This is a genomic window from Micromonospora sp. NPDC006431 (assembly GCF_042870725.1).
Classification (GTDB): Bacteria; Actinomycetota; Actinomycetes; order Mycobacteriales; family Micromonosporaceae; genus Micromonospora.
In genome coordinates, this window is the sequence record NZ_JBIAHQ010000019.1 from 57,501 (window position 1) to 114,043 (window position 56,543).

54 protein-coding genes and 1 pseudogene (2 of these 55 cut by a window edge) are annotated in these 56,543 nt (G+C 70.8%); 30 read left to right on the forward strand and 25 right to left on the reverse strand.

Annotation, left to right across the window (positions count from 1 at the left end; all coding sequences use genetic code 11):
- The 6 genes from ACFYM6_RS26900 to ACFYM6_RS26925 form a co-directional block, all read left to right on the forward strand.
- Positions 1–1,223 carry the 3' portion of a D-glucuronyl C5-epimerase family protein gene (locus tag ACFYM6_RS26900; protein ID WP_387279884.1) on the forward strand. The gene continues 442 nt to the left of window position 1, outside the view, so 1,223 of the gene's 1,665 nt are visible here — the last part of the coding sequence; its start codon lies beyond the left edge, outside the window; the stop codon is at positions 1,221–1,223.
- A gap of 87 nt (positions 1,224–1,310) precedes the next feature.
- The gene (locus tag ACFYM6_RS26905) at positions 1,311–2,651 is read left to right on the forward strand and encodes a phytase (protein ID WP_387279886.1); all 1,341 of its coding nucleotides are present in this window, start codon (positions 1,311–1,313) and stop codon (positions 2,649–2,651) included.
- Between the two features lie 140 nt (positions 2,652–2,791).
- Entirely contained in the window at positions 2,792–3,142 is a 351-nt protein-coding gene (locus ACFYM6_RS26910; RefSeq protein WP_387279888.1) for a DoxX family protein, read from the forward strand.
- A gap of 132 nt (positions 3,143–3,274) precedes the next feature.
- On the forward strand, positions 3,275–4,177 hold the full coding sequence (locus ACFYM6_RS26915; protein ID WP_387279890.1) for an aminoglycoside phosphotransferase family protein: 903 nt from the start codon (positions 3,275–3,277) through the stop codon (positions 4,175–4,177).
- 345 nt (positions 4,178–4,522) lie between these two features.
- Positions 4,523–5,158 carry a TetR/AcrR family transcriptional regulator gene (locus ACFYM6_RS26920; RefSeq protein WP_387279892.1) on the forward strand — a complete coding sequence of 212 codons (636 nt, stop codon included), beginning with the start codon at positions 4,523–4,525 and terminating at the stop codon, positions 5,156–5,158.
- Positions 5,155–5,802 (forward strand): class I SAM-dependent methyltransferase, encoded by a 648-nt coding sequence (locus ACFYM6_RS26925; protein ID WP_387279894.1) that lies wholly within the window; start codon positions 5,155–5,157, stop codon positions 5,800–5,802. Before ACFYM6_RS26920 ends, ACFYM6_RS26925 begins: the two co-directional genes overlap by 4 nt.
- On the opposite strand, the gene ACFYM6_RS26930 is transcribed toward ACFYM6_RS26925, so the two are convergent.
- The 3 genes from ACFYM6_RS26930 to ACFYM6_RS26940 are packed head-to-tail and all read right to left on the reverse strand — an operon-like array spanning position 5,789 to position 7,738.
- Positions 5,789–6,985 carry an RNA polymerase sigma factor gene (locus tag ACFYM6_RS26930; protein WP_387279896.1) on the reverse strand — a complete coding sequence of 399 codons (1,197 nt, stop codon included), beginning with the start codon at positions 6,983–6,985 and terminating at the stop codon, positions 5,789–5,791. The two genes, ACFYM6_RS26925 and ACFYM6_RS26930, sit on opposite strands and share 14 nt — an antisense overlap.
- Positions 6,982–7,323, reverse strand: a complete 342-nt coding sequence (locus ACFYM6_RS26935; RefSeq protein WP_073836116.1) for a YciI family protein — start codon at positions 7,321–7,323, stop codon at positions 6,982–6,984. Before ACFYM6_RS26935 ends, ACFYM6_RS26930 begins: the two co-directional genes overlap by 4 nt.
- A 13-nt stretch (positions 7,324–7,336) precedes the next feature.
- Entirely contained in the window at positions 7,337–7,738 is a 402-nt protein-coding gene (locus tag ACFYM6_RS26940; protein ID WP_387279898.1) for a VOC family protein, read from the reverse strand.
- A 311-nt stretch (positions 7,739–8,049) separates the two neighbouring features.
- Here ACFYM6_RS26940 and ACFYM6_RS26945 point away from each other — a divergent pair, with 311 nt between their 5' ends.
- From ACFYM6_RS26945 to ACFYM6_RS26970, 6 genes are all read left to right on the forward strand, one after another.
- A complete protein-coding gene (locus ACFYM6_RS26945; protein WP_387279900.1) occupies positions 8,050–9,693 on the forward strand; it encodes a hypothetical protein in 1,644 nt (547 codons plus the stop codon).
- Between the two features lie 274 nt (positions 9,694–9,967).
- Positions 9,968–13,069: an FAD-binding and (Fe-S)-binding domain-containing protein gene (locus tag ACFYM6_RS26950; RefSeq protein ID WP_387279902.1), complete on the forward strand. Its 3,102-nt coding sequence runs from the start codon at positions 9,968–9,970 to the stop codon at positions 13,067–13,069.
- A complete protein-coding gene (locus tag ACFYM6_RS26955) occupies positions 13,062–14,924 on the forward strand; it encodes a thiamine pyrophosphate-dependent enzyme (protein WP_387279904.1) in 1,863 nt (620 codons plus the stop codon). Before ACFYM6_RS26950 ends, ACFYM6_RS26955 begins: the two co-directional genes overlap by 8 nt.
- On the forward strand, positions 14,921–15,601 hold the full coding sequence (locus ACFYM6_RS26960; protein WP_387279906.1) for a YoaK family protein: 681 nt from the start codon (positions 14,921–14,923) through the stop codon (positions 15,599–15,601). The genes ACFYM6_RS26955 and ACFYM6_RS26960 overlap by 4 nt, the downstream gene beginning before the upstream one ends.
- A 232-nt stretch (positions 15,602–15,833) precedes the next feature.
- The gene (locus ACFYM6_RS26965; RefSeq protein WP_387279908.1) at positions 15,834–16,220 is read left to right on the forward strand and encodes a hypothetical protein; all 387 of its coding nucleotides are present in this window, start codon (positions 15,834–15,836) and stop codon (positions 16,218–16,220) included.
- Positions 16,205–17,806, forward strand: a complete 1,602-nt coding sequence (locus ACFYM6_RS26970; RefSeq protein WP_387279910.1) for a zinc ribbon domain-containing protein — start codon at positions 16,205–16,207, stop codon at positions 17,804–17,806. The genes ACFYM6_RS26965 and ACFYM6_RS26970 overlap by 16 nt, the downstream gene beginning before the upstream one ends.
- A gap of 28 nt (positions 17,807–17,834) precedes the next feature.
- On the opposite strand, the gene ACFYM6_RS26975 is transcribed toward ACFYM6_RS26970, so the two are convergent.
- Positions 17,835–18,701: a polysaccharide deacetylase family protein gene (locus ACFYM6_RS26975; RefSeq protein ID WP_387279912.1), complete on the reverse strand. Its 867-nt coding sequence runs from the start codon at positions 18,699–18,701 to the stop codon at positions 17,835–17,837.
- A 231-nt stretch (positions 18,702–18,932) separates the two neighbouring features.
- Between ACFYM6_RS26975 and ACFYM6_RS26980 the strand changes: the two genes are divergently transcribed.
- From ACFYM6_RS26980 to ACFYM6_RS26995, 4 genes are read left to right on the forward strand one after another with little or no spacing between them, the layout of a single operon-like run.
- Positions 18,933–19,409 carry a hypothetical protein gene (locus ACFYM6_RS26980; protein WP_387279914.1) on the forward strand — a complete coding sequence of 159 codons (477 nt, stop codon included), beginning with the start codon at positions 18,933–18,935 and terminating at the stop codon, positions 19,407–19,409.
- Complete coding sequence (locus ACFYM6_RS26985; RefSeq protein WP_387279916.1) at positions 19,406–20,638, forward strand: NRAMP family divalent metal transporter; 1,233 nt, start codon at positions 19,406–19,408, stop codon at positions 20,636–20,638. The genes ACFYM6_RS26980 and ACFYM6_RS26985 overlap by 4 nt, the downstream gene beginning before the upstream one ends.
- A 1-nt stretch (position 20,639) precedes the next feature.
- Complete coding sequence (locus ACFYM6_RS26990; RefSeq protein WP_387279918.1) at positions 20,640–21,011, forward strand: hypothetical protein; 372 nt, start codon at positions 20,640–20,642, stop codon at positions 21,009–21,011.
- A complete protein-coding gene (locus ACFYM6_RS26995) occupies positions 21,001–21,300 on the forward strand; it encodes a hypothetical protein (RefSeq protein WP_387279920.1) in 300 nt (99 codons plus the stop codon). The genes ACFYM6_RS26990 and ACFYM6_RS26995 overlap by 11 nt, the downstream gene beginning before the upstream one ends.
- Positions 21,301–21,328: 28 nt before the next feature.
- On the opposite strand, the gene ACFYM6_RS27000 is transcribed toward ACFYM6_RS26995, so the two are convergent.
- On the reverse strand, positions 21,329–21,637 hold the full coding sequence (locus ACFYM6_RS27000; RefSeq protein WP_387279922.1) for a hypothetical protein: 309 nt from the start codon (positions 21,635–21,637) through the stop codon (positions 21,329–21,331).
- Positions 21,638–21,886: 249 nt separating this feature from the next.
- Between ACFYM6_RS27000 and ACFYM6_RS27005 the strand changes: the two genes are divergently transcribed.
- Together ACFYM6_RS27005 and ACFYM6_RS27010 are read left to right on the forward strand one after the other, a co-directional pair.
- Complete coding sequence (locus ACFYM6_RS27005; RefSeq protein WP_387280033.1) at positions 21,887–22,093, forward strand: DUF5317 family protein; 207 nt, start codon at positions 21,887–21,889, stop codon at positions 22,091–22,093.
- A 200-nt stretch (positions 22,094–22,293) separates the two neighbouring features.
- Positions 22,294–24,597, forward strand: a complete 2,304-nt coding sequence (locus ACFYM6_RS27010) for an alkaline phosphatase family protein (RefSeq protein WP_387279924.1) — start codon at positions 22,294–22,296, stop codon at positions 24,595–24,597.
- Between the two features lie 15 nt (positions 24,598–24,612).
- Here ACFYM6_RS27010 and ACFYM6_RS27015 read toward each other — a convergent pair whose 3' ends face one another.
- The 3 genes from ACFYM6_RS27015 to ACFYM6_RS27025 form a co-directional block, all read right to left on the reverse strand.
- Positions 24,613–25,182 carry a DedA family protein gene (locus ACFYM6_RS27015; protein ID WP_387279926.1) on the reverse strand — a complete coding sequence of 190 codons (570 nt, stop codon included), beginning with the start codon at positions 25,180–25,182 and terminating at the stop codon, positions 24,613–24,615.
- Positions 25,179–25,943 carry an MBL fold metallo-hydrolase gene (locus tag ACFYM6_RS27020; RefSeq protein WP_387279928.1) on the reverse strand — a complete coding sequence of 255 codons (765 nt, stop codon included), beginning with the start codon at positions 25,941–25,943 and terminating at the stop codon, positions 25,179–25,181. The genes ACFYM6_RS27015 and ACFYM6_RS27020 overlap by 4 nt, the downstream gene beginning before the upstream one ends.
- Positions 25,944–26,115: 172 nt before the next feature.
- Positions 26,116–26,364 (reverse strand): nuclear transport factor 2 family protein, encoded by a 249-nt coding sequence (locus ACFYM6_RS27025; protein ID WP_387279930.1) that lies wholly within the window; start codon positions 26,362–26,364, stop codon positions 26,116–26,118.
- Between the two features lie 491 nt (positions 26,365–26,855).
- On the opposite strand from ACFYM6_RS27025, the gene tuf reads away from it, so the two are divergent.
- The 6 genes from tuf to ACFYM6_RS27055 all read left to right on the forward strand — a co-directional run bounded on the left by tuf (position 26,856) and on the right by ACFYM6_RS27055 (position 34,832).
- Positions 26,856–28,043 carry an elongation factor Tu gene (tuf, locus tag ACFYM6_RS27030; RefSeq protein ID WP_387279932.1) on the forward strand — a complete coding sequence of 396 codons (1,188 nt, stop codon included), beginning with the start codon at positions 26,856–26,858 and terminating at the stop codon, positions 28,041–28,043.
- 5 nt (positions 28,044–28,048) lie between these two features.
- Positions 28,049–29,356: an ABC transporter ATP-binding protein gene (locus ACFYM6_RS27035; RefSeq protein ID WP_387279934.1), complete on the forward strand. Its 1,308-nt coding sequence runs from the start codon at positions 28,049–28,051 to the stop codon at positions 29,354–29,356.
- A complete protein-coding gene (locus ACFYM6_RS27040) occupies positions 29,353–30,708 on the forward strand; it encodes an ABC transporter permease (protein WP_387279936.1) in 1,356 nt (451 codons plus the stop codon). The genes ACFYM6_RS27035 and ACFYM6_RS27040 overlap by 4 nt, the downstream gene beginning before the upstream one ends.
- An 88-nt stretch (positions 30,709–30,796) precedes the next feature.
- On the forward strand, positions 30,797–33,469 hold the full coding sequence (locus ACFYM6_RS27045) for a bifunctional YncE family protein/alkaline phosphatase family protein (protein ID WP_387279938.1): 2,673 nt from the start codon (positions 30,797–30,799) through the stop codon (positions 33,467–33,469).
- A 318-nt stretch (positions 33,470–33,787) separates the two neighbouring features.
- Complete coding sequence (locus ACFYM6_RS27050; RefSeq protein ID WP_387279940.1) at positions 33,788–34,561, forward strand: DUF2306 domain-containing protein; 774 nt, start codon at positions 33,788–33,790, stop codon at positions 34,559–34,561.
- Between the two features lie 61 nt (positions 34,562–34,622).
- Positions 34,623–34,832, forward strand: a complete 210-nt coding sequence (locus tag ACFYM6_RS27055; RefSeq protein WP_387279942.1) for a hypothetical protein — start codon at positions 34,623–34,625, stop codon at positions 34,830–34,832.
- 47 nt (positions 34,833–34,879) lie between these two features.
- Here ACFYM6_RS27055 and ACFYM6_RS27060 read toward each other — a convergent pair whose 3' ends face one another.
- From ACFYM6_RS27060 to ACFYM6_RS27070, 3 genes are all read right to left on the reverse strand, one after another.
- Positions 34,880–35,932, reverse strand: a complete 1,053-nt coding sequence (locus ACFYM6_RS27060) for an FAD-dependent oxidoreductase (protein WP_387279944.1) — start codon at positions 35,930–35,932, stop codon at positions 34,880–34,882.
- Between the two features lie 88 nt (positions 35,933–36,020).
- Entirely contained in the window at positions 36,021–36,683 is a 663-nt protein-coding gene (locus ACFYM6_RS27065; protein WP_387279946.1) for a response regulator, read from the reverse strand.
- Between the two features lie 76 nt (positions 36,684–36,759).
- Positions 36,760–37,890 carry a sensor histidine kinase gene (locus ACFYM6_RS27070; protein WP_387279948.1) on the reverse strand — a complete coding sequence of 377 codons (1,131 nt, stop codon included), beginning with the start codon at positions 37,888–37,890 and terminating at the stop codon, positions 36,760–36,762.
- Between the two features lie 143 nt (positions 37,891–38,033).
- On the opposite strand from ACFYM6_RS27070, the gene ACFYM6_RS27075 reads away from it, so the two are divergent.
- From ACFYM6_RS27075 to ACFYM6_RS27085, 3 genes are read left to right on the forward strand one after another with little or no spacing between them, the layout of a single operon-like run.
- Entirely contained in the window at positions 38,034–39,023 is a 990-nt protein-coding gene (locus ACFYM6_RS27075; protein ID WP_387279950.1) for a carboxymuconolactone decarboxylase family protein, read from the forward strand.
- A gap of 10 nt (positions 39,024–39,033) precedes the next feature.
- Entirely contained in the window at positions 39,034–39,486 is a 453-nt protein-coding gene (locus ACFYM6_RS27080; RefSeq protein ID WP_387279952.1) for a DUF6220 domain-containing protein, read from the forward strand.
- On the forward strand, positions 39,483–41,222 hold the full coding sequence (locus tag ACFYM6_RS27085) for a multicopper oxidase family protein (protein WP_387279954.1): 1,740 nt from the start codon (positions 39,483–39,485) through the stop codon (positions 41,220–41,222). The genes ACFYM6_RS27080 and ACFYM6_RS27085 overlap by 4 nt, the downstream gene beginning before the upstream one ends.
- A gap of 23 nt (positions 41,223–41,245) precedes the next feature.
- Here the strand turns inward: ACFYM6_RS27085 and ACFYM6_RS27090 are convergent, their stop codons facing one another.
- Positions 41,246–41,569, reverse strand: a complete 324-nt coding sequence (locus tag ACFYM6_RS27090; protein WP_387279955.1) for a carboxymuconolactone decarboxylase family protein — start codon at positions 41,567–41,569, stop codon at positions 41,246–41,248.
- Positions 41,570–41,720: 151 nt separating this feature from the next.
- The gene (locus tag ACFYM6_RS27095) at positions 41,721–42,743 is read right to left on the reverse strand and encodes a zinc-dependent alcohol dehydrogenase family protein (protein ID WP_387279957.1); all 1,023 of its coding nucleotides are present in this window, start codon (positions 42,741–42,743) and stop codon (positions 41,721–41,723) included.
- Positions 42,744–42,998: 255 nt separating this feature from the next.
- Between ACFYM6_RS27095 and ACFYM6_RS27100 the strand changes: the two genes are divergently transcribed.
- Positions 42,999–43,889, forward strand: coding sequence for a helix-turn-helix transcriptional regulator (locus ACFYM6_RS27100; RefSeq protein WP_387279959.1), 891 nt, complete (start codon positions 42,999–43,001; stop codon positions 43,887–43,889).
- Positions 43,890–44,225: 336 nt separating this feature from the next.
- Here the strand turns inward: ACFYM6_RS27100 and ACFYM6_RS27105 are convergent, their stop codons facing one another.
- The 8 genes and pseudogenes from ACFYM6_RS27105 to ACFYM6_RS27140 all read right to left on the reverse strand — a co-directional run bounded on the left by ACFYM6_RS27105 (position 44,226) and on the right by ACFYM6_RS27140 (position 50,800).
- Complete coding sequence (locus tag ACFYM6_RS27105; RefSeq protein ID WP_387279961.1) at positions 44,226–45,857, reverse strand: esterase/lipase family protein; 1,632 nt, start codon at positions 45,855–45,857, stop codon at positions 44,226–44,228.
- Positions 45,858–46,054: 197 nt separating this feature from the next.
- The gene (locus tag ACFYM6_RS27110; RefSeq protein WP_387279963.1) at positions 46,055–47,158 is read right to left on the reverse strand and encodes an ABC transporter ATP-binding protein; all 1,104 of its coding nucleotides are present in this window, start codon (positions 47,156–47,158) and stop codon (positions 46,055–46,057) included.
- Positions 47,155–47,979 carry an ABC transporter permease gene (locus ACFYM6_RS27115; protein WP_387280035.1) on the reverse strand — a complete coding sequence of 275 codons (825 nt, stop codon included), beginning with the start codon at positions 47,977–47,979 and terminating at the stop codon, positions 47,155–47,157. The genes ACFYM6_RS27110 and ACFYM6_RS27115 overlap by 4 nt, the downstream gene beginning before the upstream one ends.
- Positions 47,980–47,996: 17 nt before the next feature.
- Entirely contained in the window at positions 47,997–48,782 is a 786-nt protein-coding gene (gene modA, locus ACFYM6_RS27120; protein ID WP_387280037.1) for a molybdate ABC transporter substrate-binding protein, read from the reverse strand.
- Positions 48,783–48,793: 11 nt separating this feature from the next.
- Complete coding sequence (locus ACFYM6_RS27125; protein ID WP_387279965.1) at positions 48,794–49,219, reverse strand: molybdopterin-binding protein; 426 nt, start codon at positions 49,217–49,219, stop codon at positions 48,794–48,796.
- A gap of 176 nt (positions 49,220–49,395) precedes the next feature.
- Positions 49,396–49,611 (reverse strand): annotated as a pseudogene (locus tag ACFYM6_RS27130) (cation transporter); the annotation flags it as partial.
- A 54-nt stretch (positions 49,612–49,665) separates the two neighbouring features.
- The gene (locus ACFYM6_RS27135; RefSeq protein WP_387279967.1) at positions 49,666–50,109 is read right to left on the reverse strand and encodes an OsmC family protein; all 444 of its coding nucleotides are present in this window, start codon (positions 50,107–50,109) and stop codon (positions 49,666–49,668) included.
- Between the two features lie 10 nt (positions 50,110–50,119).
- Positions 50,120–50,800, reverse strand: a complete 681-nt coding sequence (locus tag ACFYM6_RS27140; RefSeq protein ID WP_387279969.1) for a DedA family protein — start codon at positions 50,798–50,800, stop codon at positions 50,120–50,122.
- A 287-nt stretch (positions 50,801–51,087) separates the two neighbouring features.
- Between ACFYM6_RS27140 and ACFYM6_RS27145 the strand changes: the two genes are divergently transcribed.
- Positions 51,088–51,831 carry a glyoxalase gene (locus ACFYM6_RS27145; protein WP_387279971.1) on the forward strand — a complete coding sequence of 248 codons (744 nt, stop codon included), beginning with the start codon at positions 51,088–51,090 and terminating at the stop codon, positions 51,829–51,831.
- Between the two features lie 32 nt (positions 51,832–51,863).
- Here ACFYM6_RS27145 and ACFYM6_RS27150 read toward each other — a convergent pair whose 3' ends face one another.
- Both ACFYM6_RS27150 and ACFYM6_RS27155 read right to left on the reverse strand, forming a co-directional pair.
- Positions 51,864–52,259 (reverse strand): VOC family protein, encoded by a 396-nt coding sequence (locus tag ACFYM6_RS27150; protein WP_387279973.1) that lies wholly within the window; start codon positions 52,257–52,259, stop codon positions 51,864–51,866.
- Between the two features lie 13 nt (positions 52,260–52,272).
- Positions 52,273–53,046: an ArsR family transcriptional regulator gene (locus ACFYM6_RS27155; protein ID WP_387279975.1), complete on the reverse strand. Its 774-nt coding sequence runs from the start codon at positions 53,044–53,046 to the stop codon at positions 52,273–52,275.
- A 62-nt stretch (positions 53,047–53,108) separates the two neighbouring features.
- Between ACFYM6_RS27155 and ACFYM6_RS27160 the strand changes: the two genes are divergently transcribed.
- On the forward strand, positions 53,109–54,383 hold the full coding sequence (locus ACFYM6_RS27160; RefSeq protein WP_387279977.1) for an APC family permease: 1,275 nt from the start codon (positions 53,109–53,111) through the stop codon (positions 54,381–54,383).
- Here ACFYM6_RS27160 and iolD read toward each other — a convergent pair.
- Together iolD and iolB are read right to left on the reverse strand one after the other, a co-directional pair.
- Positions 54,351–56,348 (reverse strand): 3D-(3,5/4)-trihydroxycyclohexane-1,2-dione acylhydrolase (decyclizing), encoded by a 1,998-nt coding sequence (iolD, locus tag ACFYM6_RS27165; protein WP_387279979.1) that lies wholly within the window; start codon positions 56,346–56,348, stop codon positions 54,351–54,353. The two genes, ACFYM6_RS27160 and iolD, sit on opposite strands and share 33 nt — an antisense overlap.
- Positions 56,345–56,543: the 3' portion of a 5-deoxy-glucuronate isomerase gene (gene iolB / locus ACFYM6_RS27170; protein ID WP_387279981.1), read on the reverse strand. 728 nt of this gene lie beyond the right edge of the window; 199 of the gene's 927 nt are visible here — the last part of the coding sequence; its start codon lies beyond the right edge, outside the window — the gene reads right to left on this strand; its stop codon occupies positions 56,345–56,347. Before iolB ends, iolD begins: the two co-directional genes overlap by 4 nt.

Here is a 56,543-nt window from a genome sequence, read left to right on the forward strand (position 1 = left end):
GCGTCCACGACACTTCGGGCGTCCGGATGACGCTGCGCTACGGCCGGCTCTACGACCACCCGGTGGACCAGGCACAGTACGGACTCGCGCTGGTCGAGTCATACCGGATCACCGGCAACGTCGCCTACCTGAACCGGGCGAAGAAGCAGGCCCAACGGCTGATCGACCGCCGGGTGGGGTACGGGGGCGGCTGGTTCTACCCGTACCCGTTCCGCTTCCAGCTCCACGGCAGCCAGGAGATCTACGACCCCCCGTGGTACTCGATGATGGCGCAGGGGCAGGCGTTGAGCCTGTTCTGCCGGCTCTACCGCACCACCGGCGGCGCCCGGTGGCGGAACGCGGCCAACGCCACGTTCGCCTCGTTCCTGGTGCCCCCGGTCGCCGGTAGGCCCTGGGGGGTGTACGTGGTGGCCGGGCGGCTCTGGCTCGAGGAGTACGCGAACCCGAAGCGGATCTCCGGCGACCTCACCTACAACGGCCACAACTTCGCCGCCTTCGGGCTGTGGGACTACTGGGCGATGACCGGGGACGAACGCGCCAAGGTGCTGTTGCAGGGCGCGCTAACCACGATGCGTGACGTCTACGCCGACATCCGCAACCGGCACTGGCGCAGCAAGTACTGCCTGCGGCACCGGTCGGACGCGAACACCTACCACACCATCCACATGACCCAGCACATCCAGTGCTACGCGATCACCGGCGACCCGGTGTTCGCTCAGATCGCGGAGCTTTACTACGCCGACTTTCCGCCACACGGCGTCACCGGCAGCGTCGCGCTCCAGCCCGGCCGACACACCGGGTACCGGTTCGACAGCGCCGGCAACGTCACCGCCACCCGGACGATCAGCTTGTCGCGGCGGAGCAGCGCGCCGTCGGCGGCCCGGCTCAAGGTCCGCCGGCAGGACGGGACCTGGTACCAGATCAGTGCCGGCACGCTGGCCGGCTACCACCTCAAGGAGCTCAGACAGCACTCGTACCAGGTCGGCGAGGCCGCCCCGATGGGATACCGGATCCTGCGGCCGGCGACGGTCGCGGTGACCCCACTCACCGCGTACGCCATCGACGCGGCCGGGTCGATGCGGTCGGTGGTCACCGACTACCAGGTGGGCGACAGCGTCAACCTCGACCGGCAGGCGGTGTTGAACGGGGTGGCGCACGTCCGGTTCGCCGACGGCCGGTACCCGGAATGGTGGGCGGGCTACCCCGCCGTCAACCGGAGCTGACCCGACCCGAGGCGGCAACCCTCGAGTTTCACCTACGGCAACCGGCGGTCAGACCGGCGTCAATCTCCGTCCCGCAGGGTTGCTGCCGTGACGTACACATTGAATGCCGCACTGACGGTAGGCGCAGTCGTCGCCGCGCTGCTCGCTCCACCTCACGGGGGCGCCCGCGCCGCCACCGCCCAGCCCGCAGTGGTGACCACGGACAACGAAACCCCGATCCTGTACGACGACGACGCCGGCGGGAACGCCTCCGGTGACGACCCGGCCATCTGGGTCCACCCGGCCGACTCCCGAAAGTCGCTGGTGATCGTGACCGCCAAGGAGGGCGGCCTCCGCGTCTACGACATGGGCTCGCGCGAGCTCCAGTCGCTGCCCGCCACCGAAGCACCACGGGTCGACACCACCACCGGCCGCTACAACAACGTGGACATCGCCTACGGCATCCGCCTGGCGGGTCGTCTGGTCGACGTCGCCGTCGTCTCGGACCGCTACAACGACCAGCTCCGCTTCTTCGTCGTCGACCCGGCCGGGGCGGCGGCGCGTTCCCCGGTGACCGAGGTCACCGCCGCCGACCAGAGCTTCCTCTTCAACCCCGACCGTCAGGCCGTCGACGAGGAGCACACCGCGTACGGCCTCGCCATCTGGCAGCCGCGGCCCGGCGAGACGTACGCCGTCGTCACCCAGGAGGGGGCGACCACCATCGCGACCGCGCGCATCGTCGAGATCGGCGGCAAGCTCGGCTACACGGGCACCCAGCGGCTCAAAATGCCGAGCACCTTCCCGCTGCCGGACGGGACGACGTGGGTTCCCTGCGAGGAGCCAGGCGTGCCCCCGCAGCTCGAGGGCGTCGCGGTGGACCAGGCGTCGGGCGTGCTCTACGCCGCGCAGGAGGACGTCGGACTGTGGCGGCTGCAGCTGCCGCTCGGCTCGGGCAACCAGCCGAAGCTCATCGACCGCGTCAAGGACTTCGGGATCCACGACGTCTACGACAGCGAGACCGAGGAATGCCGGCCGATCGACCCGAACGACAAGGGCTACGGGGGCAACCTGCTCACGGCCGACGCCGAGGGCGTCGACATCTACTACGGGCCCGGCTCCACCGGGTACGTGCTCGTGTCGAGCCAGGGCGACGACACGTTCGCGGTCTACGAGCGCCAGGGCGTAAACGATGCACGGGGGAGCTTCCGGGTCAAGGGCGTCAGCGGCGCCGACGACATCAACGGTTCCGACGGACTCGCCGTGACGAATCGCCCCGTCGGCAACTACCGGCAGGGCCTGTTCGTCACGCACGACGAGCCCGAAACCGGGCCCGACGTGGACGACGACCGCGATGCCACGAACTTCTCCTACGTCTCCTGGGGCGACATCGCCCGCGCGTTGTCCCTGACCGTGGACACCCGGGCCGGGAACGACCCGCGCTTGCGCTGACTCCCTCCGATCGGGCCCGGCCTGCTCCAGGACCACTGGAGCAGGCCGGGCCCGGCCAGTGCTTGTGCTTCAGGTCACCGCACGGCACGTCACATCCGGCGGTGACAGCTCGTCCTTGAAGTCGGCAACCAGGAGGCCTCATGTTCACCGCTTACGTCACGGTCACCATCATCGCGTCGGTCTTCAACGGCATCGCCGCCGTCACCTACCTGAGCGGCCACGACTACCCGAAGGCCCAGGCGGACATGAAGCGCGTGCCCCGGTCGTGGGTACCGATGTTGGGCATGTTGCTGGCGGCGGGCTCCTTGGGGCTGCTGGTCGGGTTCGCCGTGCCACTGCTGGGGACACTCGCGGCCGCTGGCCTCGTGCTGTACTTCCTCGGCGCCCTCATTGCGCACCTGCGAGTGGGTTCCCGCCAGCTCGTGGGATGGGCCGTGTTCTTCTCCACTGCAGTGGCCACCCTAGCCGTCAACCTGGTCTACCACTGGTGAACCGTGGCGACAGCGGCGAGCGCCAGCTGAACCTGCTCCTGCCGCCGAGCACGCCGGGCAGGTGAGGTTGCGTCGGTGCCGGCCACCCAATCGGTTGGCACCACACCGTCTGACCGCACTAGCGTGCCAGCCGTGCCCATCCATGAGGACGAGATTCGAGCGACCGCCGATCAGGTGCGCCGCCTGGTCGCGGCCCAGTGTCCGCAGTGGGTCGACCTTCCCGTGGCGCCCCTACCCGACGCGTTGGAGGGCACTGACCACGTACTCTTTCGGCTCGGCGACGAACTCGTCGCCCGGATGCCCAAGATTGCCGGGGCGGTCGACCAGGCCGATTCGGATGCGCGGTGGCTGCCCTTGCTCGCGTCCCACCTGCCGGTGCGGATTCCAGTTCCGCTGCACGTGGGCGAGCCGGGCGCGGGGTATCCATGGCGGTGGACCGTGGTGCCGTGGGTCGTGGGGGACACGCCTCCCAGGCTTGGCTGCGACGACGTGCTCCTGGCCCGCGATGTGGCAGCCTTCGTTCGCGCCCTGCATAGGGTGGAGCCGGCCGGAGGCCCGCTCAAGCCACCGGGTACCCGCGGGTCCGCCCTGCTCCACGCCGATGAAAACGTCCGCCGAGTGCTGCCCCGGCTCGCCGAGCATGACGACGGCTTCGACGTGACCGCGGCCGAGGCGGCCTGGGACATCTGTCTGGCTGCGCCTGACTGGGACCGGGACCCCGTATGGATCCACGGTGATCTGCAACCGGGAAACCTGATCACCGACTGCGGCCGACTGGCCGCGGTCATCGACTTCGGCGCACTCGGTCTCGGCGATCCGGCGCCGGACGTGGCTCCGGCGCTATGGACCTTCACCGGCGCGGCCCGGGAAGCCTACCGGGAGGCGATCGGGTACGACGACGCTACCTGGCGCCGCGCCTGCGGTTGGGCCCTCGCACCGTCGTTGACCGGCCTCGACTACTACCGGCACACCTTCCCGCGAATGGCCGAGCACGGCCGCCGGATGGTCCGCGCAGTGATCGCCGAACTGGCGTGACTGCTACCGCCAGCCGAGTGGCTCCGCATGCTCAACGACCCCGAGCGAGCCGCGGCCTCCGGGACGACAGCCGGTGCCGTCCCGGCCGCCGGGATGCACGCTCAACCGATGAGTGCGACGCTCGCGGCTCACGGAAGTCGGCTCAACTCCTCCTTGCGTCGTAGCAGGGCCGCCCGAACCGTGCCGGGCCAAAGCGGGAGGTGGCAACTTCTGGCGGCCCTACCGGGACTCGGGGGAAGGCGCAGACAAGCTCAGGCCGGGTCGTCCATCGAAGCCCACCAATTGGACCTTGAAAGGCAGTGGGCATATGTATACTTCGAAGTCAACAAGCCGGGAAGGGTGATCGTGGCCGACGAGAAACCGGAGCCGGGACGCCGCCTGCCCCGGGCACAGCGGCGGGAACAGATCCTCGCCGCGGCGACCGAAGCGTTCGCCCGGTCCGGTTTCGCGGCGACGGGCCTGGACGAGATCGCCACCGAGGCCGGGATCACCAGGGTGATCCTCTACCGCCATTTCGACTCCAAGACCGACCTGTACCAGGCGGTTCTTGACCGGATGTGCGCCCGGCTGGACGCCCACGTCGAAGAGCCCGTCGGTGGGTTCACCGACGCCAGCACCGACGGCCTCCTTCGGGCAGCGGTCGAGTCCCCGGCCGGGTTCCGGCTGCTGTTTCAGCACGCCCTGCGCGAACCGGAGTTCAAAGAGCGCATCGAGAAGTTCCGCGCCGACATCACCGCCGCCGCGTACCTGCAGATCTCGACGGTCGTACCCGACGAGCCGCTGGCGCGCTGGGCCGCCCAGCTCGCCCCGGTGGTGGCGATCGAGGCGATCATCGCCTGGCTCGACGCCGGGCAGCCCGACCCCGCCAGAGCCGCCGCCCGAGTCCGCCAGGCGGTCACGGGAGTGATCGACGCTGCCGTCTCCTCCGATGTGGATCGCACCCTTCTCCACCCCGCCAACGTGGAAGGACCACCATCATGAGCAGCACCGCCAAGGGGAAGACCGGTGAGACCCCGGCCGCGAAGCAGCGGCGAGTCTGGGACAAGGCCGCACCCAGCTACGACAGGCAGATCGCTCTCCTCGAGCGGATCCAGTTCGGCGGCGGCCGGGAGTGGCTGGGCGGCCGCGCCCGCGGTCGCGTGCTGGAGGTCGCCATCGGCACCGGCCGGAACCTGCCGCACTATCCCGCCGACGCGACGCTTACCGGGATCGAACTGAGCCCGGCGATGCTGGGCATCGCCCGGCAGCGCGCCGCCGACCTCGGCCGTTCGGTCGACCTGCACCAGGGCGACGCCGAGCGCCTGCCGTTCGACGACGCGTCGTTCGACACAGTGGTCTGCGCCCTGTCGCTGTGCGCCATCCCGCACCCGGTGAAGGCTATCGGCGAGATGAAGCGCGTCCTCGTACCTGGCGGCAGGCTGCTCCTGCTCGACCACATCGGCAGCACCTGGCCACCGATCTACGCCGCCCAGTGGCTCCTTGACCGGGTCACCATTCGCGCGGCCGGCGAGCACTTCACCCGCCGCCAGCTACCCCTCGTGCGGGCCGCGGGCTTCGAGATCGTCGAGACAGAAAGGCTGAAGGCCGGCACCGTCGAACGCGTCCACGCGGTCAAGCCCAACTGATCCGCCGCCGCAACAAGGACTGCTCGGCCGGGTTGGCGGTCAACTCCAGCGCCCGCCCGTCCGCCTCGTGTGCCTCGTCGGGGCGGCCGAGGTCGCGGAGCAGTTCAGCCCGGGTGGCGTGCCACAGGTGATAGCCGTTGAGGGCCTGGCGGAGTTCGCCGACTGCCGCCAGCGCCACATCCGGCCCGGCCACATACCGCAGGGCGACGGCCCGGTGCAGTTTGGTGACCGGCGACGGTGCGAGCCGGTCGAGCATCGTGTAGAGGATCAGGATCTGCTGCCAGTCGGTGTCCTCCCACCGGCCGGCCTCTGCGTGCACCGCGACGATCGCGGCCTGCAGCTGATACGGGCCGGGCTTCTTGAGGCTTGCGGCCTTGGCGATCAGCCGGGTCGCATCGACGATGACGTCCCGGTCCCACCGGCTTCGGTCCTGGTGGGGCAGTTGGATGATCTGCCCGTCCGGGGTGAAGCGGGCGGCTTCGCGGGCACGGTGCAACCGGATCAACGCGAGCAGGCCGAGCACCTCTGGCTCGTTCGGCATCAGCCCGGCGAGCAGGGTGGCCAGGAACTCGGCATCCGCAGCAAGGTGCTGCGCTTGAGCGCGCTGACCGCTGGTCGGTAGGTAGGCCTCGTTGAACAGCAGATACACCACCGTCAGCACCTCTACCAGGCGTGCACCGAGTTCGTCGGCGGCGGGGATCCGGTATGGGATGCCCGCGTCGCTGATCTTCCGCTTGGCGCGGGTGATCCGCTGCGCCACCGTGGTCTCGGGAATGAGGAACGCTTTGGCGATCTGCGCGGTGGTCAGGCCGCAGACAACCCGGAGCGTGAGGGCGACCTGGGCGGTGCGGGGCAGCGCGGGGTGGCAGCAGGTGAAGATCAGCCGTAGCCGGTCGTCCGGCACCGGTTGCGGCGGCCACGCGGCCAGCTCCAGCTTGTCCCGGAAGCGGGCGTTGCGGCGCAGCGCGTCCTGGCCCCGGCGGCGGGCGACCGTGTAGAGCCAGCCGTCCGGGTTGGCCGGGATCCCCTCGATCGGCCAGTGCTGCAGCGCTGCCTCGACCGCGTCCTGGACGAGGTCCTCCGCGGCGGAGAAGTCACCGATCAGCGACACGAGAGAGGCGGCGAGTCGGCCCGCGTGCTCGCGCACCACGCGGGCCAACTCCACCCCGGCATCCCGACTCATCCTGCGATCGGGCGGATCTCCACCAGCGGGCACGCCGGCCACGACGCGACGATGCGCAACGCCTCGTCCAGGTCGGCGACGTCGATCTCGGCGAAACCGGAGATCACTTCCTTGCCCTCCACGAACGGCCCGTCGGTGATCACCGGCTCGGCCTGGTCGAGCCGGACGGTGGTGGCGGTGTGGGCGGGCATCAGGTGCGTGTGCGAGGTGATCTTGTCGGCGTTGTCGGTGAACCACTGCCGCACCCGTCCGTAGGCCCGCTCGCGTTCGGTCTCGTCCATCGCGGCCAGGTCGGCGGCGAACTGCTCGGTTTCGGCGAACATCAGCACGTACTTCACGGCTCTCACCTTCTCAGCTGTGGCCGGGCAGCGGACAGTACAGGTCGATGCCGTTGCCGTCCGGGTCCAGCACGGTGGCGTAGCGGTGACCCCAGAAGGCGTCCCACGGCTCCCGTGCCCCGGTGTATCCGGCCCCGGTGAGCTCGGCGTACGTGGCGTCGACGTCGGCCGGGCTGTCGAGCCGGAACGCCAGGAAGACCGGTGGGCTACCCGCGCCACGGGTCCAACCTGGGCGGGCCATCGCGGTGAACTTCTCCTGGTTCAGCATCAGATGCAGCCCATTCGGCAGGTCGCATCCGGCGTGCTCGGCGTAGCTCGGGTCAACCTGGAACTCCAGGCCCAGCCGCCGGTAGAACTCGATCGTGGCGGAGATGTCTGCGACGACGATGTCCAGGCTGTCCATGACCGGTTTCATGATCTACTCCCGTCGGTCTCGTTGCGGTGCTGTCACCTGCTAGACGACCGGCGGAGCGGCGGATACGACACCGCCTCAAGATCTTTTGTGCTGGCCGGCACGGGGGTACGCGCGGCGGTTCAGCCGGGTTGACGACGGCAGCATGGACGCCACGACCCCCTCCCCCGCCCCGCCACCTGCTGAGCCCCTAGTGTTCGGCACGCCCCAAATGCCGGAGATAGGAGGAAGAAAGCCGATAATATGCTGTCCATCCTCACCTGAGCAGCCCAGTTCTGGGTGGCGGCACGCCTGGCGAGCAGGAGGTCGGCGCGGTGGTCGTGCTGCGATCGGCGTCCGTACGCCTCCTGGCGCTCCTTACCCTGACCACACTTCCGCCGATCCTGGAGGCGGTGCTGTCGAGCCGCTTCGGCCTCCGGTCCGCGGTGGGGCTGGCTCCGCAGGCGAGCGCGCCGGTGCCCTTCGCGACCTTTCACGACCTGCGCTGGATCTCCGTCTATCACGACTCGTGGCCGCAGTTCACGGGCGAGCTGATCGCCACGGTGGTCGGGCGCGGTGTGTGGACCGCTGCCATCGTGCTGGTCGCCTGGCCGCCGCAGGCGGGACGGCGCCCGGCGGTGGGCAGGGCATTGCTCACCGGCATCGCGGGCATCGCCGTCCTGGCCGTTGTCATGCTGCCCTGGGCCGCGCTCTCGGTGGCACTCGCCGCGACCTCGCTGTCCTGGCTCTTCATTGCCGATGTGGGTGTGGTTTTCGTGCTCGTCCTCGTCGGACAGCGGGCCGGCCTGGTGCCCGACTGGTGGCGGGGGCTACCGCCGCCGGCCGCCGTGCTCTGGGCCGTGGTGTCGTTCCTGATCCTGACCATTGCCTCCGTGCTCATGTCCGCCGCGCCGGGCCCGTTGCCCATCGTGCTGGCCGCCCTCGCCGGCGTCGTGAACGGCTGGCTCTGGCGGCGCCTGCTCGCGGCGGTGCTGACGGCACGCGTCGTGCTGGTCCGGGTCCCGGTCGCCCCGTTGGTCGCCGTCGGGCTGCTGCTCGGCATCGCCCCGGCCGGGTTCCTGGCCAGGACCGCTGCCCAGGTCGCCGGGCAACCGCCGCCCCCACTGGCTATCGGCCCCGGCGGCAGGCCGCCTCAGGCACTCATCTTCGTGGGTGGCTACGACTCCGTCGGCGACGGCGCGCCAGTCGGCGGCGGCCAGCAGATCGCCGACAGCATCCCGTTCGAAGTATTCTCCTACGCCGGCCTCGACTCCGGCGGGCGGCCGCTGCCGTATCGGGCGCAGCAAACCCAGCAGTCGCTGGAGAGCAGCGCGAAACTGCTCGACGCACAGGTCTCCGAGGTGCACAACCGCACCGGTCAGCCGGTGGCCCTGCTCGCGGAGAGTGAGGGAGCCCTCGTCGTCCGCACCTACCTGGCAACGCGTCCGCACCCGGCCGTGGTTGCGGTCATCCTGCTCAGCCCCGTGCCCAACCCATCCGCAGCCGCCTTCCCACCGTCCGGCGACGGACGCGGTTGGGGACTGGCCGCAGGCGCGCAGCTGCGGGCGATCCTGACGGTCGCCAGGTGGTCCAGCGGCCTGCCGATCAGCACCGACGAACCGCTCATCCACTCGCTCCTGGGCAACCCACAGCGCTACCGCGATCAGATGTTCTGCCCGGTCCCGGGGGTACGCATGGTGGCATTCGTGACGCTCAGCGATGCCCTCGCCGATCGGCCGGGCAACCCGTTGGGCGTGCCGTTCGTCCTGGTGGTCGCCTTGCACGGGGACGCGTTCGACCGCAGCCGGGTGCAGCGGGGACTCGTCGCGTTTCTCCATGGTGAGACACCGCGGACGACGGGCGCGGAGCTGTACCGGATACTGCGGGGCGCGGCGGTCGCCTGGCAGGCGCCGCCGCTCCGACTTTCGCTCATCCCTCCCGGACCGGCCGGATACGAGATACCGCGCTGCCACGGCTGAACTTCCCAGACGGGCGTCCCCGCCCATCCGGCGCCGGGCACCGGCGACGCCTCGCCTGGACCGGTGAGTGCTGCCGTCACCTACCGGCGGCGCGCACTTACGGCCGCCCGGCGGGACGGGATACACCGGGGGTGACCGCTCGCCGGAGCGGTCGCTGCCTGCCCGGAAGGGGGTCGAGCACGGTGCTGATGCCCCCGGCCTGGGTCACGGGACAGGCCACCTGACACGTCGCGGACCCGCGCGCCCACCTGCCGACCTTGACCGAGGTAGATCGATGATCAGTAAGGAAGATCGGGCGCGTTCGGGGCCGCCGCCTGGCTATGCGGCGGAACTCGGGCGCGAGTTGCGTCGCGTCGTGCGCGGCGAGGTCCGTTTCGGGTCGGGTGACCGGGCCATGTACGGCTTCGACGCCTCGATCTACCGCCAGTTGCCGATCGGGGTCGTGCTGCCCCGGCATGCCGAAGACGTCGAGGCGGCGCTGGCGGTCTGCCGGCGGTATGGAGCGCCGGTGTTCGGTCGTGGATGCGGTACGGCTCTGGCCGGGCAGGCGGTGAACGCCGCCGTCTGCTTCGACTTCTCGAAGTACATGAACCGACTCGTCCACCTGGACCCGCAGCGGCGCCACGCGCGGGTACAACCGGGCCTGATCTGCACCCACCTGAACAGGGCGGCGCGACACCATCGCCTCACGTTCGCCCCGGACCCGGCGACGCTGGACCACGCCACGCTGGGCGGGATGATCGGCAACAACTCCTGCGGCACGCATTCGGTGATGGGCGGCAAGACCGTGGACAACGTCCACGAGCTCGACATCATCACCTACGACGGGGTTCGGATGCGGGTCGGCGCCACCGGCGAGGACGAGATCGAGCGGATCATCGGGCTGGGCGGGCGCCGGGGTGCTATCTACGCCGGCCTGCGGCACATCCGGGACACCTACGCCGACGTGATCCGGTCCGGGATGCCGGACATCCCCCGCCGGGTGTCCGGATACAACCTCGATCAACTGCTGCCGGAGAACGGCTTCCACGTCGCCCGCGCGTTGGTCGGCTCCGAGTCGACGCTCGCGCTGACGCTGGAGGCGGACTGCCGGCTGGTCCCCTCGCCACCGGCACGGACACTGGTCGTACTCGGCTATCCCGACATTCCCAGTTCGGGAGACGACGCCGTGTGGCTGATGGAATTCGGGCCGATCGGGGTCGAGTTCACCAGCCGACACGTGGTGCAGAACCTTCAGGCGAAGCACATGGCGTACGGCGATCCGCGGCTGCTGCCCGCCGGCGTGGCCTGGGTGCTGGTCGAGTTCGGCGGCGACACCCAGGCGGAGGCCAACGAGCGAGCCGAGCAGTTGATGGCGGCGCTGCGCCAGCGCCCCAACGCACCCGAGCATCGGTGCTACGAGGACCCGCGGCAGCAGACAGCGGTATGGGAGATCCGCAAGCACTCGGCAGGGACCACCCGCATGCCGATTGGGCTCGGTGGTCACCCCGGATGGCCGAACTGGGAGGACGCCGCCGTGCCGCCCGAACGCCTGGGCGACTACCTGCGGGCGTACACCGGTCTGCTCGACCGGCACGGCTACGACGGTGTGTTGTTCGGCCACTGGGGGCAGGGCTGCATCCACTGCCGGCTGGACTTCGACCTACGCAGCGCCGACGGCGTACGCGAGTTCCGCCGGTTCATGGAGGAGGCCGCCGACCTGGTGGTGTCGTTCGGTGGCTCGCTGTCCGGGGAACACGGGGACGGGCACGGCCGCGCGGAGCTGTGGCCGAAGATGTTCCCACCCCGGCTGATGGAGGCGTTCGCCGAGTTCAAGCGAGTGTGGGATCCCCAGGGACGGATGAACCCGCACAAGCTCATCGACCCGTACCCCCTCGATTCACACCTGCGGGAGGGCACGAGCTTCCGGCCGCGCCAACTGGAGACGGCGTTCCGGTATCCGGAGGACGGCGGCAGTTTCGCCGAGGCCGTCGGCCGCTGCTTCGGCGTCGGGGTCTGCCGCCACACCGAGGGTGGCGTCATGTGCCCCAGCTTCATGGTGACCCGGGAGGAGAAGCACACCACGCGCGGACGGGCGCGGCTGCTGCAGGAGATGGCCGACTCCTCGGGCAGTGTCACCAGCGGATGGCGCAGTCCCGAGGTCAAGAAGGCGCTCGACCTGTGCCTGGCGTGCAAGGGGTGCAAGGGCGACTGCCCGGTCAGGGTCGACGTCGCCACCTACAAGGCCGAGTTCCTGCACCACCACTACGCCGGCAGGCTGCGACCACGCCAGGCGTACGCCCTCGGACTGATCAACGTGTGGGCGAGGCTGGCCTCGCGCGTGCCGCGGCTGGCCAATCTCGCCACGCAATCCCCGGTGCTCGGCACCGCGGTCAAGGCCGTCGGGGGGATCGCCCGCGACCGGGCAGCACCGGTGTTCGCGGCGCGAACCTTCGCCTCCTGGTTCGCCGAACATCGCCCGCGGCACCCCGACGGGCCGGCGGTGCTCCTGTGGCCCGACACGTTCACGAACTTCTTCGATCCTCGCGTCGGCGTCGCGGCGGTCGAGGTCCTCGAATCGGCGGGGTTCCAGGTCAAGATGCCCAGCCGGGGATTGTGCTGCGGGCGGCCCCTCTACGACTACGGCATGCTGAACCTCGCCCGGCGGTATCTGCTCCAGATCCTCGACGTACTCTCCGACGACATCGAGCGTGGGGTGCCGCTCGTCGGACTGGAGCCGAGCTGCCTGGCCGTGTTCCGGGACGAGCTGACCACGATGTTCCCGGACGACGACCGCGCGCAGCGGCTCCAGGCACAGGCGTTCAGCCTCGCCGAGTTCCTCCAACGGCACGCGCCCGACTGGACACCGCCGCGGCTGCACCGGGACGCATTCGTCCAGACCCACTGCCACCAGCACGCCGTCATCGGCTTCGATCCGGACCGCGAGCTGCTCGCGGCCATGGGCCTGAACGTGGAGATGGCTGAGCCCGGGTGCTGCGGCATGGCCGGCAGCTTCGGCTACGAAGCCGGCGAGAAGTTCGAGGTGTCGATGGCGGCCGGGGAACGGGTCCTGCTGCCCGAGATCAGGGCCCGCAGCGCCGCCACGGTGATCGTCGCGGATGGGTTCAGCTGCCGCGGTCAGATCCGTGCCGGCAGCGACCGGGAGGCGCTGCACCTCGCCGAGGTCATCAGCATGGCTGCCCGCAGCGGCCCCCAGGGCCCAGCAGGCAGACCGGAGGAGCAGGGCATTCCCGTCCCGGCCCGGCACGCCGGCGCAGGCGCACGCGTCGCCACGGCCTCGGCCTCGGCGCTGCTCGCCGTCGCAGGCGCCGCCGCCGTCACCCGCTGGCGGGCACGCCGCCGCCACATCATGAGGAGACCGAAGCGACATGGCTGAGGAACGTACGGCCGCCGACGCGCTCGTGGAGCGGCTCATCGACTGGGGCGTCGACACGATCTTCGGGCTGCCCGGCGACGGCATCAACGGGCTGGTCGACGCGCTGCGCAAGACGACCGACCGGATCCGCTACATCCATGTCCGCCATGAGGAGGTCGCGGCCATGGCGGCCGTCGGCTACGCCAAGTTCACCGGCCGGCTCGGCGTCTGCTTCTCCACCTCCGGCCCGGGTGCCGCGCACCTGCTCAACGGGCTCCTCGACGCCCGCGTCGAACAGGCCCCGCTGCTGGCCATCACCGGCATGTCCTACCACGACCTGATCGGCACCAGCTACCTGCAGGACGTCAACACCGACTACCTGTTCAACGACGTCACCGTCTACAACCAGCGGATCATGGGCCCGGCCCACGTCGTCAACGTCGTCGACTACGCCGTGCGCACCGCCCTGGCCGAACGCGGACCCGCGCACCTGGCCTTCCCGATCGACTACCAGGCCGCCCCCGCCGGATCCGGCACTCGCTACCTGCGCAACGTACCCGGCCACACCTCCACCACCTGGCGCCCTCCGATTCGAGTGCCGCAGGGCGACGACCTGACGGCCGCCGCCGCCGCGCTGGCCGGGCGGACAAAGGTCGCGATCCTGGCCGGAGCCGGAGCCCGCGGCGCGGGCGAGGAACTCGAAGCGGTGGCCGAGGTGCTCGGCGCCCCGATCATCAAGGCCCAACTGGGCAAGGACTGCGTGCCGGATGACAGCCCCTACACCACCGGCCCGATCGGGCTGGTCGGTTCCCTGCCATCCGAGGAAGCGCTCGAGCGGTGCGACGCGCTGCTCATCGTCGGCTCCACCATGCCCTACATCGAGTACTACCCCAAGCCGGGGCAGGCCGTCTGCGTGCAGATCGACGACAAGCCCGAGCGCATCGGTCTGCGTCACCCCGTCGACGTCGCGCTGGCCGGCGACGCCCGCGCCACCCTCGCGGCCCTGCGACCGCTGCTGTCCCGCAACGACAACCGGGACTTCCTGCACCAGGCGCAGGCCGGCATGCGCGAGTGGTGGGAACTGATGGCCGAGCGCGGTTCGTCGCCGGACATCCCGATGAAGCCACAGGTCCCCGCATGGGCGCTCAACGAGGCACTCGCCCCCGACGCAATCGTCTGCGGCGACTCCGGCACCGTGACCACCTGGGCCGCTCGCCAGATCAAAGTGCGGCAGGGTCAGGCCTTCAGCTTCTCCGGCACGAACTGCTCCATGGCCGCCGGCCTGCCGTACGCCATCGGGGCTCAGGCCGCCTACCCCGACCGTCAGGTGGTCGTCTTCACCGGCGACGGGTCACTGACCATGCAGCTCGGCGATGTGCTCACCGCGGTGCAGCATCAACTCCCGATCAAGATCGTCGTGGTCCGCAACGACACCCTCGGCCTGATCAAGTGGGAGCAGATGGTCTTTCTCGGCAACCCCGAATATGGCGTGAACTTCGCCCCGATGGACTTCGTCAAGTTCGCCGAAGCCTGCGGTGCCACGGGCGTCCGCATTGAGGACCCGGCCCGCTGTCCCGATCAGATGAAGCGGGCGCTGGCTGCCAGCGGCCCGGTCATCGTCGAGTGCGTGGTGGACCCGCACGAACCCCCGATGCCGGCGCGGATCAAGAAGGACCAGGTCAAGAAACTGGCGGCAGCGCTTCGCGCCGGTACGCCCAACCGCAACCGCATCGCCCTGCAGATGGTCAAGGACATCCTCGACGAATCCACCTTCGAGGCCAGCCCGGGCCGCATCATGCCCGACCGGCTCGGTCAGGCTCTGTCCGGTGCCGCGCGCCGGCTGCGCGACCGCGCCGACGACCAAGACCAGGCATGAGAGAAGGCCGGGGCCGGCAGAGACTGCTCATCAGCGCGCTCACCGTCACCGCGGCCGGCACCGACGCACTCAGCTACCTCGGTCTCGGTCACGTCTTCCCCGCCAACATGACCGGCAACACCGTCCTGCTCGGCCTCGGCGCGGCCACCGGTGACTGGCCCGCCGTCAGTCGATCCGCGACCGCGCTGTGCGCGTACGTGCTGGCCGCGGTGGCCCTCGGCGCCGCCGTGCCGGACAGGCCCGGTCCGCACCACATCCGGGCGGCGTTTCTCGTCGAGGTGTGCCTGCTGGTGGCCGCAGCGGTGTGGTGGAACCTGCTGGCCGGCCGCCCAACCGGTGCGCCGCGATACGGGCTCATCGCCCTTGCCGGCACCGCCATGGGGATGCAGAGCGCCATCGCTGCCCGGCTGCGCTTACCCGGTGTCACCACCACCTACATCACGGGCACCTGGACCGGGCTCAGTATGGGCATCGGCGAGTTGCTACGCCGCGACCGCAGCCGGTCCCCTGAGGGGCAGATAGCGCGGAGCCTCGTCGTCACCTGGTATCCCGCCGCCGCGTTCGCCACTGCGGCCGCCTACACCGCCTGGCACAACTTGGCCGCCCTGATACCGGCGATGTCCGTCGTCCTCTCCGGGTTCATTTACCGAGGCCGCCTCGGCAGCTCAGCCAGCTAACCGTCCGCGTACCAGGCGCCGGCTCAAGTTCAGGCAGGCTAACCAGTTTGATTATGAATCATCATTGATCATAGATTGGTCTGTGTGGAACGTTTTCGGCTCTCCAATGCTGCGGAGCGTGTCGGTGTTCATCCGTGACGCATCACGTCTGGGCTGGCTCGGGGTGGGTGCCGGTGGCGTGGGTCGGTCGTGAGGGCCGGTTTTTCTGGATCGGTGTTGAGGCGTTGAGTCGGTGAGCGGGAAACTGCGGCTGGCCGAGGGCGAGGCCTCCCGGACCGCGTGCGCCCGCGCCTTGCTGCGCACCGGTGTGGACGAGGAGACCGGCGAGGTCCTGTCTCAGACGGTGCTGGCGCAACGTATCGGTTGGTGTGCCGATCTGGTGGCGGGCATGGCGGCCGCGCTGATCGGCGCGCATTGGAACAGCGTGGATGTGGAGGTGTTGGCCGGCGGGGTGGATGCGGGTGGGCGCAGGTTGCCGTCGAACGCATGGATGGCGCTGCGACGCCTCGGCTGGACCGCCACCCCGCCTCGGGGTGTGAGGGTCAATGACCGGATCGTGCGGATGGCGCAGGAGCAGGCAGGGCGTGCGCTGCGCTCGGTGAAGTGGCGGCCGATGTGACCGCCGGGGTCCTGTCGACGTGGCCAGCCGATCCGCGCAAGCGCACCCCCGCCGAGTGGGATCAGGTGCGTGCCTCGATTCCTGGCGGGGAGCATCTGCCATCCAGCCTTATCAAGGGCCGGACCCGGCAGGTTGTCACGTTCGCCAAGGTCAACGGCCGGCTGCCGGTGGACGTGTTCGAACTCGAAGGCGTCCCGAGAATCGGGCGGATGTTGCTGCTGGCCGCGTGTGACCGGCAGCAGGCCACGATCGAGCGCAGCGACACCGACGCGGGCAGGGCGCTGCTGCGCTTGCAGCTGCCCTTACGACCGGATCCGCGAGGGTATCGGGACTGGACGTGGGTGGCCTGTCCGATCAGGCTGCCGTCCACGGTTCCCGCCGCGGCGGTGCTGCACCTGCCCACCCTCCGCCTCACCGACGGGACGTTGCGTGCCGACCTGGCATACACGCACCCGGTGCCGAAAGCCGCCCGCACCGGCCACACGGTGGCGGTCGGTGTGGATTGGGGCCTCAACACCCTCCTCAGCGCCGGAGCCCTACGACTGCACGACAGCGGACGGATCACGGCGTTGGGGGCGGGTGGACAGTTCCGCGCCGCCGGCATCCTCGCCAAGCAGCACCGGCTCCGGCGCCTGTCAGAGCGGCTGCAGGCCAAGGCCGACCACTACCAGCGGCTCATCGGCGTCGACGAGCGGCATCACCTTGTCGGCAAGCATGCGGTAATCCGGGACGAGATCCGCCACGTGTCCGCCCGCCGCCAAAACTTGAACGACGCGCTCGCGTGGGCCGCCGCCCGCTGGACCGTCGACCAGGCGATCGCCGCCCGGGCGACGGTGATCTATCTGGAAGACCTGCGGTCGATGGAAGCGCGGGGCATGGGGCACAGCCTGAACACGCGCCTGTCCCAGCAGGTACGCGGGAAGATCGTCGACCGGATGCGGCACCTCGCCGCCGAAGCCGGTGTCGCCGTGGTCACTGTTGCCGCCCGCAACACGTCCAAGCACTGCCCGCGGTGCCTGACCCCGCTACGGCACTGCAAAGCCCCCGACCGCCCCACCACCCCAGGCTGGAAGTGGGCCATCTGCCCCAACCAGTCCTGCCGTTGGCAGGGCGACCGCGACCACGGCGCCTGGCGGCGTATCGCCGCCCGCGGCCTCACCCACCAAGCCAAAACCGTCACCGACAAGACCACCGGCGCCATGATGATCCGCACGGTCGTCGACGAGCTCGAAGCCAACGCCGTCGTCACCCCAAGCACCTCTAATGCCAGCCGGACGGACCGGTCCAAGACCGGCCCCACCCGGCACGAGCCACCACGCCCCGCGCCCAGGCGACGCAGGGCACCCTCCCCCACCCGGCCCCACGGCCAGGCGGGCAAGCGTCCGGAGGGACACGCACCAACGGACCGCAGGCTGCCCCGCGCAGCCCACCGACACCAGGACGTGACCACGATCAGCACACCCACCGCCGGTCACCGGCCACGAGGAGCCGCACTGGGCGCCGGATTCCACCTCCACGCCCACGCGACCCCACCACGATGGGAAACGATCCCGGAAACCGAACCCGACTCAGGATCGCCAAGCTAATCAGAGACGCTTTCCAGCCCTCGTCAGATCACTTGGCCTCGGTGGGCAGCGCCGTCAGCTCGAACCGGGCGGCCAGGTCCGGCAGGATGCGATCCAGGGCGTTCACCGTGCCCTGCCGGTTCCCGCCGCCGTCGTGCAGCAGCACCACCGCGCCCGGTCGGATCCTGCTCATCACCATCGAGGCGATGCGGTCAGCCCCGGGCGCCTGCCAGTCCGACGGGTCCACGCTCCAGTGCAGCGACGTCATGCCCAACTCGTGGGCCACCGACACCAGCGGGTAGGTCCATACGCCGCCCGGCTGGCGGTACCACATGATCGGCGCGCCGGGAACCGCCGCCCGGATCGCCGCATTGGTCCGCAGCAGGTCGGCCCGGATGTCCTTGGGCGATCGGTTGCCAAGGGAGATGTTGTGATTCCAGGAGTGGTTGCAGAGGGTGTGCCCGTCGGCCACGATCGCCCGGACCAGATCGGGGTGCTTCTGCGCGTTCTCCCCCACCAGGCAGAAGGTTGCTCGGACCTCGAACCGCCGCAGCACGGTAAGGACCTGCGGGGTGAATTGGGGGTCGGGCCCGTCGTCGAAGGTGAGCGCGATTCGGCGGGTGCCGGTGGTGGCGTGGGCACCGAAGAGACCGTCACCGGCGGCGTTCCGCGTCGCGCCGTCCTGCCCGGCATCGGGTGGGCTCGCGCTGTGGTCGCGCGTCGCCGGGCCAGCCGATCCGGCCTCGGGCTGGTCGGCGTGCTGCACGCCGCCCGAGTCACCGGCAGCCCTGGTCGGGTTGTGCCCTAGCTGGTCCAGCCCCAAGGTCCGCCCCATCGCGTACGACGAGACGAGCAGGGCCGCCACCACCACGGCGAGGACTGCCGTGGTGCGCCTGGACGATCCTGTCCACGTCATCGGAACAGCCCGCCGCATTCCCCACGCGGGCCCGCCCCGCTGAGATCCTCAGGCCGCACCACTTCCCCCTCCCACACCGTGGAATTGCAGCCTATGGCCGGGAGTGCGGCACTTGATCCCCAATATGGCAAAAAGGGGTTACCTTGGCGCTCCCTCGCTTGTCCTGCTGGCACCAGGCAGGCATGCCCGCGCAGGATTGGCGGCCGTACCCGGGTGGGTAGGAAGCTCCGGGTGAAACTGATCCATCGGTTGATCATCGCGGCCACCGCGCTGCTCGGGCTCTGGGCCGGCCTGGCGTATGAGGTGTCGCAGCCACCGGACGCGGCCGGCTATGCGCGGACCGCGCTGCAGGTGGCCGAGTCGGCGCACGACGCCGCTTCCACCGGAGTGCTGGTTGGCCGTCAGCGGCTGCGCGGCCACCTCACCGGCGCTTTCGCCACCACCGCCTACGACGACGCCGTGAAGGCGGTGGCCGGCGCGCAGCAGAAGCTCGCCACCGCTGTCGCCCCCGACGACGCCTCCGCCGCCCTGCGGGAACGTCTGGTCCCGCTGGTGCAGGACACCGCCCGCTTCCTCTCCGACGCCACCACCGCCCGTGACGACGCGGCGCTCGGCCGCGCGGTCGACGGCCTTGAGGAGACCTCCCGGCAGCTGAACGACCTGATCGAGTACTACCAGGCGCGCCCTCCGCAGGAGGGCAAACCGTGAAGCGAGTCCTGGCGATCGCCCTGGGCGTGCTGACCGCGATCGGCGGATTCGTCGACATCGGCGACATCGTCGCCAACGCTGAGGCCGGCGCCCGGTTCGGCCTCTCCCACGCCTGGGTCCTCGCCGTCGGCGTTGTCGGGATTTGCGCGTACGCGGAGATGTGCGGCCGGGTGACGGCGGTCAGCGGGCGGCCGGTGTTCGACCTGGTCCGCGAGCGCCTCGGCCCGCGGGTGGCGCTGGCCAACCTCGCCGGCTCGCTGATCGTCACGGTGCTGACCCTCGGCGCGGAGATCGGCGGTGTCGGACTGGCGTTGCAGCTGGCCACCAGCGTCGACTACCTGCTGTGGGTGCCCGTCGTCGGTGTCGTGCTGTGGGTCGTGCTGTGGCGGGCGAAGTTCTCGCTGCTGGAGAACCTGTTCGGGCTCACCGGGCTGGCTCTGGTCGTGTTCGTCATCGCGATCTTCCACCTCCACTCCGACGGCGGGCAGTTGTGGCGGCAGGCCACCCACCCGGGACCGCCCGTCGGTGAGGACTGGGGCACCTACTGGTTCTTCGCCGTGGCGCTCTTCGCCTCCGCCATGACTCCGTACGAGGTGTTCTTCTTCTCCTCGGGCGGTGTGGAGGAACGGTGGAGCAGCAAGGACCTGCTGACGTCCCGGGTCAACGTGTTCGTGGGATTCCCTCTTGGCGGCCTGCTGGCGTTCGCACTGATGGCGACTGCCGCCGCGGTGTTCCACCCGCTGCAGATGAGCGTCGACTCGCTGTCACAGGTCGCGTTGCCTGCCGCAATCGCCTTCGGCAAGCTGGGCCTGGCCGCGGCGATCCTCGGCTTCTTCGCCGCCACCTTCGGCGCCGCCATGGAGACCGGCCTGTCCAGCGCCTACACGGTCGCCCAGTACTTCGGCTGGGCCTGGGGCAAGTTTCGCCGGCCCCGGGTGGCGGCCCGCTTCCACACGGTGCTGATGGTCTCGATCCTCGTCGGCGTGGCGGTGCTCATGACCACCATCGACCCGATCCAGCTCACCGAGTACACCCTGGTGTTCAGCGCGGTGGCGCTGCCGCTGACCTACCTGCCGATCCTTGTCGTCGCCAACGACCGCGGTTACCTCGGCCGACGCGTCAACGGCCGGCTCGCCAACGGCTTCGGCGTGCTCTACCTGGTCATCGTCCTCGCCGCGGCTGTCGCCGCGATTCCTCTGATGATCGTCACCCGGATGGGAGGCGGCTGACATGCTCATCGGTTTCGACCTGCTCGATCGGCAGATCCTCGACCGTGACGGCGAACCCGTCGGCAAGGTCGACGACGTCGAACTCGCCTTCGACGGCAACGGCGCGCCATACGTGGCGGCGCTACTCATCGGCCAGCAGGCCCTCGGCGACCGCATCGGCGGCGTCCTCGGCCGCTGGATGGCCGGCACCGCCCGCCGACTCGCGCCAGATCGGGATCCTCGCCCCATCCGCATCCCCTACCCCCTGGTGGCCGAGGTCACCAGCTCGGTCAACCTGTCGGTAAGTCGCGACCTGCTACCCGACCCACCCCTGGAGACCTGGCTCCGGGACCACCTGGTCAACCGCATCCCGGGAGCGGACGATGCCAGCTGACCAGCCCGACGCCCCACTGCGAGCCGGTGCTCTCCTGCGACGGCCCGTTCGCGACCTGGAAGGTCGGATCATCGGACGGGTCGCCGACGTTGAAACCACCCGTGACAGCGACGGCCGCGAACGGGTTACCACTCTCATCGTCACCGCCGGGGGATGGGGGCGCCTGCTCGGCTATGAACGCCACGAAACCCGCGGCCCGTGGCTGCTCGAGCACCTCGCCCGCATCGTGCTGCGCCGCCACCTGACCCGCGTGCCCTGGCAGGACGCACGCTTCCACCGCTTCCCCTGAGACAGGCGGGACGGCGACAGCACCAATCTCACGAAAACTTGTCCGCCTCTTTCATTGCCTCGTCGTACTCCTTGTTGGCCATATTCAGCTTCTCCTTGAGTTTGAGTACGGCCTCGCGACGCGTCTCGGGCGTCCTGCCAGGATTCACCTCTTCCAACAACGCCCTCACCGAAGGCGTGTTCATGGCTGGAGTGAACGGTTTATTGGGATCCAGGAGATGCTCGACACGGTCGAGCGCCATCGAGATCGTTCTCGCCCTCTCGAGGGCTTGCAGCAGTCTGTACTGCGCTTTCTGCTCCTCGGGGCTGAGTTCTACTTCGTCTGAATCTGAGTCCATGACCACTCATCCTTTCCGTGAGGACTATTCGCCGGCCGAAGCGGTTGAGCCGTCGTCTCACTTTAGAGCTTTTGACCGGGCCCGCATGACGACATCCTGACGACGAATGAAGGCGGACAGCAGCGCCAAGGCTCGACGGCCAGACATCACGCCGGATCAGCCGTCCCCGGTTGGGTCGGGCCGCAGCGCCGCCCCAGACTTTCGAACGGCCTCGGCCCACCCTCCGAACCGGACAGGCAAGCCCTTTGCATCCGGCCCTCCAGGCTCACGCCGGCTGCGGTCGGCACCACGGCGACCCGGCTCGCCGCACTCGGCGACACCCTGCCCGTGCCGTGGCTGAACGTGGTCATCAGCGTCGGCGACATCGTCCTGATGACGGGCATCGCCCTGCTCGTCGCCGCCCTCATGCACCAGAGCCGACCCCGGGTCACGCCGGCGACGCTGGCCCAAGATTGATGCCGGTTCCCAACCGCCAGAGCGACGCGCGACGCCGGTTCGCGCAAAAGCACGATCACCTCTCGGTGCCGGGCGCATCTCCGCGTCTGTTGTTGGCGCCGGGTCCATGACGCCACCGAGCCCGTCCGCTCCAACCTGCGGACACTCCGGCCCTCCGGCAGACCGATCTTGGCCCGTCGGGGTGTGGCATTGTGAGTCGAATGGAGCCGGACCCAGCCGCCGGGGAGCACCGGACACTGGCGCCCCAGCCTGTGCGCGTCGGGCTGGGGGTGCTGCGCGACTACCGGCCGACGGTCGCTCGGGTGCGTGCGCTGCTACGCAACATGGTCACCTCTTTCGTGGTGCTCAGCACGACGCTGTGGCTGCTGCCGGGCGTGACGACGAGCGGCTTGGTCGCGACCCTGTGGCTGGTCGGGCTGATCGCCGCGATCGGCGCGGTGCTACGGCCGCTGCTGTTCGCCCTGGCCACCGCGCTCGGCGGGCTCGGCGCTCTGGCCATCGGCGTGTCCGTACAGGCCGTCGTCATGTACGTCGCGCTGCGGCTGGATCCGAAGGCAGACGTGGCGGGGTTCGCCGATGCCTTCGCCGCCGCCTGGCTCGCCGTGGCGCTCGCGGCAGTGGTGAACTGGCTCGCTGACGCCGGAACGGACGACGCGTTCGTCAGCGAGATGCTGTGGGTGATGGCCCGGGTGCGGCGCAGGCGGGAGCGACGCCCCACCCGGCGGCAACGACGGCGGCGAGGTGGCGCCCCGGCGGAGGCGCCCGCCCAGCAGGCAGCCGACGGCCTGCTCATCATCCAACTCGACGGGGTGGCCGCGCCGCTGGTGTGGTGGGCCATCCGCGCCGGCAACCTGCCCACGATCGGCCGGTGGCTACGCTCAGGCAGCCACCGGATGACCCGCTGGCACACCGGGCTTCCGGCAACGACGCCAGCAGCCCAGGCAGGCCTGTTGTACGGCGACACTCAGCGGGTGCCGGCCTATCGCTGGTACGAGAAGGCGACAGTGAGCGACAGCGGGGCTCGCTCCGCGGGCCGCCTGGTGGTGACCAGCCGGCCGCGCGACGCCGCCGAGATCGAGCAGCGCCTGTCCACCGGACATGGTCTGCTGCGCGACGGCGGGGTCAGCATCAGCACCGCCTTCTCCGGCGACGCCCCGACCAGCCTGCTCACGGTGAGCCGCGCGGGACTGCCCGGACGATCCACTCGGGGATACGCGGTGTTCATGGCCAGCCCGTACGGTTTCGCGCGGGCCGTGGTGCGCGGCGCCGGGCAGGTGCTTCGCGAGCTGTACGAGGCGCGGCGGCAGCGCCTGCGCGACATCCAGCCCCGGGGACGGCGCCGGGGCTCGTACCTGGCGCTGCGCCCGATGGCGAGCCTGCTCAGCGACCTGAACGTGTCGCTCATCGCCGAGCAGATGGCCGGCGGGACACCGGTCATCTTCTGCGACTTCCTGGACTACGACGAGGTGGCCCACCACGCCGGGCCGGCTCGCCCGCAGGCGATGGCGGTCCTCGAGGCGCTCGATCAGACGCTCGGCATCCTGCAGCGTCTGGCGGCTGAGGCGACGCGGCACTACCACATCGTGGTGTTGAGCGACCACGGGCAGAGCCAGGGCGCCACGTTCCGCCAACGACACGGCGAGTCGTTGACGGAGCTGGTCGCCCGCCTTGCCGCACACCCGGTCCGGGAGGTCGCGCCCGGCGGCCGGCTGGCGCCCACCGTCCCGACCCAACCCGCGACGACCGCCGAGGCCGCCGATCCCGTCGAGTCGTGGGGCCGGGTGAACACGCTGCTCACCGAGGTCGGTGGCCGGGGCGGGACGACCGGCACGGCGGCTCGGCTGGCCCTGCGGTCCCGGGCGGATGGGGGCGAGGTCAGCCTGGGGCCGGCCGACCGGGAGGAGTCGGCCATCGCTGCCGATCCGGAGGCCGTGGTGGTGGCATCGGGCAACCTGGCGATGATCTACCTGCCCCATCATCCGGGACGGCTGACCCGCGAGCGGATCGACGCCGCCGTCCCGGGGCTGATCGACGGCCTGGCCGCGCACCCCGGCATCGGGCTGGTCGTGGTCGACTCCGCCGCCGGACCGCTGGCGATCGGGAGCCGGGGCTGCCACCGGCTGCGGGACGGGCAGATCGACGGCGACGATCCCCTGGCCCCGTACGGCCCCCGGGCACGCCACGACCTGCTACGCCATCAGGCGATGGACCACGTCGGCGACGTCGTGGTGATCAGTGCCGTGGAGCCGGGCCTGGAGGAGGTCGCGGCCTTCGAGGAGTTGGTGGGGTGCCACGGCGGGCTCGGCGGCTGGCAGACCGAGGCCCTGCTCATCCATCCGGCCGGCTGGCCGCAGGAGGGCGAGCTGGTCGGCCCGGACGACGTACACCGTCAGTTGCTCGGCTGGCTGCGGCAGCTCGGCCTGCGGCGGGCCGACGAGGTCGGCACGCCGGACGGGGCGGGCAACGAGCCGGACTTCGACCGGGACCACGAGCCGGCCGCGTAGCGCGGGCGACGCGGCCTACGGATCGTCCGGCAGTCGCCGGCGCCGGCTGAGCCAACTCAGTGCCTGGGTGACCAGCACGACGAGCAGGACCGCGGCGACGACGCTCTGCCACGGCTGCGGGAAGACCGCCCGGCCGACGACCCCGATCGAGGCGTAGAGCACCGCCCACAGCAGGCTGGCCGGCGCGTTGGCGACGGCGAAACGCCGCCAGGCCAGCCCTGCCACGGCTGCGGCCAGCAGCACCGGGATCCGGCCACCGGGGATGAGCCGGGACACCAGCAGCGTCGAGACGTGGCCCTCGCGCACGCGGGCCGAGACCTGGCCGACCCGCTGCCGTCCGCGCAGGCCGGGTAGCCACCGGGCGACCCGCTCGCCGCCCCAGCCGAGCATGCCGAACGTCGCGAGGTCGCCGACGTACGCGCCGACGGCGCCGGCGATCACGACCAGGACCACGGTCACCGGCTGCTGGTGGGCGGCGAGTGCCGCGGCGCCGCTGACCGCCGCGCCGGTCGGCACCACCGGGACCACGGAGCCGAACAGCACCACCAGGATCAGCGAGCCCAGCGCGCCGAGTGTGGCCGTCACGGTGGGTCCGCACGGAACGACTCGCCCGGCCGCAGCACGCGCACCCGGGTGGCGGGCGAGACCATCTCCACCTGGCGAGCGAAGTCGTCGCCAGGCCGAGCGAACCGGTCCGGCCGGATCCGGTCGCAACCAACCGGCCAGAAGGTGCCGAAGTGGATGGGTACGGCCCACGCCGGCGCCGCGCGCCGTACCGCCTCGGCGGCCCCCGTCGGATCGAGGTGGCCGGGGCCGAGCGTCGGTCCCCAACCACCGACCGGGATCAGCGCGAGATCGAGCGGCCCTAGGTCGACCATCTCGTCGAAGAGACCGGTGTCCCCGGCGAACCAGGTTCGCGCGCGGCCTTCGATCAGGTAACCGACGGCGGCTGCCCGGTGCCGGGACCACGGACCCCGGCCGGCGTGGTGGGCGGCGGGGACGGCGGCGACGCCGACGCCGCCGATCGTGAGCCGGTCACCGACCGCGAGTTCCGCGCAGCGGCCGGCGGCCGCCGCGCCGAGCGCCCGCCGGACGAGCCGTCCGGCGCCCGCCGGCACCACCAGCGCGGTGTGCTCGGGCAGCCGGCGCAGCGACGCGAAGTCCAGGTGGTCGGCGTGCAGGTGCGACACGAGTACGGCGTCCGGGGCGGACGGTAGTCGCGGGGTGGGCCCGCGTCGACGGCGCAGATGGGCGAGCCGGTCACGCAGCAGCGGGTCGGTCAGCAGCCGGGTTCCCGAGTCCTCGATCCATACGGTGCTGTGCCCGCACCAGGTCAGCTGCACCACACCGACACCCGCACCGCCTCGGTCACGCCTGCCACCGTATCCGGCCGGGCCGCCGAGCCGCACGGAAGCCGCGGCCGCACCGAAACGCGTCGTCGCACTGATGTCTCGGACGGGTACCGGCAATGACGCGTTGTCGAGTCGGTCGACGTGGTGGTCGGCTCGTCACGTCGGGTCAGCGGGGCGGCGAGCCCGCCAGCGGTGTGCTGTCCTCGTATCGGACCTCGTAGACGCGCTCGGTGAACTTCCAGCCGTCGCCGGTGCGCTGGTAGCGGTCGTGGTAGATGGCGTAGTTCAGCCCCTGACGACCGTCGCGGGTACGCCCGAGCTCCGACATGTACGCACGGCCGGACGCGGTGTCGCCGTCAAGTGCGATCGCGCCCGGGTGCGTGTTCTGCACCAGGAAGTCCACAAAATTCGGCACCCGCTCGCCCAGGCGAGGATCTCCTCCTGCCCGAGGAGCTCGGCCGGGATGTTGGGCATCCGCAGCGCGCCGTCCGGGGTGAACAGCGATGCGAGGCGGTCGTAGTCGCGCATCATCACCGCGTCGGTGAACTCCCCGCGCAGCGCCTCGATCTCGACGCGATCCGCGATGCTCTGAAAGTCACTCATCGGTAGGGAATATCGGTCGCTCCACCGGACGTTCGAGGCTAGCGTGATCGCCATGTTCGGCACCGTCGGCTCTGTGCGGCCCGCAGGTTTCCACCTGCCGGACGCCGCCGGCGTGTGCGCATAGCTGGCTGATACCCGAGGCTGACCCTCCTCCAGCTGCGGCAGAACCACGGAGGAGGGTGGCCCGGTGCTCCGGCGCTGCCCTTCGAGGCGCGCCGTGACGTGCGGTTCTGGCGCGGTTCCGCGGAGTGGCACCCGCCCGCGTTCGTTTTCCGCCAGTTCGTCTCCAGTGTGGAGTTCATCATGGCCAAGAGCCAGTTCGTGCGCGCGAAGCCGCACCTCAACATCGGCACGATGGGTCACGTCGACCACGGCAAGACGACCCTGACGGCCGCCATCACCAAGGTCCTCGCCGACCGCGACCCCGCCGTCAACCGGTTCGTGTCCTTCGACGGCATCGACCGGGCGCCGGAGGAGGTGGCGCGCGGCATCACCATCAACATCGCGCACGTCGAGTACGAGACCGCGACCCGGCACTACGCCCACGTGGACATGCCCGGCCATGCCGACTTCGTGAAGAACATGATCACGGGAGCGGCGCAGGTCGACGGCGCGATCCTGGTCGTGTCCGCGCTCGACGGGGCGATGCCGCAGACGCGCGAGCACGTCCTGCTCGCTCGGCGGGTCGGTGTGCCCTACCTGGTGGTGGCGATGAACAAGGCCGACGCGGTCGAGGACCCAGAACTGCTCGACCTGGTCGAGCTCGAGGTCCGGGAGCTTGTGTCCGAGTACGGGTTCCCCGGCGACGAGGTGCCCGTCGTGCGGGTCTCGGCGCTGCGGGCTCTCGAGGGCGACCCGCGCTGGGTGTCGTCCGTCGTGGAACTGCTCGACGCTGTCGACCGGTACGTCCCGGTGCCGCCCCGCGAGCTCGGCGAGCCGTTCCTGATGCCGATCGAGAACGTCATGACGATCTCCGGTCGGGGGACGGTGGTGACCGGCGCGGTCGAGCGGGGCGTCCTGCGGGTCGGCGACCCGGTGGAGGTGGTCGGGCTCGGCCCGACGCTGTCCTCCGTGGCGACGGGGCTGGAGACCTTCGGCAAGTCGTTGGCGACCGCCGAGGCCGGGGACAACGCCGCCGTACTGCTGCGCGGGGTCAAGCGCGACCAGGTGCAGCGGGGTCAGGTGGTGGCGCTGCCGGGCAGTGTCACGCCGCACCAGCGGTTCCGGGCCAGGCTCTACGCGCTGACCACGGCCGAGGGCGGGCGCCACACGCCGTTTCTCGCCAACTACCGGCCGCAGTTCTACTTCCGCACCACGGACGTGGTCGGGTCGGTGGACCTCGGCGACGTGACGATGGTCCTGCCGGGCGACACCGTTGACCTGTCGGTGGAGCTGGGCAAGCCGGTCGCGATGGATGTCGGGCTCGGCTTCGCCGTCCGGGAGGGCGGCCGTACGGTCGCCGCCGGCACCGTGACCGAGTTGCTCGACTGAGGTACGTGGAAGGGCTCCTTGCCAACAAGGGGCCCTTCCGCGTACGGCCTGCCCCGGCGTACATCGTCTCCGTCGGCGACGCCGATGGACAGGAACAGGCGCGGGCAGGCGGCGCAGGTGCAGCTGGTGAGGCTGTCGCAGCAGGCGTCGACGATCGCCGCCCGGCTGCCGCGGATGGCGGTCAGGTCGGCGATCCGCATGTCGATCTCGGTGATCTCGCCGACGATGTGCCGTCGAATATCGACAGCCGGCGGCGGGCATCGGCGGCAACGGATGCCCGTCGCCTCCCGTTCCATGAACGTTTAACCAGCTGTCGATGCCTGGGTTGGGTGCGGTCCCTAGGTTGCTTAGGGCTACGAAAGAAGGGGCTCATGGACGCACTCCTCGCAATCCGGGCTCGAGGGATCACCAAGTGTTTCGGCGATGTCGTGGCGCTCGACGGCATTGATCTGGATGTGGCGCAGGGGCAGATCCACGGCCTGGTCGGGCCGAACGGCGCCGGCAAGACCACATTGCTCGGCCTCCTGCTGGGCCTGGCCGTCGCCGACAGCGGCCGCCTCGAGGTCCTGGGTACGCCGATCGCCCGGGCGCTGGCCGCTCCCGACGGTGTCGCCGGCTTCGTGGACGGTCCCGGCCTCTACCCCTCGCTCACCGCCAGGCAGAACCTCGCCGCCCTGGCCGTTCTGCGCGGCCACGACACGCGGACGACGGTGATCGACGACGTGCTCGACCAGGTCGGGCTCACCGATGTCGCCGACGACCGGGCGAGCAGCTTCTCCCTCGGCATGCGTCAGCGGCTCGGGCTCGCCGCCGCGCTGCTCACCAAGCCCCGGCTGCTCGTTCTCGACGAACCGTCCAACGGCCTCGACCCCGCCGGCAAGAAGCACGTACACGGTGTCCTCACCCGGCTCGCCGGGGGCGGAACCAGCGTCGTACTTTCGAGCCACCGCATGGACGACCTCGAGGCGCTGTGCTCCGAGGTCACCATCCTCGCCACGGGACGGGTCGTCTTCTCCGGCCCACTCGGCAAGCTGGCCGCCGAAAACCGTGAACTCAGCTACCGGTTGCGCACCTCCGATCCGGAGGCCGCCCGGCGGCTGGCCGACGACACGGCCGGAATCCGCGTTGACGACGACGCCGTGGCGCGGCCGGACGCCGAGATGCTCGTCGTCCGCGCGCTGGTGCCCGCGCTCGACGAACTGGTGGTACGGCTCGTGCAGGCGGGCATCGCGGTGCGCGAGCTCGCACCCGTGGTGTCGCCGCTCGAGGCCGCGTTCCTCGCCCTCACCGAGCAGCAGGAGGCCGGCCGATGACCGCCACCATCACCGCCGACCAAGCCACCAAGGCCCGCCGCGTCTCGGTGGCGCGCGGCTACCGCTTCGAGCTGGTCAAGCTGGTCTCGCAATGGCGGATCCGCTTGCTGCTCCTCGCCTGCTGGATCGCGCCAGCGCTCTTCGTCGCCGCGGTGAGCCAGCAGAGCTCGCTGCCCGTCGACACCCTCTTCGGTCGCTGGATGCACGCCACCGGGTGGGCCGGTCCGCTGGTGTTGCTCGGTTTCGCGGGCACCTGGGCGCTTCCGCTGCTGACCTCGGTGGTCGCCGGCGACGTGTTCGCCTCCGAGGACCGGCTCGGCACCTGGCGCCACCTGCTCGTTGCGGTCCGGTCGCCTCGACGGATCTTTGCCGCGAAGGCACTGTCCAGCCTCACCGTCATCCTGCTGCTCGTGGCCGGGCTGGCCTGTTCGAGCGCGGCCGGCGGCGTCGTGGCAGTCGGCAATGAGCCGCTGGTCGGCCTCGACGGCCACCTGCTGACGCCGGCGGACGCCGCCGGGAAGGTGCTGCTCGCCTGGGTCTGCGTGCTCGCCCCGACCCTGGCCCTCGCCGCGATCGGATTACTCGGGTCCGTCACGCTGGGGCGCTCGCCGATGGGACTGCTGCTGCCCGCGCTCGTCGCGCTCGCGATGCAGCTCGCTCAGATGCTGCCGCTCCCCGTCGCCGTACGCCTTGCCCTGCCCGGCTATGCCTTCATCGCATGGAACGGTCTGTTCACCAGCCCGACACAGCTCGGCCCGCTGCTGATCGGCATCGTGGTCAGCCTGGTGTGGACCGTGACCGCGACGGCGCTGGCGTACCTGCTCTTCCTGCGGCGCGACTTCACCAATCCGACCTACGACGGCTCGGGGCGCCGGGCGGTCACCGCCGGCGTCCTGCCGCTCGTCGGGCTGCTCGCCGCGACGGTAGGGGTCGTCGCCGCGGCGACGCCGGCCACCGGTTCCGGGATCGAGCAGGACAAGGTGCAGCGCGCGGTCGCCACGGCATTCGCCCACCTCTACCGCATGCAGACCAGGCAGCTCAATCGCCCTGACGTCACCGAAGCGCAACTGAAGGCGACGGCGACGTGCAACAAGGGCGGTGGCAAGGTCGCCGCACAGGGGCCAGGCAACGACTGGCGTTGCGTCGTCTCCTGGCATCTCCCCGACGTCGAGGCCGCCGGGACGGCCATCTACCAGCTCGACGTCACCGCAGACGGGCGGTTCGTGGCCGACGGCGACGGACCGAAGGAAGTGAACGGCTACTTCCTGGTGCGGACCCCGACCGGGGACGCACCGAACCCGCTCTGGCAGTTCGACGGCAATGTCGAACTGCTCCCCACCACGAAGGGATAAGTCAATGCAGGTAACACGCCGCCGCCGGCGTGTCGGGAAGGACGGCTCAGGCCTTCTCGGTCGACGCATCGGCCGCCGGATCCCCCTCGTGACGGCAGGCACCACCGCTGTCGTCGTCGCCGCCGGCACCGGCATCGGTTTCGCCCAGACGCACCGGTTCGGCACCGACCAGGTCGGCCAGACCACCGACCAGGGCCTGGTGGTATCCGCCGACCAGTACATCAACCCGATCGGCGAGCGCCTCGTCATCAACAACGGCAAGATCATGTCGTCCACGGTCAGCCCGGACGGCACCCACCTCGCGGCCGCGGTCACCGACGGCGGGATGGCGCTGGCCGTCGTGGACCTGAAGAACTGGAAGGTGCAGCAGCTCGTCGGCAACAACGCGGCGGCGGATCTGCGGATCAGCGGCAACGACGTGGGCCAGGAAGGCCCCACGTACTCCCCCGACGGATCGCAGCTGTGGCTGGGCCAGGCCGACGGCTACCGCAAGTTCACCGTGAACCCGGACGGCACCCTCGCCAACCCGACGTTCATCCGGATCCCGCAGGACGGGCCCCGGCGCGCGCTGGCGAGCGAGGCGGTGTTCTCTCCCGACGGCTCCACCGTGTACTCCGCTGTCAACGGCCAGAACCGCGTGGTCGCCATCAACGCGGCAACCGGGGTCATCGAGCAGAGCTGGGCCGTGGGCAACGCCCCGCGTGACATGATCGAGGTCGGCGGCAAGCTCTACGTCAGCAACGAGGGCGGGCGGAAGGCGTTGCCCGGCGAGCCCACGATCAACTCGTACAACACGCCGGTGCTGGCCGACCAGGTCACCGCCGCCACCCTCAGCGGCACGGTCAGCGTCATCGATCTGGCGAACCCGACCGCCGCCCCGTCGAGCATCGACGTCGGTCTGCACCCGACCGCCCTGTACGCCAAGAACGGGGCGCTGTTCGTCACCAACACCGCCACCAACGACGTGTCGGTCATCGACACCGCGAGCAACCAGGTCGTCCAGACCATCGCCACCCAGCCGTGGCCGGAGGCGACCGTGGGCTATGAGCCCAACGCGGTGACGCTCACGGATGACGGTCACCTGCTGGTGACGCTCGGCCGCGCCAACGCGGTCGCCGTCTACCGGTACACGACCCCGCTGGAACCGGTCAGCTACGTCGGCCTGCTCCCGACGGACTACTTCCCCGCAGAGATCATCACCTTCGGCAAGGACGTGCTGGTCTCCAACACCCGTGGTATCGACGCCCGCCGCCCCACCAACAACGCCGGGCACGGCACCCACGACACGACGTCGAGCCTGACGCGGTTCACGCTGCCCGGCGACGATGTCATCAAGTCCGAGACCGGCAAGGTGTTCAGCCAGAACGGTTGGCACGGCGGCTCGGTCACGCTGACCGAGGGCAAGGGCAAGAAGCCGGTGCCGGTCCCGTTGCGCCTCGGCGACCCGTCAACGATCAAGCACGTCTTCCTGATCGTCAAGGAGAACCGAACCTACGACCAGGTCTTCGGTGACGACCCGCGGGGCAACGGCGACCCGTCGCTGGCCCAGTTCGGCGAGAACGTGACGCCGAACCAGCACGCGATGGCTCGCCAGTTCGGGCTGTACGACAACACGTACGACGTCGGCACGAACTCGGCCGAGGGCCACAACTGGCTGATGCAGGCCGACAACCCGGAGTACACCGAGTCCTCGGCCGGTGAGTACATCCGCAGCTACGACACGGAGGACGACGCTCTCGGCCACCAGCGGACCGGCTTCCTCTGGACCGGTGCCCAGGCGGCCGGGAAGACTGTGCGGAACTTCGGCGAGTTCCACCAGTTCCTGACCAAGCCGCCCGGCTCGAGTTGGCAGAACCTCTACTGCGACACCAGGAACATGGCCGCGACCGGGCAGGACACCGCCTACCGCATGGTCTCCTCGTCGCCGATCCCGTCGCTCAACAACGTGTCGGTGCCCGGCTTCCCGAAGTACGACCTGGGCGTCCCGGACATCTACCGGTACGAGATCTGGAAGCGTGACTTCGAGAAGAACGGGCCGGCGAACCTCAACATGTTCTGGCTCTCCAGCGACCACACCGGTGGCCCGCCGAACGCGGCCGCCCAGGTCGCGGACAACGACCTCGCGGTCGGCAAGATCGTCGACAAGATCTCGCACAGCCCGTACTGGAAGGAGTCGGCGATCTTCGTGGTCGAGGACGACTCGCAGGCCGGCCTCGACCACGTCGACGGCCACCGTGCCCCGATCCAGATCATCAGCCCCTGGGCCCGGCACGGCGTCGTCGACACCCACTACTACACGCAGATCACGATGATCCGGACCATCGAGCAGATCCTCGGGATCCACCCGATGAACCAGAAGGACAGCGCGGCCAGCCCGATGCGGGGGGCGTTCACCCAGAACGAGGACTTCACGCCGTTCACCGCGGTGCCCAACCGGACCTCGCTGACCGCGGGTCTGGCGACCCCGCCTGCCTGCGGCGTGGACACCCCGGTCCAGCAGAACCCCCTCGCCGCGGCCGCGCCGTCGGCGACCGTGCCGGCGGACAAGCAGCAGGTGGCGGCGCAGTGGGACGAGTGGAAGTCGCACCAGCGGCTGACCGGGCCCGACGCCAAGCCCGACTTCGCGAACCCCGCGCAGATGAACCACTTCACGTGGTACCAGGCGCACGACTGGAAGAAGCCCTACCCCGGCGAGGACAGGATTTTCGCGCCGGAGGACGTGCCGGGCGCCTACATCCCGTCGTCGGAGTCCGACGGCTGAGGTAAGGCTGATCGCGTCAAGAGGCCCCTGGCCGGCGTCACCAAGCCGCAGGCCAGGGGCCCATTCTGTCCCTGTAGACCAGAGCTCGGAGCTTTCGAGCGCGCCCCGGGGTGGTGCCAGCACCACCAGCGATGCGGGAGCCAGCACCGCTGATCCGGCGGCCGGGACGGCGCAGAGTCTGTTGCATCCGGTTCGCCACATCACGGACGGCACGGCCGGCGGTGGCGGGTCGTAGGTCCCGGCCGACCGGGCGCGGTGGGTGAGCGCCGGACGCCCTGGGTCAAGACCCGCCGATGCGAGAAGGCAGGGGAAGCGAACATGCCAACGACCGTCGACACCTCATCAACCCCGCCCGTAACCGGCACGCCGGCCGGGCAACCGGCCGGTCGCAGCCGCACGCAGCGGCAACTGCGCTGGGCGGTACCGCTGCTGCTGGTCGCGGTCGCGTTTGTCGCGTACGCGCTGCCGCCGTACCTGACGCTGGACCCGAGCCGGTCCCGGCTGCCGGTCCCGGAGGACTACCCGCAGTACTACCCGCTGCTGGTGGCGCACATCGTGTTCGGCTCCGTGGCCCTGCTCGCCGGCTGCTTCCAGGTCTGGCCATGGTTCCGCCGCCGCTACCCGGCCGCGCACCGCTGGATGGGCCGGGCGTACTTCTTCGGTGGGGTCTTCCCGGCGGGGATCGCGATCCTGGGCGTCGCACCGTTCAGCACCACCGGCTTCGTCTCACAGGTCGGCAACACCATGCTGGCAGTGCTCTGGCTCGCCACCTCGGTCGCCGGCTATCGGATGGCGCGGCAACGCCGGTTCGTCGAGCACCGTCGGTGGATGATCCGCAGCTTCGCGCTGACCACGTCGATCGTGGTCAACCGGGCGTGGGTGGTGCTCTTCATCGTCCTGCTGCTGCCCCACGTCGACACGACGTACGACGGCGACCAGGACGCGATGATCCGGGCCGCGGCCGGCGCCAGTGTCTGGATGAGCTGGGTGGTCAACCTGCTCGTCGCCGAGTGGTGGCTGGAACGCGGCGACGCCCGCCGCCGGGCCCGCCGCACCGGCCGAGCCGCCGGCCACCGCCAGGACGCGGCCTGACGAACACGCCATCGCTACTCGCTACGTCTGCTTCGCTGGCGCCGAGCGCCCCACGCACGGCGTGGACGTCACCGCTGAGCCGTTGCAGCGGGGTATCGCCTCGCTGGCTGCGCACGCTGAGTACACCAGGGGCTTGGGCGTGGCCGGCCCCGAACCCGGGCCGTTCCTCACCTGGGCGGCCCGCCAGGGCGGGCCGGCGCTGGGCGTGGAGGCGGCGGTCCTGTTCGACGTGCACGCCCTCACCTTCGAGGGCCCACCACCCTGGCTCTGAGGCGTGCCAGCACAGGGGTCCTTGATGGATCCGCCGTCGCCGTGCGGTCAGGCCGGGGCGGACGCCGCCAGCAGCGCGCGCAGCTCGCGGACCGCTGCCCGCCCGGCGCGGTTCGCCCCGACCGTGCTCGCGGACGGCCCGTAGCCGACCAGGTGGATCCGAGGGTCGGCGACCACCCGGGTGCCGTCCACGACGATGCCGCCGCGGGGCCCCCGCAGCCGCAGCGGGGCCAGGTGGTCGAGCGCCGGCCGGAAGCCGGTGCACCAGAGGATGACGTCCACGTCCTGCGCCGCGCCGTCGCGCCACTGGACGCCGTCGGGGACGATCCGGTCGAACATCGGCCGACGGCGGAGGAGACCGCGTTGCCGGGCTTCGCGCAGCTGCGGTGTCCACGACAGCTCGGTCGCGCTGGCGATGCTTCCCGGGGGCAGGCCGGCCCGTACCCGTGCCTCCACCTTGGCGACCACCTCGCGTCCGTAGTCCGGCGTGAACGGCCCGTCCCGGAACACCGGTGGCCGGCGGGTGACCCAGGTCGTCGTCGCCGCGACGTCGGCGATCTCGACCAGGAGCTGCACGGCCGACGCTCCGCCCCCGACGACCACCACCCGCTTCCCGGCGAATTCCGCCGGCCCCCGGTAGTGGGCAGTGTGCAGCTGCCGCCCGCGGAACGTTTCCTGTCCCGGGTAGTACGGCACGAACGGCCGGGTCCAGGTTCCGGTGGCGTTGATCAGTGCCCGGGTGATCCAGTTGCCGTTGTCCGATTCGACGAGGAGTCGTCCGTCGCGGGCGTTCCGGACGGCCGTGACGGCGACCGGCCGCTGCACGTCGATGCCGTATTCCCGCTCAAAGGCGGCGAAGTAGGCCGGCACCGCGTCGGCGGCTGGTTCGTCCGGCGGCGGAGGCGTGAAGCGCATGCCGGGCAGGTCGAAGATCCCGTGCACGGTCGCCATGCGCAGCGTCGGCCACCGGTGCTGCCAGGCCCCGCCCGGTGCCGGGTTGCCGTCCAGGACGGCGAAGTCAAGACCGGCGAAGCGCAGGTGGTACGCACTGGACAGCCCCGCCTGTCCGGCCCCGACAACCACCACATCCGTCTCCGGCATGTGCCGGACAACGCCCGAGGCTCACCCGGCCCTTCCCGTGGGCGATGGATGTCACACCGCCGCGATCGCCGGGCACGACGAGGTGGTGTCACCGGCGACGCGGCGTGATCAGACCCGACTCGTACGCCCACACGACCAGCTGGGCACGGTCGCGGCAGTGCAGCTTCGTCATCGCCCGGTTGACGTGTGTCTTGGCGGTCAACGGGCTGATCACCATGCGCTCGGCGATCTCGTCGTTGCTCAGCCCCCGGGCGACGAGCTCGACGATCTCCTGCTCGCGGGCGGTCAGCACGTCGCGTCCGGCCGCCGGGTCGGCCGGCGGTGGGCCGGCGACGAACTCGCTGATGAGCGTACGCGTGATCGCCGGGGCGAGCAGCGCGTCGCCGCGCGCCACGACGGCGACGGCCTGCAGCAGGTCGGCGGGGTCGGCGTCCTTGAGGAGGAATCCGCTGGCGCCCGCGCGGAGTGCGGCGAAGACGTGGGAGTCGAGCCCGTAGTTGGTGAGGATGAGGACGCGGACCGCGGCGAGGTCGGGATCGACGGCGATGCGCCGGGTGGCTTCGATGCCGTCGAGTCCCGGCATCTGCACGTCCATCAGCACGACATCCGGCCGCAGGCGTCGCGACAGCTCGACGGCCGAAGCGCCGTCGGCGGCCTCGCCGACGACCGCCAGGTCGTCCTCGGCGTCGAGCAACGCCCGAAATCCGGCCCGCATCAGCGCCTGGTCGTCGGCGAGCAGCACCCGGATCATGCCGGCTCCTCCCCGCGGTCGGAGCCGCCACGATCCGTGGCGGACTGAGCTGCTTGAACCTCGCGCAAGCGCTCGCTCATGCTGGACCGTCCAGCGGGAACGTGGCCTGCACCCCGAACCCGCCGCCGTCGCGGGCGGCGGTGTGCAGCGTGCCGCCCAGTCCGGTGACCCGTTCCCGCATGCCGCGCAGGCCCACACCGGGTGTCACCGGCCGGACCGGCGAGGCCTGGCCGTCGTCGGTCACGGAGACGGTCAGCTGTGCCGGTGCGTACTCGACGTGGATCTGCGCGGTGGCGGTGCCGGCGTGGCGGGCGACGTTGGTCAGGGCCTCCTGGACGACGCGATAGCCGGCCTGGTCGACCTCGGCGGGCAGGTCCCGGGGGTGACCGGTGACGGTCATCTGCACCGGGACGCCGGCCGCCCGGGTCCGCTCGGCGAGCTCGCCCACCCGGGCCAGCCCGACCCGGTCCCCGTCGGAGGGTGAACGCAGGACGTCCAGCGTCGCCCGCAGTTCCCGCATCGCGGCGCCGCTGGCCTCCTGGATCGCCAGCAGCGCGGCCGACGGTTCCGCGCCGTGCTTGCGGGCCAGATGTATGGCGATCCCGGCCTGCACCTTGATCACAGAGATGCTGTGGGTCAGCGAGTCGTGCAGGTCCCGGGCGATACGCAGGCGCTCCTCCCCGGCGCGGCGCAGCGCCATCTCCTCGCGGGTGCGTTCGGCCTCGACCGCCCGCTGCTCGACCTGCTCCAGGTACGCCCGGCGCTGCCGCGAGACGAGCCCGGCGACGTTGGCCGCCACGAACCAGCCCAGCAGCAGGGCGGTCCGCTCGGCGATCAGCTGGCCGGGGCGGCCGGCGGGCGCGACCGAGACGTCGCGGGCCAGGAAGCCGCCGAGGAAGACGAGGCTGGCCAGGGCGGTGGTCGATCGGTGCCCCCGCCAGGCGGCGACGTAGACCGCGCCGAGGACGGGAAACGCGGCGGACACCCCGGGGTGCACCCGGACGTGGAGGGCCAGCATGGCGGCGGTCACCACGCTCAACGCCACCACCGGGTACCGCCGGCACGCCGCCAGGGCCGCCGCCATGACCAGGACCAGGGCGACGTCGATCGCCCGCACCGGTGCGGCGTCCGGCGCGAGCGCGGCGTTGCCGAGCAGGAGGATGCCGAGAGCGAGGCCGCTGAGGGCGTACGGCAGATCGCGGCGCATGACCGCACTGTAGAACGGCCGTCACCAGGGAGCATCCCGCGCCTGCGGTAGATGCGGCGTACTGCGGACGCGGTATCGGCGCCCGGGCAAGTGCCTGCGGCGGCACGACGCGCTCCCGGCCCGCCGCCGCAAGCATCAAGTCCATGACATACCGCTTCTTCACCCCCGCTCCAGCTAGCGCTGCGACCGGTCTCACCGCGGACGTCTACCGGCAGCTGCGGGACGAGTTCCTCGGGCCGGCGCCCACCTTCCAGGCGCTCTCGGCGGTGCCGGAGGTGCTGGCCGCGACCTGGGCGCTGATGCGCGAGGCCCTGCTCGCCGGCGACGCGTCCCGGGTCGACCGCGAACTCGTCGCGTCGGCGGTGTCCCGGGCCAACCGCTGCCGATTCTGCGTCGACGCCCACGTGATGCTGTTGCACGCGCTGGGCGAGCACGAACTGGCCGAGGTCATCGCCCGGGGCGGAACGCCACCGGAACCGCGGCAGGCCGCGCTCGTCGGCTGGGCCGAGGCCAGCCGCAGCCCCAGAGCCGGTGGGTGGACCAGCCCGTACTGCCCTGAGGTCACCGGCACCCTGCTCGCCTTCCACTTCATCAACCGGATCGTCTCGGCGCTGCTCGACCCGGATCTGCTGCCCGCTGGCCTGCAGCGTTCCCGCGTGGTGCGGTCAGCCGGGGGCCGGCTCTACGCCAGGACGGCCCGGGAGCCGAAAGTGCCCGGCCGTAGCCTGCCGCTCCTCGGCGCCGGCCCGACATCGCCACCGGCGTGGGCAGGGGACAGCCCGGCCGGCGTCGCGTACGTGTCGTTGCGGAACGCCGCCATGCAGGGCGGAGACCTGCTGGGCGGCGTGGCGCGCCGGACCGTCACCGCCACGGTGAGCTGGGAGGACGGCCGGCACCCGGCCCGGCCCGCGGAGTGGGCCACCGATCTGGTCCGGGACGTGCCCGGCACGGACCGCGTCGGGACGCGGATCGCCCTGCTGGCGGCGTTCGCGCCCAGCGCGATCCGCTCGGGCGATGTCGCCCTCTGGCGGCTGTCCCATCCGGACGACGCCGACCTCGTACGGCTGGTCGCCTACGGCGCGATCACGGCCACCGACCACGTCGCCCGGGCACTGTCCCCGGCTCAGCTCTAGGAGGCCACCCATGCGCAAGGCCTTGGTCGTCGTCAGCGCCCTGTTGCTCGTCGCGTTCGCCCTGCAGTTCGTCTTCGCCGCCGTCGGCGCGTTCACCAAACCCGCGGGCGACGGCGCGTATGCGCTGCACAGCTTCACCGGGATGGCGGTCATCCCCGTCCTCACCCTGCTCACCATCCTGTTCGCCGTACTGACGAAGGCGCCGGGCCGGCTCGTCGGACTGGCCGTCCTGCCGCTCGGCCTCGTCGTCCTGCAGGCGCTCCTCGCCATGCTCGCGAACGCCTTCACCGACGCCGCGGGCGCCAGCACGCCGTTCGGCCTGGCCATCGCCGGGCTGCACGCGGTCAACGGAATCGTCGCGGTGCACGTCGTGGTCGGTGTCCACCGGGCAGCGCGCAAGCTGGCCGGCCCGGCGCCGGCCGGCGTCACCCGCGTGGCCGTCCGGGAAGGGGAGCCGGCATGACCGTCGGGTCGCTACTCGCGGCCGACCTGGTGATCGCGGTCCTCGCGGCCGCCGGGTGGCTGGCCGGCGGCGGCACGTCGGCCGCCCGGCGCCGCCGGCTCGCACTGGCGCTGGCCGCCGTCGCGCTGCTCGCCACGGTCGCCCGCGCGATCACGATCACCGCGCTCGCCCGCGCCGGCTGGTGGTTCGCGGCGGAGAAGGTCCTCATCGCCGCCCCACTGTCGCTCGCGGCGGTGGTCGTCGCCGGGCCGCGGCTGCTGCGGGCCCCGGGCGACATCCGGTCCGTCGCGGTCCCGCTCCTCTTCGCCGGGTACGCCGACAGCGGCGCCCTGCTCGTGACGGTCCTGCACGGCTATCCCGCGTCAGCAGGCGCGGGCCTGCTCGCGGTCGCCGGGGTCGTCGCGGCGACCGCGGTCACGTGGCGCGTCCTCGGCGCGCGCCCGTCGCAGACGGTGTCCAGGGCGGCCGTGGCGGTGGCGGTCGCGGCGCTGGTGACCGGAACCGGGCTGGCCGCCGCACCGGGAGCTGCTCCCGCCGTACCACATGATCACCAACATGGAGATGCGCGGACCGTGGGCGAACCGACCAGGCGGTTCACCCTGACGGCCAGGACCGCCACGGTGAGCGTGAGCGGCCGTGACGTCGCGGCGTGGACGTTCAACGGGCAGGTCCCCGGGCCGGAGTTGGCCGCCACCGTCGGCGATATCCTGGAGGTGACGCTCCGCAACCGAGACATCGCGCGGGGCGTCACGCTGCACTGGCACGGCTACGACGTGCCGAACAGCCAGGACGGGGTGCCCGGCGTGACGCAGGCGGCGGTGCTGCCCGGACAGGAGTTCGCCTACCGATTCCGCGCCGACCAGGCCGGGACGTACTGGTACCACACGCACTCGGTGTCCGACGTCGGCGTGCGGATGGGGCTCTACGGGGTCCTGGTGGTGCGCCCGGTGCCGGCGACCGGCGTCGACGTCACGGTGCCGGTGCACACCCTCTCCGGCCTTCCGCTGCCCGCACCGCGAACGGAACCGGTCGAGGCGGGGACGCCCGTACGGCTGCGGCTGATCAACACCGACAGCACGGCGCACCACTACGCCCTGGCCGGAACCCCGTTTCGGGTCGCCGCGATCGACGGATCCGACCTGCAGGGCCCGACCCCGCTCGTGGACACCGCCGTGCTGATCCCGGCCGGAGGACGGTACGACCTGGTGTTCACCGCGCCCGCCACGCCGGTGGCGCTGTTCGTCGACGGACGGGCGGTCTACTCGACCGGGCCGGTGTCCGCGGCGACCGGCGCGTGGCCGGTGCTGGATCCGCTCACCTACGGCGCCGGTTCCCCGGTGCCGTGGTCCCGGTTCGACAAGGAGTTCACCCTGGTCCTCGACCGCGGCCTCGACCTGCACGGACTACTTCCGCGGTACGCCCACACCGTCAACGGCGCGGCCGGTCCGGACATCCCGCCCCAGGTCGTACGCCCCGGCGACATCGTCAAGTTCACGATCGTGAACCGGTCACTGGTGGTGCACCCGTGGCATCTGCACGGCCATCACGTCCTGGTGCTGTCCCGCAACGGAGAGCCGGCGACCGGGAGTCCCCTGTGGCTGGACTCGTTCGACGTACGGCCCGGCGACGTCTGGGAGGTGGCGTTCCCAGCCGACAACCCCGGAATGTGGGCCAACCACTGCCACAACCTGGCACACGCCGACGCCGGAATGACGCTGCACCTGATGTACGGGTGAAGGTGAGCCGGCTGGCACTCCGGTCAGCCCTCGAAGGTCTGCTTGGCCACCAAGATGGCGGACATGGCCTGCGGCCACCCGGTGTAGAACGCCAGGTGGGTGATGGCCTCGACGATCTCGGCCTGCGTGAGGCCGTTCTGCTTGCCGAGGTTGAGGTGGAACGGCAACTGTTCGCCGTTGCCACCCGCGACCAGGGCCGCGATGGTGATCAGGCTGCGGTCGCGGGGCGCGAGGTCGGCGCGTTCCCAGACGTCGGCGAAGAGCACGTCGTCGGTGAGCGAGACGAGCTTGGGCGCGAAGTCTCCGAGCATCTTCCGAGCGGGGCTCTGCTGAGTGGTCTCGGACATGTCCGTACTCCTCCTGTTGGTCGGTGGGTGAGGCGGCGGCCGCGGGACGGCGCGGCCGCCGGCTGGTGGTCACGCGGGCTGCCGGCAGCCCAATGGATGCAGCGGCTTGTCGCTGCCACGGTGGCCACCCTCTCCGGGGCGGCGCAGGTCGTCACGGGTTGAGGAGGACCTTGATGGCGCGACGCTCGTCCATGGCCTGGTACCCCTCGGCGGCCTGCTCAAGGGGCAGGGTGAGGTCGAAGACCTTGCCGGGATCGATCTCCCGGTTCCAGATCAGGGCGATCAGCTCGGGCAGGAACCGGCGTACCGGGGCGGGGCCGCCGTGCAGGTGCACGTGGGAGAAGAACAGCTCGTCGCCGGGCAGCTGGACGTCGTGGGCCACTCCGACGTACCCGACGTGACCGCCGGCACGGGTGGAACGGATGGCCTGCATCATCGACTCCTGCGTGCCGACCGCCTCGATGACCGAGTGCGCCCCGAGCCCGTCGGTCAGTTCCTTGATCCGCGCCACGCCCTCATCGCCGCGCTCGGTGACGACATGGGTCGCGCCGTAGTGTGCCGCGAGCCGCTGGCGAGGCTCGTGCCGGCTCATCGCGATGATGCGTTCCGCGCCGAAGTGCTTGGCCGCCAGCACGGCGAGCAGACCGACAGCCCCGTCGCCGACCACTGCGACGGTCCTGCCCGGGCCGACCTCTGCGGCGACGGCGCCGAACCAGCCCGTGCCGAGCACGTCGGAGGCGGCGAGGAGGCCCGGAATCAGGTCGTCCGAGGGAGTGTCGGGCGTGGCGACCAGGGTGCCGTCCGCCAGCGGGACACGCAGGTACTCGGCCTGGGCGCCGAGTCCGCCCACCGGCTCTCGGTGGATGCATGAACTCTGGTAGCCGGCCCGGCAGATCGGACAGGTGTTGTCGGAGGCGAAGAAGGAGCCGACCACGAACTGGCCCGGCTTGATGTTCTTGACCTCGCTGCCGACCTCCTGGACGACGCCGACGTACTCGTGCCCCATCGGCGACGGCCCCTTCGACACTTCAACGCCCCGATACGGCCACAGGTCCGAACCGCAGACACAGGTCGCGGACAGCCGAATGATCGCGTCGGTCGGGAGCAGGATCCGGGGATCCTCCCGCGTTTCCACCCGGACGTCGCCGGGGGCGTGCATGACGACACCACGCATAGGTTCTTCCTCCCAAAGGACCGGCCGCGACCCGACCTGCCAGCTTCCGCGTCCTACCCGAGCAGGCCGCGATGATGCCGGGAGCCGGGCGTACGACCCCGCCGAGGACGACGACAGTCACTCCCCCTGGGCGCGGCCGGTGGTTGCGTTCATCGCCACCCAGCAAACCCCGGCAGCGCCCGCTCAGGGAGTTTCTCCTGGAAGGTGTACTGACAGGGCACCCCGCCGGCCAGCCGTGACACGTACGGTCGAGACGTGGACAACCGCTCAGAGGTCCGCGAGTTCCTCGTCTCGCGACGCGCCAAGATCAGCCCGGAGCAGGCCGGTCTGCCCGCCGGCCCCAACCGGCGGGTTCCGGGACTACGCCGCAGCGAAGTCGCGTCGCTGGCCGGGGTGAGCATCGAGTACTACTCGAAGCTCGAACGGGGCTCGCTCGCCGGAGTATCGCCTGGTGTGCTGAACGCCATCGCACGGGCGCTCCAGCTCGACGACGCGGAGCGGGCCCACCTGCTCGACCTCGCCCGAGCCGCGGACGGCAGCAGTGCCCTCATGCGGCCCCGGCGCCGGCCGGCACGGCAGTGGTCCCCACGCCCCAGCCTGCAATGGGCCCTCGACGCCGTCACCCAAGGTCCCGCGTTCGTCCGTAACGGCCGCATGGACCTGCTCGCCGCGAACCGGCTCGCCCGCGCGTTCTACGTCGACGTGTACGGCGATCCGCAACGGCCCGCCAACCTCGCACGGTTCACCTTCCTCGACGAGAAAGCGCACCGCTTCTACCCGGATTGGAACGTCGCCGCCGACATCTGCGTCGCCATCCTGCGCACCGAAGCCGGCCGCGACCCGCACGACAAGGATCTTCACGACCTCGTGGGCGAACTCTCCACCTGCAGCGACGAGTTCCGGAAGCGCTGGGGAGCCCACAACGTCCGGCACCACGGCACCGGCGCCAAGTATTTCCGCCATCCCATCGTCGGGGACCTGACCCTCGCCTACGAAGGGTTGGAGATGGTCGCCGAGCCCGGCCTCACTCTCACCATCTTCACCGCGGAGCCCGGCTCCCCATCCGAGGACGCGCTGCGCCTGCTCGCGTCCTGGGCCGCCTCACAGCAAGCGGACGCCGGCGCACAAACCGCTTTCACGGAGTGATGTTCTGGCGCGGTTGCCCGGCCCGCCCGTACCGGGGCGATCTTGCCTCGCCGCGAGAACTCGCGGATTTGTCCATAGTCCGTCCGCTACCGATTCGTCATCGACACCACCACCCTCGGCTGAGCCGAGGTCCCCAGACCGGCTCCGCCCGGCCAACCCGGCCAACACCGAGCCGGTTGCAGCTCCGTCGGTGGCAGAACCGTGGTCGTGAGGTCCCCGGTCCACCGGTCTTCTTGATTGGCGGACCGGGCACCGGAGACCTCGCGGCGTCAACAGGGCGACAACGCCCAGTTGCACCCACGCCGCTCGCAGGTGACAGACGCCAGGGCGTGTTCTTCACCGGACCGGACCGCAGATCCGGACCGGCGAGAACGATGGCCCGGGCGGCGCTTTGGGCCGCCATACGGGGTTCGCGTCCACCGTCAGGAGGGGTGCTTGCCAGGCTGCCGCCAGCGCCTGTATCAGTACGTACTCGCTGCGGACGCGGCTCAGGTTCTTTCCGGCGAGAAAGTCGATCAACTGTGCGTCGACCATCCCCTGGCCAAGCAACTCCACGTGAAGGGACGGCAACTCGACCACCGGGATCCTGGTGTACAGACCCGGTGGCGCCTCGGCAGCGCTGACCGTGGGCAGGAAGGCGATCACCCGGACGCCCGGAATTGGGCACATGGTCTGGAAGCGGTAGAAGGGCCCGTCTTCCAGCAGCGAGCGGATGAACGGCTCATCCGGGTGGTCGCCGGTTGCGGAGCCCACGCTCGCCAGTGTGTACATGGCCCGTAGCAGCCAGCCGGTGGCCACGCCGTAGCCGGAGTCGGCGGTCGGTGGCGGGTAGTACGCGCGGCCGGTGCGGACCAGCGGGCTGAGCATCACCAGCGCCGCCACTGGTGGCTTCGGGTTTCGTAGGTAGGTGCGGGCCACCATCGCGCCTTCGCTCTCCCCGACCAGGGCGATCGGCCGACCGGTGCGCCGGTGTACCGCCTCGACCTGCGCGGCGAGCAACTGCGCGCTGGACTCCAAGGACCGGTGGGTGGCGGTCGAGCGGTATGCCAGCGGACGGCCACCCGAGTCCAGGCCGTCATACGAGAAACGCTCCACGTTCGGATCCGCGGCGGGCCGGCCGTCGTACGCGGAATTGTGTCCGGCCAGCAGGATCACCGCGTGGGGCACCCGCTGGGGTAGCCGCCGGTTGAAGATCGGTGGCGAGAAGCTGGTCGTCTCGGGGTGGCGCTGGGTGAGCGCCTGCGCCACCGGCGGGATGGCCAGCACCAGCACCACGACGATCGGTACCACCGGCACCTGCCGCAATCGCACGTGGGAGGGCAGCACGGCCGCCCGCACGGTCCTGTTCCACAGCAGGCCGTTGACCATCCCGACGGCCACGGCGACGATCGGCGTCCACGTCTCGGCGGCGCTCCACACCAGGCCACCGGCCACGGTGATGACCACGAAGTTCAGCGACGACCAGCCGAACAGTTCCATCGTCGGCAGGCCACGCCACCAGCCCGCACCCACCGACATCCGCTGCAGGAACGGGGCCAATATCACCATGGGGATCAGCGAGACGAACAGAACCCAGGACAGGGACACCACCGACGCGGCCACCGCGAGCGCAGCGAACGGCGCGACGATGGCGGCCGTCAACGCCGCCACGCCGAGATTGCGCAGCAGCAGGGTCCGCCGTAATGGCCGGCGCTTCCCGGCCGGCCAGGACAGGCCGACCAGCACCGCGGACAGCGCCCCGCGCAGCACGATCGCCCCCACCAGGCCGAGCCCGAACACCCACCAGGAATTGTGGTAGACCAGCAGCCAGCGCATATCGTGGTAGGAGTCGTACGGCCAGACCGCCGAACTCTGCCCGATCAATCCCTCCGCCTGCCGGAACCCGATCAACACGAGCACGAGGGACTCGGCCAGCGGAAAGATGGCGGCGACCCCGAGCAGTGCCAACCAGCGCCAACGGCTCGGCACTCCTCCTCCTTCGGGTGAGGCTCTGCGCCGACTCTCCCACGCTCATGTCGTGCAGGAGAGCGTTCCGACCGAACCCGTTGCCCCACTGGCTGCGCCCCGGCGGGCGCGCATGGCGGCGGACGGTTCGACGGCGACCACGTACCGGTCGCCGGGCTCGTTGGGGGGGCGGCGGTCACGAGTGTCCTGCGGTGTGCAGGTCAGGCTGGGTACGCCTGGGTTTCGGTGGCCTTGACCGCGGCCCACACCTGCTGGCCCGGCGTGAGCCGCAGGTGGGCGGCGGCGGCCGGGGTGACGTCGGCGGCGGCCGTGATCGGTCCGGCGAGTTGGACGCGAAGGTTGTCGCCGTGGCGCTGGATCCCGGTGATCGTGGCCGGCCAGGTGTTGCGGGCGCTGCCGTCGGGCCGCTGGGGGTGCAGCGCGACGGCCGCGGGCGGGAAGACCACGAAGGCGTCGCCGTCGAGCCGGTCGGCACAGGCGAGCGTGAACCCGTCGGCGAGGTGGACGGTGTGGCCGTCGGCCCGTCCGCGGTACAGGTTGAGCCCGACCAGGCGGGCGACGTAGTCGGTGCGGGGCCGGGCGGTGACCGCGGCGGCGTCGCCCTCCTGCACGACCCGGCCGTCCTCGACGATGACCAGCCGGTCGGCAAGCACGAGCGCGTCGAGCGGGTCGTGGGTGACCAGCAGCGTCGCTCCGGGGTGGGCGGTGAGGTGGCGGTGCAGCTCGGCGCGGGTGTCCAGGCGGGTACGGGCGTCGAGCGCGGCGAGGGGCTCGTCGAGCAGCAGCAGGGTCGGGTCGACGGCGAGGGCGCGGGCGAGCGCAACCCGTTGCGCCTGCCCACCGGACAGCTGCCGGGGTTTGCGGCGGCCGTGGTCGGCAAGCCCGACCCGGGCCAGCCACGACTCGGCCCGGGCACGCGCCGCACGGCGGTCCAAGCCGCGTCGGCGGAGTCCGAACGCGACGTTGTCCACGGCGGTCAGGTGCGGGAAGAGCAGGTAGTCCTGGAACACCACGCCGATCGGGCGGTCCTCGGGCGGCGTCCACACCCGGCGCTCGGGGCGGTCCAGGTCGCCGCCGGAGAGCGCCAGGTGGCCGTCGGTGAGCGGTTGCAGGCCGGCGAGGGCGCGCAGGGCGGTCGTCTTGCCCGCGCCGTTGGGGCCGAGCAGCGCCACGACCTCCCCGGCGGCGATGCGCAGCGCGACCTCGAGGCGGAACGTGCCCCGGTCGACGACCAGGTGCGCGTCGAGCATCGGGCCGTCGACCGGCGCCCGGGCCGCCGTGACGGGTTCGGGAACGGTGGTCATGTGCTGCTGATCCAGCGGTCGCGCAGCCCGGCGAGGATGGCCACGGAGACGGTGAGCAGGATGAGGCTGAGCACGATGGCGGCGTCCAGGTCGGTCTCCAGGGCCAGGTACACGGCCAGTGGCATGGTCTGCGTGGTGCCGGGATAGTTGCCGGCGAAGGTGATGGTCGCACCGAATTCACCCAGTGCGCGGGCCCAGCAGAGCACGGCCCCGGCGGCGATCCCGGGCGCGACCAGCGGCAGCGTCACGTGGGTGAACGTCGTCCACCGGCCGGCGCCGAGCGTCGCGGCGGCCTCCTCGTACCGGCGGTCGGCCCCGCGCAGCGCGCCCTCGACGGCGATGATCAGGAACGGCATCGCCACGAATGCCTCGGCCAGCACAACGCCGGTCGTGGTGAACGGCAGCGTGATGCCGAACGTGCTGTCGAGCCAGCCGCCGAATAGGCCGCGGCGGCCGAAGACCAGCAGCAGCGCCACTCCACCGACGACCGGCGGCAGCACCAGCGGGACGGTGACCAGCGCACGGACCAGCCGTCGGCCGGGGAAATCGACCCGGGCGAGGAGCCACGCGAGCGGGATGCCGAGGGCGAGGCACAGCAGCGTCGCCAGGGTGGCGCACTGCAGGGACAGCCGCAGGGCCGTGAGCACGCCGGGTGTGGCCAGTCGCTGCGGCAGCGTTGCCCACGGCGCCCGGATCAGCAGCCCAGCAAGCGGGAGCACAAGGAACATCAGCCCGAGTACGGCGGGCAGCAGCAGTGCGGCGGGCACCTGCCGGCCCGGGGTGCCGCGGCGGGACGGCGTGCTCTCGGGCCGGCCCGCCACGACGGCGTCGGTGCCGGTCACGGGGCTTGGAACCCGGCCTCGGTCAGCACCGCCTTCCCCGGGTCGGACAGCACGTAGGCGACGAACGCCTTCGCGCCGGCCGCGTTCCTGGCCCCCTTTAGCGCGACGATCGGGTAGTCGTTGACCGCTCCCGCCGATTCGGGGAACTCGATGCCCTCGACGTCGGCCGCGGCGGCCTTGGCGTCGGTGCGGTACACCAGGGCGGCGTCGACCTCGCCGAGCTTCACCTTCGACAACGCGGCCTTGACGTCCTGCTCCAGGGTGACCGGGGTGAGCTTGACCCCGCTGGTGTCGAGCGCCTTCTTCGCTGCGGCGCCGCAGGGAACCTGCTCGGCGCACAGGGCGACCTGCACCCCGGGCCTGGTCAGGTCGGCCAAGCCCTTGACGCCCTTCGGGTTGCCCTCTGGCACGGCGATGACGAGCTGGTTCCTCACGAACGTGGCCGGGGTGCCGTCGGCGTTGCCGGCGTCGGTCACCGTCTTCATGTTCGTCGGCGCCGCGGACGCGAACACGTCCGCCGGCGCGCCCTGGTTGATCTGCGTTGCGAGCGCGGAACTGCCGGCGAAGTTGAACTTCACCGTGGTGCCGGGGTGTGCGGCCTCGAAGTCTTTGCCGAGTTTGGTGAACGTCTCGGTCAGGGACGCCGCGGCGAACACGTTCACCGTGCCGGTGACACCCGCGCTGGCGCTCGTGTCGGTCTGTGCACCAGTCGTGTCGTTGCCGCCGCAGCCGGTCACCGCGACCAGCGCAGACACCGCCACTGCGGTCAGCAGGGTGCGCATGCGATGCGATGTCACGTGGCGGCCCTCCCCTTGTTCGCCATGGCCGGGGTGGATCTCTCCACCACCACCGTGGTCGACTTGATCACTGCGACCGCAACCGAACCGACCTGCAGGTCCAGCTGATCGACGGCCTCGCGACTCATCAGCGACACCAGCCGGAACGGCCCGGCCTGGATGTCTACCTGCGCCATGACCGTGTCCTTCACCACCGCGGTGACGATGCCCCGCAGCCGATTCCGCGCCGACGACGCGTCGGCTCGACCGTCCGCTGCACCGGCTTGACCGCTGACGAACGTGGCGAGTTCAACCCCGTCGATCGTCCGGTGGCCGTGGTCATCCCGGGTCGCGCTCAACCGTCCGGCGTCGATCCAACGACGGACCGTGTCCGGGCTGACCCCGAGCAGTTCGGCTGCCTCACCGATCCGAAATGCCGTCACACGGGCACCCTAACGTCCGGCACCTGCCAAGCAAAACCCGCCAGTCCGTCGGCATCTTCGGCCGCCAATAGCGGGTCAGGTGCCGCATCTGCGTGCTGGAGGCAGGACCGGCGACCGGGCGACGAGGGCTGCCAGGGCTTCGACCACGCAGTGTCGCGTTGGCGAGGGGCGGACCGGTCATGCACGTCGGCTACCCCGGGCACGTCGATCAGGTTCGCCCGGACCGACGCCACGTCGATGTGCGGCGGGGCCGCCTGCACCAGCACACGCAGCGCGGCGCGGGCGAGTTGCCAGGTACGCGGGAGGATGAACACGCCGACCGCCACCGCGACGACGAGATCCGCGTAGAGCCAGCCGGTCATGGCGATCACGACAGCGGCGACGATCACCCCGGAACATGACCGACGGGCCCTCGACCGGCTGGTGGCGGCCGTGGCCCGGAGACCTCAGTCCCCGGTGGGACCGGCGGCCTCGACGATCGAGACGGGAGTGCCGAGTTCGACGGTACGGGAGACGGTGCAGAGCCGGTCGTGCGACTGCTGCAGCGACCGGGGCAGCGCCTCGCGTGCCTTGTCGCCCTCCACGCCAGCTGGGAACGTCACGGTGAACTCGACAGTGAGGTTCTGCATCCGGTTGCCTCCGGCCTCGTCCCGGACCTTGTCGCCGGTGACCGCAACGGAGAACTGAGCCGGCTCCGCGCGGCGGCTGGTGATGAGGTCCACGTCGATCGCGGTGCAGCCGCCGATCGCCGCCAGCAGGAGTTCCACCGGCGTGAAGCTGGCATCCTGGCCCGTGCCCATCGACATCGATCCACCGCGGACGTTCCGCACGACGTACTGCCCGACGCTGGTGCGCTCGATCTCCACCGAGCGGAAGGTGTCCTCACTCATGACAGGGAAGCTACCCAGGCCTGCTGGTCCCCGAGCCACCGGCCCGGCCGGTCGATCGACCCGTCCTCAGGACACGCCCTAACCGGCCAGGCGCCAGGGACCCGCCCAGGCGACGGACGAGGCCGGCGACGACGGCCACCGTAGCCGCCACGGTGTAGGCGAGGGCGAGCCCCAGCGTGGGGTTACTACCGAAGAGTGCGCCGCCGCCGTAGCCCAGCAACGTCGCCCAGACGGCCCAGATGGTGACCGCCAACGCGGTGAACCGTTGGAACCGGCCCAACGGGTACCCGACCAGGCCGGCGGTGACAGCGGTCGCCGAGCGCCCACCGGGCAGGTAGCGCCCGAAGACGATAAGCGTGCGACCGCGCCGGTGCATCACGCGATGTGCCAGCTCCGCCATGGCGCGAGTTCGCCGGCGCCGCTGCAGGCGGGCAGTCATCGCCGGCCCACACCAGCGGCCCACGCCGTACGCCAGCCGGTCACCACCGTACGCACCGAGCGCCGCAGCGACGACGACGGCGACCAGCGGTGGGTGCCCGCTGGCGGCTGACGCCACGGCGACAGCGATCACCGTGCTCTCGCTCGGGGCCAGCGGAACGAGGGCATCCGCCGCTGCCACAATGACGACGACGAGCAGCACCCATGGACTTCCCGCGACCGTGGCCAGCGCCGCGTCGACCGTGTCGAACACGTAGCCAGATTCGGCGGGAAAGGCATCTCCCGCCGAACATCGGCCTGACGTCGCGGTGGCTGCTGGGCGGCCAGTCTGTCGAATACCGCGGACCGTGCCGGCACCGTCTCACTCATGCGCAGCCGCGGTAGGACCCGCCATTGGCGCCCGAAGCCGGTGGTATGAGCCTGCCCGCCGGCAGAGCAATGTCAAATCCTTGCGGCAATTGTCGATTTATTGCATGTGCACGATCGTCGCGGGTTTGGCAGACTGCTGCGGCGCCTGCCCGTCGAACAGAGGTGCTGACGATGCTTGACGAGCGTGTCCAGCCCAACGAGACCGTCGTGCCGATGCTGCCCTGTGTGGCACCGGAGGAAACCCTGGCCTTCTGGAGTGCCCTGGGCTTCGCCGTGACCTACGAACAGTCGAAGCCCTACCTGTACCTGGCGTTCCGGTGGCGGGGGTTCGAGCTGCACTACGGGCGCGCCGCCAACAACGTGGACCCGTCGCTGGAGAACACCGGCGGATGCCTGGTAATGGTCGATAGCGTCGCGCCCTACCACGCGGCGTTCACCGATGCGATGCGCCGCACCTACGGGAAGGTGCTTGCCAAGGGGCTACCGCGGATAACCCGATACCGGCCCGGTGCCTCACGGTTCACCGTCATGGACCCGTCGGGAAACTCGATCATCTTCATCCAGCGGGACGAGCCGACGGAATTGGAGTACGGCGGCTCCAAGCAGCTCCAGGGACTTGCCCGGGTTCTGGACAATGTGCGGATCCTGCGTGAGTTCAAAAACGATGATCGAGCCGCCTTCCGGGCCTTGAACTCGGGACTGCGCCGCCACGGCGACGGCGCACCGGCCGTCGAGCAGGGAGTGGCGCTAGCCATCATCATCGAGCTGTCGACGGCACTGGAGGAGCCGGAACGGGTACCGGAGTGGGGCGTCAAGCTTCGGCAACTCAGCCTGACCATGGAGGAGCGTCATCGGGTCGAGTCCGCCGTCACCGACCCCACGCTGCTCGAGGGGTGGATGCCCGCCACGGCCTGAACATCGACCACTGCGCGGCGGCGATGAGGCGGTCAGGGTGCGTCCGGGCGGTGGGCGGGTTGGAACAGTTCGATGAGGTTGCCGGCGGGGTCGGTGAGCAGGATTTGACGTCCGCCGGGGCCGGTGACCAGGTCGCTGCGGAATGGCAGGCCGGCGGCACGCAGTCGGTCGATCTCGGTGTCCAGGTCGTCGACGGTCAGGTGGATGCGGTTACGTCCGGCGGCGGTGGCGTCGGCGGGGGTGGCGCGGGCGCCGGAGCTGGCTGGCCCGGACAGGAGCAGTCGCAGCGGTCCGCGTACCACGTCGGCGAAGGCGGGCGCGGCACTGGTGTTCAGGGTGAAGCCGAGATGGGTGGTGTAGAAGTCGATGGCCGCTTGGACGTCATCAACGACGTAGCGGACGCTGGCGTACTGGTTGGCTGCGGTCACGGCTGATCCTCCTTCAAGGCCGGTAGGTGCCAAGGGCAGACAGCAGGTGCCTGATACGGGTGTCGATCTCGGCTGCGGCGTGCTGAAAGGCGAGGTAGCCGGCCTGGTCGGTGCCGCCGGGCGCGGCGGGGTCGGGGATGCTCCAGTGCGCCCGCCGGGGATGGTCCGGGAAGTCCGGGCAGACCTCGCGGGCCTTGTCGCACAGGCTGATCACGTAGTCGAACCGGCGACCGGTCACCGTGTCCCAGTGCCGGGGGCGCTGGCCGGTGATGTCAATACCGAACTGGTCGTGCAGCACCCGTGCGGCGTTGGGATGAAGGCGGGACTTGGGGTGGCTGCCGGCGCTGACCGACTCGGCCCGGCCGCCGGTGCGGTGGCGTAGCAGGGCCTCGGCTATCGGCGAGCGGGCGCTGTTGCCGGTGCACACGAACAGCACCCCGACGCGGGGCGAGCGCTGCAGGTCAGCTGGGGATGTGCGGGGTGCCTGCGCCCGGTGCAGCGCGGGGTGCAGCGCGGCGCCGGTCTCGGCCAGCGCGTCCGTACAGCGATCCAGGTCCAGGTGGTAGTAGCTGTCGCGGCCGTCGAAGCTGCTGCGGGTGGCGGTGACCAGCCCGCCGTCACGCAGTAGCCGCAGATGGTAGGAGACCAGGTTCTGCGGTTCACCCACCCGCGTCGCCAGTTCCCGGACCCGGTAGTCGCTGTCGGCGAGTTCGGTCAGCAGCCGCCACCGCAGCGGATGGGCCGCCAGGCGTACGAACGCCGGGGTGGCTTGACTCGACGACGCCATGGTCAGCAGAATACATCAAATCGGTTTGACCTAATATTCGCGCGGGGAGGTAGGCACTGCAGGTGGCGGACAGCCCAGGCCACCCCACGACGCTGGCCCGCCGGTTGGGCACCTCTGACGCGGTGGTCATCGGCCTGGGGTCGATGATCGGTGCCGGGGTGTTCGCCGCCTTCGCACCCGCCGCGAAGGCGGCCGGCAGCGGCCTACTGATCGGCCTGGCGTTGGCGGCCGTCGTGGCCTACTGCAATGGGACCTCTTCCGCGCAGTTGGCAGCGGTGTACCCGACCTCCGGTGGGACCTACATCTACGGGCGCGAGCGGCTGGGCGACTGGTGGGGCTTCCTCGCCGGGTGGGGATTCGTGGTAGGCAAGACAGCCTCCTGCGCTGCCATTGCCCTGACCTTCGCCGAATACGCCGCGCCCGAAGGATGGCAGCGGCCGGTTGCCCTCGCCGCGGTGATCGGCCTGGCGGCCGTCAACTACCGGGGCGTTACCCGCACCGCCCGACTGACCCGCGTCCTGGTCACGATTGTCCTGGCGGTACTGGCCTTGGCGGTGGCACTGAACGTAGCCGGTGGGGCGGACACCGGGTCCCACCTGTCGAGGTGGGCGGGACCGTCCGGCGGATGGTACGGAATCCTGCAGTCGGGCGGGTTGCTGTTCTTCGCCTTCGCCGGCTACGCACGCATCGCCACCATGGGTGAAGAGGTCCGTGACCCACGACGCACGATCCCCCGTGCGATCGTGCTCGCCCTGGCCATCACCATGGCCGTCTACCTCACGGTGGCGCTCAGCCTGCTGCTGGTGCTCGGCCCCGACCGGCTCGCCCAATCTGCCGCACCCCTGGCTACCGCGGTGCAGGCCGCCGGCTGGAGTTGGGCCTCGCCGATCGTACGCATCGGTGCCGCCGCGGCGGCGCTGGGTTCACTGCTGGCTCTGATCGCCGGTGTTGGACGTACGAGCTTGGCCATGGCTCGCGAACGCGATCTGCCGGGTTGGCTGGCCGCCGTACATCCCCGGTTCCGGGTGCCGCACCACGCCGAGATCGCTCTTGCCGCCGCGGTCGGAGTTCTCGTGCTCGTGACCGACCTACGCAACGTCATCGGCTTCTCGTCCTTCGGCGTGCTCACCTACTACCTCATCGCCAACATCTCGGCCTTGACCCAGCCCCCGGAACAGCGCCGATTTCCGCGCCCGCTGCAGCTGCTCGGCGCGCTCGGCTGCGTGATCCTGGTCGCCGCGCTGCCGATCACCGCCGTACTCGCCGGACTGGCCGTCTTCGCCGTCGGCCTGCTCTATCGCGGCCTACGCTTGGCCCTCACCGCCCGACCGACCTGATTGCCCGATTGCGGACCCAGCCGGCTTGGTCATCTCCGTCGGCGCCAGGTGGGGGCGCTGGGTGGCCTTGTGCGCGGCGTAGCTCTGGTACGCCTGCCGGGTGCTGTCGAGTTCGCTGACCTGGCTGACCGGTACGTCCCACCAGGAGTCGCTGTCGGGGGCGTGGACCGTGGGGTCGGTCTCGACGTGGATGACGACGGGTCCGCCGTCGGCGGGGATCGCCCTGGCGTCCTTGATCGCCCGGTCGAGCTCCTCCGGGCTGCGCACCTCGATGACGGTGGCGCCGAGGCTGCGGGCGTTGGCGGCGAGGTCGACCGACAGCTTTGCGCCGTCGAGGCGGCCGGTGGCGTCGTCGCGGTATCGGTACCGGGTGCCGAACCGCTGCGAGCCGAGCGATTCCGACAGCGAACCGATGGAGTGGAAGCCGTGGTTCTGGACCAGGACGACGATGACCTTGACACGTTCCTGGACCGCGGTGACCAGCTCGGTCGGCATCATCAGGTACGAGCCGTCGCCCACCAGGATGAAAACGTCCCGGTCGGGGTCGGCCAGCCGTACCCCGATGCCGCCGGGGATCTCGTAGCCCATGCACGAGTAGCCGTACTCGACGTGGTACGCCTTGCGGTCCCGGACCCGCCAAAGCTTGTGCAGGTCGCCGGGCATGGAGCCGGCGGCGCACACCACCACGTCCCGGGGGTCGGACAGCTCGTTGACCCGGCCCAGCACCATGCCCTGGGTGAGCACGCCGGCGGGGAGCGTGTCCACGACCTCCGGACCGGGGTGGTAGGTGGCCTCCACCCGTGCGTCCCAGTCCCGCCACAGGCGGGCCTGCCGCTGCCGGTGCTCGGGGGCCACCGCGTACCCGTCGAGGGCCGCGCCGAGCGCGGTCAGCGCCTCCCGGGCGTCGGCCACGATCGACAGACCGGCGTGCTTGCCGGTGTCGAAGCGGGCGACATTGATGTTGACGAAGCGGACGGCCGGGTCCTGGAAGGCCGTGCGCGAGGCGGTGGTGAAGTCGCTGTAGCGGGTGCCGATCCCGATGACGACGTCCGCGTCGCGGGCGAGCGCGTTGGCGGCGGTGGTGCCGGTCGATCCGACGGCGCCCATCGCCTGTGGGTGACCGTGTGGCAGTGAGCCCTTGCCGGCCTGGCTTTCGCCGACCGGAATGCCGGTCGCCTCGCAGAACGCGCGCAGCGCCGCTTCGGCACCGGAGTAGTGCACCCCGCCGCCGGCGACGATGAACGGCTGGCGGGCCGACCGGATGATCGCGGCGGCGTCGGCGATGTCGGCCGCCTCCGCCGGGGGCCGGGCCACCCGCCAGACCCGCTCGGCGAACAGTTCCAGCGGCCAGTCGTACGCCTCGGCCTGCACGTCCTGCGGCAGCGCGATCGTCACCGCCCCGGTTTCCACCGGATCGGTCAGCACCCGCATGGCACCCAGCAGGGCCGAGGGCAACTGCTCGGGCCGGTTGATCCGGTCGAAGAAGCGGGACAGCGGACGGAAGGCGTCGTTGACGGTGAGGTCGCCGCCGTAGGGCACCTCCAGTTCCTGGAGTACCGGCTCGGACACCCGGGTGGCGAAGGTGTCCGACGGGAGCAACAGCACCGGCAGGCGGTTGACGGTGGCCAGTGCGGTGCCGGTGAGCATGTTGGTGGAGCCGGGGCCGATCGACGCGGTGCAGGCCCAGGTCTGGAGGCGGTCCTTCTGGCGGGCGTAGGCGGCCGCCAGGTGCACCATCGCCTGCTCGTTGCGGGCCAGCACGTACGGCAGGTGTTCGGCGCCGCCGGCGAGTTCGTTCTGCAGCAGGGCCTGACCCAGACCCGCGACGTTGCCGTGGCCGAAGATGCCGAGGCAGCCGGCGAACAGCTTCTGGCGCACGCCGTCGCGCTCGCTCCACTGGTTGGCGAGGTAACGTACGACGGCCTGGCCGACGGTCAGGCGAATCGTCGTGGCGCTCGCGGTCATCGAGGCCCTCCCATCGGCAGTCTTGGGTCCACGGCCTGTCCAGCCCATGACTGGCGCACCCACCCGTGGGCCGGGTCGTCACAGATCAGCCAGGCCCGGGTGGCGCCGGGGCCGGCCATCACGTTGAGGTAGTAGAGGTCGTAGCCGGGCAGGGCCATCGCCGGGCCGTGCCAGCCGTGCGGTACGAGGACCACG

What these genes read in the sequence shown, in the direction of transcription:
- ACFYM6_RS27095 (WP_387279957.1), bottom strand. Translation starts at nt 42,743, where the DNA reads ATGCGTGGTGTCGTCATGCACGCCCCCGGCGACGTCCGGGTGGAAACG.
- ACFYM6_RS26975 (WP_387279912.1), bottom strand. Translation starts at nt 18,701, where the DNA reads ATGACGTGGACAGGATCGTCCAGGCGCACCACGGCAGTCCTCGCCGTG.
- ACFYM6_RS27155 (WP_387279975.1), bottom strand. Translation starts at nt 53,046, where the DNA reads ATGGCGTCGTCGAGTCAAGCCACCCCGGCGTTCGTACGCCTGGCGGCC.
- modA (WP_387280037.1), bottom strand. Translation starts at nt 48,782, where the DNA reads ATGCGCACCCTGCTGACCGCAGTGGCGGTGTCTGCGCTGGTCGCGGTG.
- ACFYM6_RS27075 (WP_387279950.1), top strand. Translation starts at nt 38,034, where the DNA reads ATGACATACCGCTTCTTCACCCCCGCTCCAGCTAGCGCTGCGACCGGT.
- ACFYM6_RS26990 (WP_387279918.1), top strand. Translation starts at nt 20,640, where the DNA reads ATGCTCATCGGTTTCGACCTGCTCGATCGGCAGATCCTCGACCGTGAC.
- ACFYM6_RS26950 (WP_387279902.1), top strand. Translation starts at nt 9,968, where the DNA reads ATGATCAGTAAGGAAGATCGGGCGCGTTCGGGGCCGCCGCCTGGCTAT.
- ACFYM6_RS27040 (WP_387279936.1), top strand. Translation starts at nt 29,353, where the DNA reads ATGACCGCCACCATCACCGCCGACCAAGCCACCAAGGCCCGCCGCGTC.
- ACFYM6_RS27135 (WP_387279967.1), bottom strand. Translation starts at nt 50,109, where the DNA reads ATGAGTGAGGACACCTTCCGCTCGGTGGAGATCGAGCGCACCAGCGTC.
- ACFYM6_RS26925 (WP_387279894.1), top strand. Translation starts at nt 5,155, where the DNA reads ATGAGCAGCACCGCCAAGGGGAAGACCGGTGAGACCCCGGCCGCGAAG.
- ACFYM6_RS26910 (WP_387279888.1), top strand. Translation starts at nt 2,792, where the DNA reads ATGTTCACCGCTTACGTCACGGTCACCATCATCGCGTCGGTCTTCAAC.
- ACFYM6_RS27060 (WP_387279944.1), bottom strand. Translation starts at nt 35,932, where the DNA reads ATGCCGGAGACGGATGTGGTGGTTGTCGGGGCCGGACAGGCGGGGCTG.
- ACFYM6_RS26955 (WP_387279904.1), top strand. Translation starts at nt 13,062, where the DNA reads ATGGCTGAGGAACGTACGGCCGCCGACGCGCTCGTGGAGCGGCTCATC.
- ACFYM6_RS26930 (WP_387279896.1), bottom strand. Translation starts at nt 6,985, where the DNA reads ATGAGTCGGGATGCCGGGGTGGAGTTGGCCCGCGTGGTGCGCGAGCAC.
- ACFYM6_RS27050 (WP_387279940.1), top strand. Translation starts at nt 33,788, where the DNA reads ATGCCAACGACCGTCGACACCTCATCAACCCCGCCCGTAACCGGCACG.
- ACFYM6_RS27085 (WP_387279954.1), top strand. Translation starts at nt 39,483, where the DNA reads ATGACCGTCGGGTCGCTACTCGCGGCCGACCTGGTGATCGCGGTCCTC.
- ACFYM6_RS27000 (WP_387279922.1), bottom strand. Translation starts at nt 21,637, where the DNA reads ATGGACTCAGATTCAGACGAAGTAGAACTCAGCCCCGAGGAGCAGAAA.
- ACFYM6_RS27010 (WP_387279924.1), top strand. Translation starts at nt 22,294, where the DNA reads ATGGAGCCGGACCCAGCCGCCGGGGAGCACCGGACACTGGCGCCCCAG.
- iolD (WP_387279979.1), bottom strand. Translation starts at nt 56,348, where the DNA reads ATGACCGCGAGCGCCACGACGATTCGCCTGACCGTCGGCCAGGCCGTC.
- ACFYM6_RS27065 (WP_387279946.1), bottom strand. Translation starts at nt 36,683, where the DNA reads ATGATCCGGGTGCTGCTCGCCGACGACCAGGCGCTGATGCGGGCCGGA.
- ACFYM6_RS27080 (WP_387279952.1), top strand. Translation starts at nt 39,034, where the DNA reads ATGCGCAAGGCCTTGGTCGTCGTCAGCGCCCTGTTGCTCGTCGCGTTC.
- ACFYM6_RS27110 (WP_387279963.1), bottom strand. Translation starts at nt 47,158, where the DNA reads ATGACCACCGTTCCCGAACCCGTCACGGCGGCCCGGGCGCCGGTCGAC.
- ACFYM6_RS27090 (WP_387279955.1), bottom strand. Translation starts at nt 41,569, where the DNA reads ATGTCCGAGACCACTCAGCAGAGCCCCGCTCGGAAGATGCTCGGAGAC.
- ACFYM6_RS26940 (WP_387279898.1), bottom strand. Translation starts at nt 7,738, where the DNA reads ATGAAACCGGTCATGGACAGCCTGGACATCGTCGTCGCAGACATCTCC.
- tuf (WP_387279932.1), top strand. Translation starts at nt 26,856, where the DNA reads ATGGCCAAGAGCCAGTTCGTGCGCGCGAAGCCGCACCTCAACATCGGC.
- ACFYM6_RS26960 (WP_387279906.1), top strand. Translation starts at nt 14,921, where the DNA reads ATGAGAGAAGGCCGGGGCCGGCAGAGACTGCTCATCAGCGCGCTCACC.
- ACFYM6_RS27070 (WP_387279948.1), bottom strand. Translation starts at nt 37,890, where the DNA reads ATGCGCCGCGATCTGCCGTACGCCCTCAGCGGCCTCGCTCTCGGCATC.
- ACFYM6_RS27145 (WP_387279971.1), top strand. Translation starts at nt 51,088, where the DNA reads ATGCTTGACGAGCGTGTCCAGCCCAACGAGACCGTCGTGCCGATGCTG.
- ACFYM6_RS26995 (WP_387279920.1), top strand. Translation starts at nt 21,001, where the DNA reads ATGCCAGCTGACCAGCCCGACGCCCCACTGCGAGCCGGTGCTCTCCTG.